Genomic DNA, 56,781 nt, shown 5'->3' with positions numbered 1-56,781 from the left:
ACGGTCGATCGTCGCGTCGCCCCTGTCGTGCGCCATCCGTGCCGAAAAATTGAGCGAGCGCCAGCGTCTGCCCCGGCAGTGTTACGGGCTCCGAGCTGCTGCCGGCAGGCCCATCGCCTGCTGGCGGACAGGACTCGCTCGACGTCCAGGGGTGCGCGATCCAGAAACCCTCAATGGCCTCGACCGTTGCAGGCAACTCAAGGGGCAAGAAGTCCATCTTGTTCCAGACGACAGGGTCGACATGCACACGCAAGGCTTTCGCCTCCGGGTCATAGCGCCACCGCATGGCGGCCTTGCTGAGCGTATCGGACGGGCCCTGGCAGCCGAACGGAATACGCACTTCAAATCGCCGGCCACCGGCATCACCGACGGCAGCTGGGGCATGGCGCCCCGACGCGGCGGCGTCCGCTGCCTGGGACGCCAGGGCGATGAGGTCGCGACGGGTCATCACCTGACTGCGTGGGTTGGGCTGGACGGGTGGTGGAACATAAGCCAGGGCGGGCGCAATGACCGGCGTCGCTTCGACAGGAACCGGATCCCGTGACGACGTACCGCGTCCAACAAGGAAGCCGCTGCCGCCGACCAGCAGGACCGCTGCCAGGCCGCCAGCGACTGCCAGGCGACTTTTCCGTAAGCTTGGCTCATCCATGGACAATCGATAGCAAATCGTACGGCTCACTCATACCCGGCGCGCCGTGGCGGCGATCAAGCTCGCAGGAGAATGCATGCCTTATTGTTTTGCCGCACCGTTCGTGAGGCACGGGTGAGCATCGACCAGATCCTGACACTGGTGGTGCTGGTCGCGGTCGTTGCAGCCCTTATCTGGGACAAGGTGCGATCGGACGTCGTCGCCCTGACAGGCGCAGCAGTGCTGTTGATGGCCGGCGTCGTTCGCCCGGTGGAGGTACAGGGCGCCTTCGCAAGCCCAGCGATCATTGCGCTCGCCTCGCTCTTCGTCATCGCCTACGCCCTTGAATTGTCCGGTCTGCTCGATCGAGCGATCGCGGCCGCGGTAAGAATGTGCAGGCGACTCGGGGCTGCAGGGTTATGGCTGCTGCTGGGCGCCATCGGCATCGTATCGTGCTTCCTCAACAGCACGCCGATCGTTGTCCTCGGCGCACCGGTCGTGCGAGACGTCGCGACCGCGCTCAACCTGCCACCCAGGCGCTATCTGATGCCGCTGTCGTACATCACCATCTTGACCGGATGCTGCACACTGATCGGCACGTCGACCAATCTGCTGGTCGACGATATGGCGCGGGTCGCAGGGCAGCCCCGGTTCGGCATGTTCGAGATCACACCCGTCGGACTGCCGATGGCACTTGCCGGCGCCATCTACCTCTTTCTGTTCAGCGGCAGGCTGATGCGCGGCAGCATGTCCGATCCGGCGCCGCCAGATGATCGGCGCGATCTCGGGATGGACGGTGCCCAGGTGGGGAATGCTGCATTGTTTGCGGAGCACCGGCCGCTCCAGCCGGTCAAAGCCGTGATCGCGCTTGTCGTCTTTGTCGCTGCGATCGCGATTGCGGCGCTGGGGATCGCTCCGATCGCTGCCTCGGCCTTCGCCGGGGCGGTCCTTTTGATCCTGTTGCGCGTCATCACCGCGGACGAAGCCTATGGAGGCCTGCGTCCGCAAATCCTGATCCTCATCGCGGGCATGGTTGTGATCGGGATCGCAATGGAGGAGAGTGGCCTCGCGGCCGAAGCAACCGGTGCGCTTGTCGGCTCGATGCGCGAGGTCGGGCCGCTGACAGCGCTGATCGTCCTTTACGGCCTGACCATGGTGCTCACCGAATTACTGTCCAACGCGACGGTCGCGGTACTCGTGACCCCGATCGCGGTAGCGCTGGCCGAAAGCCTCGGCGTCAGCCCGCGACCATTCCTCGTGGCCGTGATGATGGCCGGAAGCGCCGCATTTGCCACACCGTTCGGGTATCAGACGAACGTGATCGTGTACCAGATGGGCGGCTACCGCTATCTGGATTTCGTCAAAGTCGGGCTGCCGCTCAACCTGATCACCTTTGCCGTTGCCATCGTGTCGATCCGGACCTTCTTCCCATTCTGAGGGCTTACCGGCTTGCCTCCTGTTGCGCCGGTCGTCTTAGCGTCGACGGATCGGCTGCGCTCGATCCCCGGAGAACCGACGCGTGATCTGCAGCAGTCAATCGTAGCTCGGGGTCGCAATAGGTCCCGTCAGCAAGACGCGTCAGCGGCGCATTGCCTCCCAGCGACGAATTTCGTTCCGCCGCTTCGGTTCGCTCGATGCCTTGCCCTGAAGCCAGAAATCGAACCAGTCGAGATTGCGCTCATAGATGGCCAGCCGGTGCGCCGGGTGCCATTTGACGTGATGCTCGTCAGGAAATTCGCACATTTCGACCGGAGCCCCGGCATATTGGAACGCCGAGACCGCCTCGAGCCCGAGGCGATATTCCATGTCCGGTTCCTGGATCGGCAAGGGCGTGCGCATTCGGCGCGCGCTCCGCGCGAGCGACGGCGGCGCCCAGAAGGCGCTGACCTCGTCCCCATGTGGCGGGTAGCCGCAGGCGACGACCGCATCGCGACAGGCAGGCCGGACCGCAAAGACCGCGCTGGGCTCATCGCAGCATGAACTGATCGACGCAGCCTTGAACCGATCCGAGTTGTCACCGCAAATTGCGCGGTCGTCGATCCGTCGCTCAGGCCGGTGATGCCGATCCTGTCGGGGTCAACCCCGCCGTGCGCGATCGCCGCGCGTACTTGCCTCAGATCGAATCGGATGAACGGCCACTCAGGCACCTCGACAAAGGGCCGGACCAAGGCGGCCCGACTGTCGGGGAGATAAAGAGGGGCAGAAACGTCCGAGCTCAACAGCTGATTGCCGTCATCGTAGGATGGCGTAGTAAGACAGAGAATCAGCTGGCCTGCATCCGAAGGCTCTTCACTCGGCTGCGATTTGTTAGCGTGAAGAATAGGGTGCCTTCCCCTGTTGCGCACGAGCGCAATGTACGCTCACCGGAGAGGACCCAATTTTTTCGCGACTATCCTCGCTGCAAATGAACGCAGGTTTTTTGGTTGGACGATTGCTCCGCCTCTACCTGGACGCCCACGCAAATATGGCATCGCGGGACGCGGCTTCAGTCTTCTTGTCATGCATGAACAAATCGAGCACCGGCCTGTCGAGGCAGCCTTCCGACATTTTTTCACAGTGAAGGCTGATAACGGCAATCGCTACGATCTTGCCCTTGCTATTGAGCGCGACGGCACCTCCTTCGCTGCATTCGGAGGTACGGCATGTTGTGAACAAATATCTATTGTCGCGTAATTGATGGCGCTCGTCGACCGGCCCACTCAATATCTCTTCCAGCTGATCGACCAGTCGTCCTTTATGCAGCAGCTGAGCCTGATCGTTGGCTTGCGGTCCTAGAAATGAAATCAGAGATCTCCTGAATTCGCTTCCCGTTACAATCTTATGTATGTCACTGCACAGCGAAATGCCCGAGACGGCACAGGGTTCTTTTGTGGCCGTCTTGGCATTGTCGACGTGATTTGGCGCTGTCGCGCCAAGGGATGAAGACAACAAAAGAAAAGCGATATAGCCAAGCATTGATATCTCCCTGGATCTCCTGCTGCATACAGGCCAGTCGGCGGCGACATTGAAAAATTGCCATAATCGTCGCATTGATAGGGATTAAGTATTGAGCCCGCCAATATATTTTCTGGGGGCACCGGTGGGGGCATTCGCGACAGCAATTGAGTGGTAATAACTAATAATCTCAATAAGATGGGGTTGGCGCGTGGTGGGGTCATCGCCCACCATCCCTTTGTTTCAAACGATGCCGATAGCCTTTCCGACGGCTCCATTGGCGCATCATCACCGGTGGATATTCGGGCCGGTAGGTACAAGTACGGCATCCATAGGGGGAGCATCGTTCATCAAGACGACGCATAATGGTGCCCGGGAGCGATGGCGCTCCCGATGCCCGACAGCTGCGCCGGGCCAGCGCGGAAACCGGCTGATGGAACGATCCTTTTTGTACACGAGCCGCGAGACCCTTGCTGCGGAAAGAGACGCGGTGGAGATCGAGACGATTCCGGCTGTCGCCCAATCTGAAGGCGCGTCAGAATCAGGAGACGGAGCGCCGGTGGCGGACAGTGCCGAAACATTGCAAGTGCGCTCGCCGCGTCAACAGTTGTTGCTCGGCGCCGAGATTGCCGGGATCGGTCGTGGACCATCGACCAAACATCGGATCAAGAACCTGTCGGCGACCGGCGCGCGCGTGGACGGCGCCGCCTTTTTGAAGCCGGGGGCGACCATATCGGTATCGATCGGCGCGCTCGAGGCGATCAAGGCCATGGTGGTCTGGGTCGACGGCCCGGTGGCGGGGTTGAAATTTGCAGAACCCATCGACCCGGGCGCCGCCCGGTCGAAGACCATCGTTTCGAACGGCAAGGCCATTCCTGTCCTCGACAGCCGCGACCCGTCGCCGACCGCTGGTTGGGTTGCCGATCTGGAGAGCCCCTATTGAGCGAAGCCGAAGCGCAGATTGTCCGATTTCCGGCGTGATGGTGGTACGCGCCCTTTGACCGGGGGATCGTCTTGCGCGAAGAGCGCGGAAGCGCGCTTTCGCGAGCAGACGACCATGAGGCAGCGATGATGACGACCCCCGACGAGCGGCTGAACAAGTTGCTGGAGAATTTCATGGGACATGTCATCTCGCTCGACGGTGTGCGCATGGCGCATCGGCACGTCATTGCCGAGCTGCTCGCCCGCCTGCCGGACAGCGATTTCGTCGACGAGCTGATCGCGGGCGCCGACGCCAACGAAGCCGAGCCGGGCGAGATGCGCCGCATGGCGGCCTATCGCGCCGAGCTCGATGCGCTGGTCGAGGAAGCCCGGGCGACCCGCGAGCAACGCGGCGAAAGCTAGCTCAGAGCGATCTGAGCAGCCGCACCGCCCGCGCGATCCAGGGCGGGTCGGCGACGACCTGCTGGCGCGCGCCGGCACCGAGCGGCAGGATCTGGAGCTTGCCCTCCTCGCGGCCGATCAATCGCCCGAACAGAAAGCGGCCCGCAGGGCGCGGCACCAGGACATCGCGGTTGAGCGCGCGGGCATAGGCGTCCGGCGCCAGCGTCTCGCACCAGAGCTCGTCGCCGGCGCGATAGTCGCCGATCCCGGTGGCGATCACGACTGCGGTCAGGCCGGGGGCGGGCCGTGGCGGGGTGACCGTTGCCGGGCGCCTGGGGGCATGTGCACCGCCGGCGTCGAGGATGGCCGCCACGGCGATCTCGGCGCGTTCGGGCAGTCTGACCAGGTCAGCCGCGGTGACCTCGAGCGCATCGGCGATGCGGTTGAGCCAGCCGACCGACACGGTGCGCGTACCGGTTTCGAGCCGGCCGATGGTTTGCGCGGTGGTGGGCGGCGCGCAGCGCCTGGCGACGTCGTCGAGCGTCAGTCCCTTGGCGCGGCGGACTTCGCGGATCGCCGTGATCATTGCGCTCTCCTAACCAGATCGGTTCCCCGTTATCTCGCAAAACCGCCAGGACGGCAAGGCTGCGGCATTTCGTGCCGGATCGCACATCATCGGGGCTGGCGTCCGCGCGTCTCCCCAATCATGATGCGTGCTGCGCCGGTGGGGCGGCGCAAGGGAGAACCGGCGATGCCCGTGAAGCGCGAGATGATGGTCCGGCGCGACGATCTGACTCAGACTGCGATCAACGAGACCCTGGTGTCGGAGCCGAAGGACGGCGAGATCCTGCTCGAGATCGAGGCCTTTGCGGTCACTGCGAACAATGTGACTTATGCGGTGGTCGGCGATCAGCTCGCTTACTGGAATTTCTTTCCGGCGCCGGAAAGCTGGGGCATCGTGCCCGTATGGGGTCATGCGCGGGTGACGACGTCCCGCCACCCGGACATCGCGGTCGGGGAGCGTGTCTATGGCTATCTGCCGATGGCGTCGCACCTGATTGCTCAGCCGGGCAAGGTCGCGGCGGACGGATTCCGCGACATGGCGGCGCACCGCCAGCCGATGAACCCGATCTACAATCAGTATCGCCGCCTCGCCGCCGACCCGGCGCATGATCCGGCGCGCGAGGAAGCGCGCATGTTGTTCGCGCCGCTCTTCACCACCAGCTTCCTGATCGGCGACCAGCTTCGCCGCGCCGACTGGCATGGCGCGGGCACGCTGATCGTGACCAGCGCATCGAGCAAGACCGCGATGGCGGCGGCGCATGTCGCGCGGGCGGACAGCCCGGGCGTGCGGCGAATCGGGCTGACCGGTGCTGGCAACGTCGCCTTCGTCCAGGGCACCGGCCTGTATGATGAGGTCATCGCCTATGATGCGATCGAGGGGTTGGTGGTGACGGGCAGCGCGGTGCTGGTCGATTTCGCCGGCAATGGCGAACTGCTCCATGCCTTGTACGAACAGCTGTCCGGGCAGCTTGCCCATGTGCTGCGGGTCGGGGTGACTCACCATGACGAGCGCGGCGATACGGGGGAACTGCCCGGGCCGGCGCCGGTGTGGTTCTTCGCGCCCGATGCGGCGACGGCGCTGATCGGCGAGATCGGCCCGGACGCATTCAATGCCGCGCTGGCGGAGCGCTGGGCGGGCTTCGTCGCCGAAGCGGAACGCTGGGTGAGCGTCGAGAAGGGCGCGGGCGCCGAGGCGCTGCAACGGGTGTGGCGCGACCAGCTTGCCGGCCGCGCCCCGCCGCAAAAGGGCTATGTGCTGAGGCTCTGAACCGAAACGAACCGGCGATAGGCCCAACTGATCGCGATCAGCGCGATACCGAGCCCGAGGAAGGAGAGGATGCGTAATATCCCCTCCAGGATGGCCGCGTCGATCAGGAACACCTTGAAGGTGACCAGGAACAATAGGCCGAGCCCGACGATACGCAGGTCGCCCAGCCCCTGGCGGATGCCATGGGTGAGCCAGACCAGGGCCAGCCCGAGGAAGGCGGCGGAATAGAGCCAGTTCTCGGTCCGGCCGATCGGGCCGGTCAGGATGTCGCCATGCGTCGCCTGCCGGACGGTTGCCGCGACCGCGATGACGATGGCGGCGAGCATCGCCCCGCGCCAATAGCGATCGATGCGCCGCGGCCAGAGCCAGGCGGCGACCAGCGCCGCATCGAGCGTCGCCAGGTTGAGCAGCGGGATCGTCCCGACCGATTGCGGCACCAGCACCGGGCACAGCACCGCCAGATCGAACCAGACGAACCGGGCGAGTGCGACGGCCAGAAGGGCATGGGCGATATCGCGCCGATAGCGCGCGGCGAACCAGGCGGCGGCGAAGAAGATCTGGGTAATCGCGACGCGTTCGAGGAAGCCGAGCGCCTCGAAACGCTCCAGATCGGCGATGGCGAGCGGCGCCTTGGCGAGGATGTAGACGGTGATCGCACCGATACCGGCCAGCACCGCGACAGCGCGGCTTCGCCACAGTGCGGGCAATGCCGGCCCGCGCAGCAAGGCGATGCCGATCAGGCCGCCGGACAGGGTCAGTTCGCGCACCGTCTGCACCAGCGACGGCATGTAGAGATAGGGCAGCCTGCTTCCGCCGAGCGATGCGCCGGCGTTCCATATGAAACTGCCCAGCAGCGGGGCTGCGCTGGCAAGGGTGGCGAGGCCGGCGGCCGCGGCCCAGAGACGCGGGGCCGGGCGATAGAGGAGCAGCGCCGCGGTGGCGGCCGCGAGGCCGGGCGTGTGCCATGGTGCCGGCAACAGCGCCGGGAGGAAGCCGAGCGCCAGGGCCAGGGCGACCCAGCCGAGCGCCGTGCGAATCCGTCCGGGCAGGAGCAGCCAGGCGGTTGCGGTGGCGAGGCATACAGGCAGCAGGCCGATCGCGACGAGGTCGGCCAGGGCCGGCGCCGGGTCAGTCAGCATGATGCTGGAGAGATAGGGGCCAAGCCGCTCGAACCCGATCACCATCGCTGCACCCGTCACGACGAGCGGCGCCGGCGCGAGATGGTTCAGCGACAGGTCGCGCGTGCGCCGCGACCAGGCCGCGATCGCCACGCCGATGACGAGCCACGCGGACCAGCGCCAGGGCTCGGCAATCAGTTCCGCGGCGGCGAGCCCGGCGAGCAGCGCGGCGACCGCGGTGCCGCCGGTCAATCCGATCGAGGGCGTCAGCGTCTCGCGTGCCGAGTCGCGAGTCCGCCAGGCGAGCGCGGCGGCGGCCAGCGCGGCCAGGGTCAGCAGGCCCGCCCAGGCGGCCGGCGACAGCAAGTCGTGCGCGATGGCGAGCGTCAGCAGTACCGGCCCGGCGGTCGCCCCGAGCGCGATCCCCGCCCATAATGTGCCGCGCCGGGCGAGGAGATGGCCGGGGATGCCGAAGAGCAGCGCGATGGCCAGCGCTGCCAGCGGCGCATGGACACGCTCGCCGGTATCGAGCGCGATGCCGAGCAGGGCCAGCACCAGTACCAGGGCCGCGGCAGGCCCCGGCACCAGCTTGTCGTCGCGCCAGCCGAGCCAGAGCGCGGCGGCGCTCAGCAGGAGGTAGAGCCCCCAGGCGAGCGGCCCGAAATCGAGCGCCGGCGCCAGGATCAGCAGCTGGACGAGCCCCGCGACCAGCGGCAGCAGGCGGAGCCATGATCGGGCCGTGCCGGTGCGCGGCAGCGCCACGGTTGCGCCGATCGCGAGCAGCACGACGAACCCGCCGACCCCGGCGAGTTCACGTCCGGTGACCATGGCGACCAGGATGTTCACCCAGGCGAAGCCGCCGCCGCACGCCGCGATCGCCAGCCACACCCAGCCGCGCCGGATCGCCAGCCCGAACAGCGCGGCGACGAGCAGCCCGAGATAGACGAGCAGCGGCCCGATATTGCCCGGATCGAAGCTCGACACGAGCGGGGCCGCGAAGCCGCCGATCAGCGCCATGATCGCGGTCGGCGGACCGTGGCGCAGCGCCAGGCCGAGGCCGGCCGCCGTCACCACCACCATGATCGCGAAAGCCGGGCCCGCGCCGAGCAGGTGATAGAGCTGCGCGGCGATATAGAGTGTGCCGTACAGGCTCGCGATGCCCGCGCCGGCCAGCACCTGGCCGACGCGCGCGTCGTCACGGGTGGCGGGCAATCGTCGGGCGACTTCGCTTGCCGCGATCAGCACCAGCCCGAACAGCCCGGCGATGATCGTCCGCGCGGTTGGCCCGAGCAGCCCGTTCTCGATCGAATAGCGCACCAGGAAGAAGGCGGAAAGGACCAGGGCCGCGCCGCCAATCCAGATCGGCAGCTTGGCGCCGACGATATTCTCGAATCCCATCCGGGTGGCTTCCCGTGTGGGGACGGCATCGACGTTTTCGGCCGGGGCGTCGACGGGCTCCGGTGCGACCCGCTCGGGGGGCGTCGGTGCATCCGGCAGCTCGATCGCGGGCGGCGGCGGCGCGATAGCGGCCTGTGCCCGTACCACCGTGGCGGTGCGCCGCTGCTCCACCGGTTCGGCACGTTCGGGCGCACTGTCCTCGCGGCGTGGCTGGGATTCGGTCGCCAGGCCGGGCTCGAGCCGGATCAGTCGCTCGTGCAGCGCGTCGACATCGCCTTCGAGTCGCCGCACCTGCGCGACGAGACGCTCCAAGATGATCCCGAGCGCGACGATGGCGATGAACAAGATGACCGTCACGCGCGACTCCCCGTTCCGCAGCGCCCCGGATGTGCCACAGCGCCGGCCATCTGTCTCGCGTCCCGGGGCGGCAATGGGTTGCAACATGCAACTGATGTGCTAGGTCGTTCCCAATCAGAAAATGGACTGGGGAGCCTGTCAGATGATCGTCTATGGATCGAGCATGTCGCCGTTCGTGCGCAAGGTACTTGCCTTCGGGATCGAGAAAGGCCTCGCGCTCGAGCTGTCGCCCGCCGGCATGGGCCGGGGTGGCCCGGCGTTCGAGGAATGCAGCCCGTTCGGCAAGATGCCCGGCTTTCGCGATCCCGGTGCCGACAACGGCCGGGATTTCTGCATTTCGGATTCGACCGCGATCATCACCTATCTCGAGGCGAAATATCCGGAGCCGAACATGATCCCGGCCGATCCGATCGCGCGGGCGCGGACGATCTGGTTCGAGGAGTTCACCGACACGATCATGTTCGCGATGATGGGCAAGGTCTTCTTCAACCGTTTCGTGGCGCCCAAGGTCCTCAAGCAGCCCGGCGACGAGGCCGTTGCCGACGCTGCGGTGGAAATCGAATTGCCGCCCCTGCTCGATTATCTGGAAGGGCAGATTCCGGCGAGCGGCTATCTGGTCGAGGATCGCATCACCCTGGCGGACATCGCGGTGGCGAGCCCGTTCGTGAACCTGGGCCATGTCGGCTGCCCGATCGACGTGGCGCGCTGGCCGAAGACGGCGGCCTATGTGCGCGGCATCCTGGCCCGCCCGAGCTTCGCGCCGATCGTGGCGGCGGAACAGGCGTTTATTGCGCGGGTGGCGTGACAGGACGGATCAACCGTCTCATGCGGGTTGCGGCGATGGTGGAGCGCGGCGGCGATTTCGGCTAGGACGCCGGCCATGCAGTTCGACTTCATCAAATGCCACGGCTCGGGCAATGATTTCCCGCTGATCGACGCGCGCGAGATAGATCTCGACGACGCGGTCTGGGCCGGCGTCGCGCGCGCGCTGGCAGATCGGCGCGGGCCGGTCGGCGGCGACGGGCTGTTGCTGCTGACGCCGGGCGACAAGATCCACGCCTTCGGCATGCGCATGTTCAATTCGGACGGGAGCGAGGCAGAAACCTGCCTCAACGGGCTGCGCTGCGTCGCACGGCTCGGGTTCGAGCGGCTGGGCATCGACCGCGCGCTGGTGCGGCTGAAGACGAGCGCGGCCGAAGCAGCGCGCGATGCCGATATCGCGCCGGGCGTGGCGACGATTCGCGAGACGGCGGGCCCCGCCGATCTCGACGTGACGCGCTGGCCGCTCGGGGTGGAGGCGCACGAGATCGTCCAGCAGCCGATCGCCCTGTTGCCGACCACCCGCAGCTTCACCGCGGTGGCGATGCCCAACCCGCATCTGGTGAGCTTTGTCGACACGGTGGACGAGGCGGAGCTGGTCGCGGTGGGCGAGGTCTGCGAGGCGGCGCCCGGCTGGCTGCCCAACCGCGCCAATGTCTCCTATGTCGAGATGCGGCCAAGCCCCCCGCGAAGTGAAACGTCGCGGGAATCGCAAACCAACTCCCTGTTCGTCCGCACCTTCGAACGCGGCGTCGGCCTGACCGACAGCTGCGGCAGCGCGATGGCCGCCTCCACTTTCGCTGCCTGTCTGACCGGCCGGGCGGAATTCGGCACCGAGCTGACCGTGTTCAACCTTGGCGGGCTGGTCCGTGCCCAGGCCGAAAGCGACGGCATGGTCCGCCTGTCGGGCAATGCGACGTTCGAATGGGAAGGATCGGCCGAGGTCGACTGGGAACGCGGGCTGGCAGGCGACCTGGTGGTCGCACGGCATTTCGACGTCGAGATCGCGGCCTGGGCCGGGGTGGTCGAGGCGATCGGTTAGCGACATCCCCGCCTGTTCCACCTGTTATTCCGGCCGTATTTTTTTCTTCACCTGTTATGTTGGATTTCGCGAGCGTTTTTATCGTTGTATCTCAACGATGTGCTGCCAGCCCACCTGTTATTCGATAACGGGTCGATAACAGGGCGGAACAGGTGCCTAACAGGCGGCGAGCACCTGCGGATTTTCGACTATATCAACGCCAAGAAAGAGCGGACTTGGCCTGTTTGTGCAGACCGATCATGCGCCATATTAGAACCGCGCTGCGCATGTTGAATCGACGCAGCGGCGATTGCCTGCGCCAATATCTCCCGCTGGAAACCTGTACCTAACCCGACAACCATGTTCAGCAACCATGCTCGCACTGGCGCGTATTCCTCTTCGTCGCCCGATATATGGGCATGAGAGGAGTTGTCATGAAGATCACCACTTTGCTTGCCGCCGCCGGGATTGCCGTCGCGTCGATGGGTGTCAGCACGAGCGCAACGGCGCAGAGCTGGGGCCATGACCGGGACAGCTATCGCGACGGCGATCGCGACCGCGACGGCTATCGCAACCGGGACGGCTATCGCGATCGGGACCGGTATCGCGACCGCGGCCGTCATTATGGCTATGATCGTCGCCATTATGGCTGGAATCGTCACCGCAACCATTGCCGGACGATCTGGCGCTACGGCCACCGCGTCCGCGTCTGCCGCTGATCGACGACCCATCCAGGGGTGGCGGCTTTGGCCGCCACCCCTTTTTATCGCGCCCCGGTTGCAACCGCGCAACGTTCGGCGGCATCATTCGTTCTGGACACGTAACATCATCGGGAGAGTATCATGAGTCGCCTCACCAGGATCGCCGTCATCGCAGCCACCAGCTGCCTGGCGATCGCCACGCCCAGCTTTGCGCAGACCGCGCAGGACGATGCCCGTTTCCAGCAGGCGCAGCAGCGGCTCCAGAACGAGCTTCGCGTGTTCCAGCAGGAATTCGACCGCTATCAGCAGGTATCGCGCAACCGCCGCGGCGGTGGCTATGGTGGTCCGGGCGGCGGCTATGATCGCGGCCCGGGTGGCCCCGGCGGTTATTATAACGACGACCGGGTCGAGAGCGATTACGAGCCGTCGCGCTATTATCGCGAGGGACCGAACTATCGCGAGCGCGTGCTGAGTGCTGACGAGCGCGTCTATCGCGGCACTGACGGGCGTTATTACTGCAAGCGCAACGATGGCACGACCGGCCTGATCGTCGGCGCGATCGGCGGCGGCATCCTGGGCAATGTGATCGACGGCGGCCATTCGCGCGGCGTCGGCACCATCCTGGGCGCGATCGTCGGCGGCGTCGCCGGCAAGTCGATCGACCAGAATAATCAGCAGGTGAAGTGCCGCTGATCTGATGCGGGGCGCTGCGCGGCGTCTCCATCGCACGAATATCTAACCGGATCGGCGCGGATTTGGAAAAATCCTGTGCCGGTCCGGTTCCTAGACGAAGCGCGGAATCGGCCGCGGATGCGGCGTCATGCGATCCGACAGGTCGAAATCGACGTCGTCGACAAAGCACCAGCCCCAGCCTTCGGGCGGATCATAGCCTTCGATGATCGGATGCTGCGTCGCGTGGAAGTGCGCGGTGGCGTGGCGATTCGGCGAATCGTCGCAGCAGCCGACATGGCCGCAGGTGCGGCACAGGCGCAGATGGACCCACCAGTCGCCGGTTTTCAGACATTCCTCGCATCCGTCAGCGCTCGGCGTGACGTCGCGGATGCCGCCCAGATGCGTACATGACTCGCTCATGGCGATACGGTAGCGCAATTGCCGGCGCCGCCAACCCTGTACGAACATGTGGCGTTTCACGACGAAAGAGCAGCAATGGTTCCCCGGATATTGATCGATACGGCACTGGTGCCGGGCGGCGGCGAGCTGCGGCTGTTCCAGCGCGGCGATGACTTCTCGATCATGCTTGGCGCGAACGAACTGATGAACAGCCGGCTTTCGGGGTCGGAAGAGGCGCTCGCCACGTTGGTGTGCGACCGCCTGGGGGTGTGCGATCGCCTGGGCGCTGCGCCGGCGCCGCATCTGCTGATCGGCGGGCTCGGCATGGGCTTCACGCTGCGCGCGGCGCTTGGCCGGGTCGGGCCGGATGCGGCGGTCACCGTGGCCGAGCTGGTGCCGGCAGTGGTCGCCTGGGCGCGCGGGCCGATGGCGCCGATCTTCGACGGGAGCCTGGAGGATCGGCGGGTGACCGTGGCCGAGGAGGATGTCGGCGCGCTCATCGCTGGAGTGCGGGGCGCCTGGGATGCGATCCTGCTGGATGTCGACAACGGACCCGACGGGCTGACGCGGCGCGGCAATGACCGCCTCTACAGCGCGACCGGGCTCGACGCGGCGCGATCGGCGCTTCGGCCTGGCGGGATGCTGGCGGTCTGGTCGGCGGCGCCCGACGCGAAGTTCGTGCGGCGGCTGGAGACGGCGGGGTTCGCGGTCGAGGAAGTCGTGGTGAAAGCGCGGGGCGGGCGCGGCGCGCGCCACATCATCTGGCTGGCGACGCGGCTTTAGCGGCCGGCGAGCTCGTCCTCCTGGGGCGGCGGCATTGTCTCGACCGGTGCGTTCGGGACCAGGCGCTCGAACCGGGCGAGCAGGTCCGAGGCGAGCGGGCTGCCAGCGGTATAGGCGACCAGCGTCCGGTGAGTCGCCGGGGCGGTGTCCGGATTGGCGAGCAGCGCAAGGGCGGCGGTGGGCGCCGCGACCAGCAGCAACAGGATCAGGCTGATCACCGGCCCGCGGATCCGCCGGCGCCGCGGTGGCGCCGGGCGGAAGATGGGCGGCGGCTGGCGATGCGGGGCGATCGCCGGGCGGCCGCCACGCGAGCGATCATAGTCAGCGCGGCTGTCGGGCTTGCCGAGCACCGCGAACGCTTCGTTGATCTCGCGGGCTCGCTCCGTCGCCCGGTCGCTCGCATTGGTGTCGGGGTGATGCTTGCGCAGCAGCGCTTTCCATGCAGCATGGACGACGACGTCATCTGCCTGGGGCGATAGACCGAGGACGGCGTAATAGTCCAATGAACCGCTCATCGCGCTGTTGTGCTACGAAGTTGATCGAAATCAAAGAGGCGAGGTACAGTTGCGCGATCGCGAGTAAAGACGGCGACGTGGAGATAACTGTTACTCATCCGAAACATAATTGACTTGGAAGGCCCGCGGGGCTGGCATAGGCTCGCGGCGAGAGGAGAGAGACCATGGCGACCGGAACGGTAAAATGGTTCAACGACGCGAAGGGTTTCGGTTTCCTGACCCCGGACGATGGCGGCGAGGATTTGTTCGTCCATTTTTCCGGCATCAACATGCCGGGCTTCAAGACGCTTGCTGAAGGACAGCGGGTGTCGTTCGAGGTGATCGAAGGGCCGAAGGGCAAGCAGGCGGCCAACATCCAGGCCGCCGAGCCCGACTAGGTCCCGCCTGAGTCCCGCCCGAGTCATCGCCGCGCCTCCTGGCGGATTCTGCGCGGCGCGACTCGACGGCGGGGACTCGCGCCTATCCCGGGAACGGCGCGGCGGGCGGCCCCTGCGCGGCAATGCCTTTCCGGAGCCGATCGCGGAGAGATTGTCCCATAACGGGCATAATTTCGTTCGCACCTGCGGCATTCCACTGCATCGCCAATGCCGAAACGCCATCGGTTCGGGCGGCGCGGGGGCACCCGCCTGCGTCTTGGCCACAGGTTTGCGGATCGCCGCAGTCCCGTATTTCGCGCGATCGATGTCAGCTCGCACCGTCACCGGAAGCGGTCCTGCATGGCGTGCGGGAACCGCACAATCGCGCGCCTTGGCAAGGGCAAAGGCGCCTGCCGGGTGGGTTGATCCGAGGCGCCGGCGGCATTCGCTGCGATGTTGCGGGTGCGTCCAGTCATGGGCGAGCCCGCGGATGGCGCGCGGGACTATGGTCGGATCCTCGTGCCGACCGAGGGTGCGGATGATGTGGAAAAGGAGCCAAAGCTGTTGCGCTTCAGCAACAGCCCCCAGAATTTGTTCGCTTGCGCGGAAACCTTCCTTTGGGTAGGGAGTTTGCGCTGTCCGAGTGACAACGAAGAAAGGGGATTTTTATGCGGAAGCTTGCCGTTGCTATGGCGCTCGCCTCCACCGCTCTCGCCTCACCTGCCCTGGCCCGCGATGATTCGTGGTATGTGGGTGTCGAAGGTGGTGCGCTGCTCGTCGAAGATATGCATTTTGATATCGGCGCGCTTTCCGACGCAGCGACTGTCGACAGCCATTATGGCTATGACGTCGATGGCGTGATTGGTTACGATTTCGGCGCGTTCCGCGTTGAAACCGAGGTCGGCTACAAGAACTCGACCGTCGACTCCTACTATTCGACGACCACCACCCCGATCCGGAACTTCCAAGGTGTTCCGATCAACGCACCTGCCGGCACCTATGATTATGCCGGTGGCCGGACGACGGCGCTCAGCTTCATGCTGAACGGCCTGCTCGATTTCGGTGACGACGATGGCATCCAGGGCTTCGTCGGCGGCGGTGTCGGTGTCGCTCGCGTCAAGACGCGGATCGGCCTGAACACGCTGAGCAACTTCATCGACGATTCCGACACGGTCTTTGCGTGGCAGGGTATCGCCGGTCTCCGCGCTCCGCTGACCAGCCACCTCGATGCGACGTTCAAGTATCGCTTCTTCAACGCCAACAACGTCAAGCTGGTCGACGTTTCGGGCCGTGCGGTCGATACCCGGTATCGTTCGCACAGCATCCTGGGCGGCCTGACCTACAACTTCGGCGAGCCGGCTGCACCGCCGCCTCCGCCGCCACCGCCTCCGCCGCCTCCCCCGCCGCCGCCTCCGCCGGAGCCGGTTCCGGTTGTGGCGCCGCCGGTCTGCTCGCCTGGCCCGTTCATCGTGTTCTTCGAATGGGACAAGTCGGACATCACGCCGGACGCGTCGTCGATCCTCGACAACGCCGTCACCCAGTATCAGAACTGCGGTAATGCGCAGGTCATGCTGGCCGGCCACGCCGACCGCTCGGGTTCGCCCGCTTACAACGTGGGTCTCTCGCAGCGTCGTGCGGACTCGGTGAAGGCCTATCTGTCCGCTCATGCGATCCCCGAGGGCGTGATTTCGACGGAAGCGTTCGGCGAAAGCCGCCCGCGCGTCGCGACTGCCGACGGTGTCCGTGAAGTTCAGAACCGCCGCGTGGAAGTCACTTACGGACCTGGTTCGGGCAACTAAGCCCGGACTTGAGTTCGAAGAATCGAGAGGGAGATCGGCTTGCCGGTCTCCCTTTTCGTTTGCGCGCGATAAACATGTCGCGCCGGTCGGGTGCCGATTCGATTTGAGATCATGAGGTGCCGGCCCTTTTGTCTTCGCCGGCTGGTCGATCCATCGACTTTTTCTTCGGCCCGGCCGGTTTTGTGCTGCAACAGCGAAGAGCGGGGCTGGCAATCGGCCCCTGTTCCGCTAGAGGAATGCGGGCCGCTGGCGGCGCCATCCACATATGAAACAGGGTATCAGGCATGCGGATAACGATGATCGGTTCGGGCTATGTTGGTCTGGTATCTGGCGCCTGTTTCTCGGATTTCGGCCATGACGTGATCTGCGTCGACAAGGATGCGAGCAAGATCGCCGCGCTCGAGGCAGGCAAGATGCCGATCTTCGAACCCGGTCTGGACACGCTGGTGGCGACCAATGTCGCGGCGGGCCGGCTCAGCTTCACCACTGATCTCAAGTCCGCCGTCTCGGGCGCCGACGCCGTGTTCATCGCGGTCGGCACTCCGTCGCGCCGCGGCGACGGCCATGCCGACCTGACCTATGTCTTCGAAGCGTCGCGCGAGATCGCCGCCGCGATCGACGGCCCGATCGTGATCGTCACCAAGTCGACCGTGCCGGTCGGCACTGGCGACAAGGTCGAGGAGATCATGAAGGAAGTCGCCGGCGATTATGAGATCGCGGTCGTCTCCAACCCCGAATTCCTGCGCGAGGGTGCCGCGATCGGCGACTTCAAGCGCCCCGACCGAATCGTTGTCGGCACCGAGGATGCGCGCGCGCAGCAAGTGATGCGCGACATCTATCGCCCGCTCTATCTCAACGAGAGCCCGATCCTGTTCACCGGCCGCCGCACGTCCGAGCTGATCAAATATGCGGCGAATGCGTTCCTCGCGACCAAGATCACCTTCATCAACGAGATCGCGGATCTCTGCGAGGCAGTCGGCGCGAACGTGCAGGACGTGTCGCGGGGCATCGGCCTCGACAACCGCATCGGCTCGAAGTTCCTGCATGCCGGCCCCGGCTATGGCGGGTCGTGTTTCCCCAAGGACACGCTGGCGCTGCTCAAGACATCCGAGGATTACGAGACGCCGATCCGCATCGTCGAGGCGGTGGTGCAGGTCAACGACAACCGCAAGCGCGCGATGGGCCGCAAGGTGATCAAGGCGCTGGGCGGCGAGGGCAAGGGCAAGACGGTCGCGGTCCTCGGCCTGACCTTCAAACCCAACACTGACGACATGCGCGACGCGCCGAGCCTGGCGATCGTGCAGAGCCTGCTCGACGCCGGTGCGACCGTTCGGGCGCACGACCCGGAAGGCATGGAGATCGCGAAGACGATGATGCCGGCCGTCACCTATTGCGGCGACGCCTATGAGGCGGCGACGGGCGCCGACGCAGTGGTGATCGTGACCGAATGGGATACCTATCGCGCGCTCGATCTCGGCCGGCTCGCCAAGGTGATGACTGGTCAGGTCATGGTCGACCTGCGCAACGTCTATCGCGCGGCCGATGTCGAGAAGGCCGGCTTCGCCTACAGCTCGATCGGCCGCTGAGGGTCAGGCTGTCGCCGCCAACGCGGCCTGGAGCCAGGGCGGCGTGATCGCGTCGCCCAGTGCTTCGACCCGGCGCAGTTCTACCATCAGCCCGAGATCGGGATAGGTCGCGCGTGTGCGGTCGCCCGGCTCGGCGATCGGCGCGACCACCAGCCGGCGATTGACCTTGGCGCGGTGATGCATGCGCGCGGTATTCTCCTGGCCGACATAGCAGCCCTTGGCGAAGCTGACGCCGTTCAGCTCGCGGGCATTGGCCTCGAGCCAGAGCGTCTTGTCCGAGCCCAGTTCTTCAATACCCTCGGTGACCCCGAGCGACAGGCGATGCGCCTTCCATCCGATCGCTGCCTCGCCAGCCTCGCCGATCCAGCGTCGGCCGAGTTCGGGAAGGCGGGGATCGGCCACGCCCTTTTCGCCGTCGCGGGACCAATGTACTGCGCCATCGATCCGCGCGATCGTGATCGCCCGGCGCAGGCGATAGATCATCAGGCGCCTGGCGAGCGCATCGGCGGCGTCCGCTTCGCAGTCGACCAGCACGGCGTCGCCATCCGCCCAGAGCAGGAAGTCGAACAGCGCCTTGCCCTGCGGCGTCAACAGGCCCGCCCAGCGTGGCGCCGATGCATCGAGCGTCGCCACGTCCTGAGTCACCAGGCCCTGCAGGAAACCGCGGACATCCTCGCCGGCGATCCGGATCAGCGCGCGGTCGGCGAGCATCGTGGCATGCGGGGTGGTTTCGCTCATGGCGAACAGGTAGGAGGTCGGCCGGGCAAGCGGAAGAGCCGGAGACGATCGTGACAGCGACTTATGACCTGAAGCTGATGGGCGGTACCGTCCACACCCCGGCGGGCCCGATCCAGGCGGATATCGGCGTGCGCGGCGGCCGGATCGTTGCGATCGGTGCGGCCGGCGACGCGGGCGAAACGATCGACTGCACCGGGCTCGATATCCTGCCGGGCGTGATCGACACCCAGGTCCATTTCCGCGAGCCGGGATTGGTCCACAAGGAGGATCTCGAAAGCGGCAGTCGCGCCGCCGTGCTCGGCGGGGTGACTGCGGTGTTCGAGATGCCCAACACCAAGCCCAACACCGACAGCGCCGAAGCGATCCAGGACAAGCTGACCCGGGCGCATCACCGCATGTGGTGCGACCATGCTTTCTATGTCGGGGCGACCAATCACAATGCCGCGGCGCTGGCCGAGCTGGAGCGGCTGCCGGGCACGGCGGGCGTGAAGATCTTCATGGGCGCCTCGACCGGCGACCTGCTCGTGGCGGAGGATTCGTCATTGGCGGAGGTGCTGGCATCGGGTCATCGCCGCGTTGCGATCCATGCCGAGGACGAAGCGCGGATGAACGCGCGTACCGGTGAGCGCGTGCCGGGCGATGCTTCCTCGCACCCGGTGTGGCGCGACGACGAAAGCGCGCTGCTCGCGACGAAGCGCATCCTGACGCTGGCGCGCGCCGCGGGGCGCCGCATCCATGTGCTCCATGTGACGACGCCGGCCGAACTGGAATTGCTCGGCCAGCACAAGGACATCGCTACCTGCGAGGTGACGCCGCAGCACCTGACCCTGGCCGGCGAGGAAGCCTATCCCCGGCTCGGCACGCTGGCGCAGATGAATCCGCCGATCCGATCGGGCGCGCACCGCGAGGGGCTGTGGCACTGGCTGCAGCAGGGCGTGCCCGACATCCTGGGCTCGGACCATGCGCCGCACACGCTGGAGGAGAAGGGCAAGCCCTATCCCGACAGCCCCAGCGGCATGCCCGGCGTGCAGACCATGCTGCCGTTGATGCTGAACCATGTGGCGGAAGGCCGCACCACGCTGGCCCGGGTGATCGACCTCACCAGCGCCGGGCCGCAGCGCGTGTTCGGCATCATCGGCAAGGGGCGGATCGCGATCGGTTACGATGCCGATTTCAGCGTGGTCGACCTGAAGGCGCGCTGGACGATCGAGGAGAGCTGGCTCGCCTCGCGCAGCGGCTGGTCGCCCTTCACCGGCATGACGCTGACCGGCAAGCCGATCGGCACGATCGTGCGCGGCCGGCGGGTGATGTGGGATGGTGCGCTCGCCAATGCGGCGCTCGGCGAGCCGATCCGGTTCGAGGCAGTGGAGTTCGGCTGAGGGGAGATGCCCGCATGATCGCGACGACCGATCTGTGCCCGCTGCTGCAGGTGTTCGACATGCCGGCATCGGTACGCTTCTATCGCGATCTACTTGGGTTCACGGTCGAGACGACCTCACCGGTGCAGGATAGCGATCCCCCGTTCGACTGGGCCTTGCTGCGCAAGGGCGAGGCGGTACTGATGCTCAACACCGCCTATGAGCGTGACGATCGTCCCGTGGTACCCGATCCAGCGCGAATCGCGGCGCATGGGGACATCTGCCTCTATCTCGGCTGCCCGGATGTGGATGGGGCCTATCGGCTGCTCTCGCAGCAGGGTCTCGATATCGCGCTGCCGGTCACCGCGCCCTATGGCATGCGGCAACTCACGCTGAAGGATCCGGACGGCTACGCGGTTTGCCTGCAAGGGGCGGTCGCCGACCGCTAGGCGGCCGGCCCGGAGCGATCGTCAGAAGGGCAGCCATTTCGATTTGTGGCTGAACTTCATGTACCCGACATTCACGCCCTGCCGCCAGCCGACGCCGAGGCGGATCGGGATCAGCACGATGTCGCCGCGCCGCAGATAGGTCGCGGCCATACCGCCGACGAAATAGAGCCGGCCCTCGCCCGCCGGAAAGCGGCGGTACAGTTCCTCCGAATCATGCAGATTGTAGACCAGTACGAACACCTTGTTTGCGTCGCCGCCCAGGTCGAATCCGACCGACGGGCCGGTCCAGTAGACCGGCATCTGCCCCTCGATCTTGTGGAACATCGTGCCGCTGCCATAGCGCAGACCGACGACGATCGCGCCCGAGGCCTCGCGGCCGGAGATATAGGCGTTTGGCTCGCCCTGTTCCTTCAGCGTGCGCTCCAGGATGCCGGCCAGCCCGGAGGCGCCCTTGCCGAAGGTGCCTTCGGCGGCGACGAGCAATTCCTCGCGCTTGAACGTCGTGCCCTGGGCAGCGTCTGCATTGGCTTCAGCCAGCGCCGTGCTGCCGTCAGCGGGCGCGCCCTGGGCCTGGCTGCCGCCTGCAGGCATGTTGGGGTTGCTCGGGTCGTAGGGCGGATATTGCTGCGATCCCGGCGCGGCGGGTGCGTCATTATAGGCCGGCTGGCTGTCGGCCGGCACGGCAGTGTCCGGCTCGCGGGCGGGCGGCGGTGGGGTCTGCTGGCGTTGCAGGTCGCTGTCGATCGCCTCGTTGGGATCGATCGTGCGCACCTGCGCGACCGATGGCGCAGGGCCGACGCCGATGGCGGTCGCCACCAGCAAGAAGATAAGAAGGGCCTTGCGCATCCGATATACTCCCCCGGCGCTTAATGGAGCAGTGTTGCGCCTGTGCGGCTTGCCCCACAATGAACCGCGCGACGACCCGAGTCGAATTCGCGGCGGATGACATGTTGCAACGCCGGTTGATCGCAGCGACACCCCTCGCTATAGCCGCGCTTCGCCGCCAAGCCGGAGACGTGGGTGAGTGGCTGAAACCAGCGGTTTGCTAAACCGCCGTACGGGGTTTACTCGTACCGAGGGTTCGAATCCCTCCGTCTCCGCCAGATTTGGCCATATGCTACTGAAAAATAAGCGATAATTTCAGTAGCGGGTAGCTTGGCCTACATCCTGTCCCACATTAAATTTCCGGTTTGTTCGATGAGCGCGCCCTGCGCTCGCATTTTCCATTCCAGGGCGGCCCGCTAAGCGCCTCCGCCGTTCCGGTATAATCCGTTCCGGAGGCAGGTGGTCGCAAATTCGCTGTGTGCTGGGCCATAAAGCGCCCAACTGCTCGTCGAGATTTCTGGGAGGCTGGGTAATAGTTCGGGGCGCTCCAGCCGACAGGCTGAGCGGCTTATCGAGCGTATAACTTTAGTCTCAGGCAATGCCGGGGCGTCCCTAACTACACTGTAAAAACATAATTTTCTCTTGTAGTGTGTTCGCGATCGACCGCCCTGATTTGCCTGAACCCGCATCGAAATGTGGGAACGCTTGTGAGATCATTTCAGGCCGGGAATCGAACCGATGTCTCTTACCGCGTTGACGGTCAAAACGCCAAGCCCGGCCGCCATACCGATGGCCGGAGTCTGTGTCTGCTGGTCAAAGACAGGGGAGCGAAAACGTGGGTGCTGCGAATGCAGCGCCAGGGCAGGCGTCGCGACTATGACTTGGGATCGGCGTTGGGACGTGTCGCTGGCTGAGGCGCGCGACGCTGCTGCGGCCCTGCGTCGTCAGGTCCGCGAGGGCGGCGATCCGGTGGCTGAGCGGCGAAAGCCGCGCAAGGTCGTGCCCAGCTTCGAGACGGCAGCGCGAGGCTGTTACGACGCTATGAAGGATGGATGGAAGAACCAGCGTCACGCAAGCTGGATATCCAGCCTTGAAAACCATGTCTTTCCGCTGATCGGGACCAAGCCGGTCAACGAGGTGGATAGCGCTTGCGTGGTTGAGGTGCTGGCACCGATCTGGCTCGACATCTCCGACACCGCACGGCGCATCTTGCAGCGCATTGGTGCGGTGCTGGATCCAGCGATTGACGGCTGACTCGTGCCAGCCAGCGGCGTGGATGACGGCGGCCCGGCGCCAGACACGTCAGGCGCCTGTCGAGCGGAGATGGTCCTCGCTCCCAGACAGGAGCCGCACCAATGTCGCACCGCACGTCCTTCCGCACAGCGCGGCGATGGAATTGCTTCAGGCGGGTGTCGATCTTTCGGTGATCGCGCTGTGGCTCCGGCATGAGTCCATCAAGACGACCCAGGTCTATCTGCATGCCCACCTCGCGCTGAAGGAGGCGGCGCTGGCCAGGGTCAAGTCGTTCAACGGACAGAAGGGCGGGCGCTACAAGCCAGGAGACCGGCTGCTCGCCTTCCTCGATGGATTATGACGCGATGCCGGCCTTCTCGCGCAGCACATCGAGCCAGTCGCGCGACACCGCCTCCACCTGGTCGCGAAGGTCGCGCACCGCATCCGTGATGGCCAGGAGATCGTCCGCGCCGATCTCGTAGCTCGTCGAGTAACGAGCCTCGACGTAGGCGCGCTTCGCAAGCTCAAAGCGCCGCCGGTCAAGCTTGGTCGCACGCGGCCAGCTGTCAACCAAGCGTGGCTCCTTGTCCTCGGCCAGGGACCGCAAGAACTTCAGATTATGCGAGCGGGGCACGTAGTGTGTGCGTACGAGCAGGAAGCAGGTGTAAGCCCGTTCCGCGGCTTGATGCAGCGTAAAGGCGGCGTCCTTATTGTGCCCCTTGCTGACGTAGAACGCCGCCCCTTCAAGCGCCGCGTCGACCTTGCCGAGCCAGTCAGCCAGGTATGCGCTAGCCATCTCGTAGGCGTCTGCCGCCGTCAGCGGTTTGGGCGTCGCCAGCGCAACGCCGGGCAGCTCGTAAAGAGCGACGCCGTCGCGGGCGATGTCGACCCAAAAATATTCGCCGCGCGTGAGACCGTCGTTCACTTCGTCGAGTGTGTGTACGATGATGTTCACCGGCCGACCGATCGCAGGGTCGCGCTGGATCTTGTCCTCCGCAACATACCAGTATTCGGCGATGTCGGTGAGATTCTTGTGGCTCACGATGACCAGGATATCGAAGTCGGACTGGTATCCGTTCGCCGCCTCATCGACCCAGTCGCTGCGGCCGTAACTGCCGAACAGGATGATCTTCTGGATCTTGCCGTTCTTTTTCCACGGCTGCGTCGCGCCGGCGATCGCGGTGGCAAATTCGTCCAGCAACGTCTGCCGCACGCGCGCCAGCTCATTTTGCTGGATCGGCGGAAGGTGATCGAGGTCTTTGCGCATTGCCGGATTCTCGCGGTCTCCGAGGCAAGTAGCAAGCCCAAGGTGGACAGGCATGACACAATCGACTTCCACGGGCAGCCGGGCAGCCGGGGAAACTATGTCGCGCCGATCGTCGCTAAGACGTTGGCGCTGCTCGCAAAGCCGAGCCCACTCGGCATAGTCTGCCGGTCCGCACAAAGCCCTTTATGCCGCGCGCAGCATAAGGGGCTGTAAAGGCCGAGAACTAGAAGCGTGCAATGATATGCGACCGACATGGGCGACTGCCGCTCGACGAGCACGCGCCGCACCAACTCGGCTCGACTGTGAGGCGTGGTTCGGGCATTCTTGTGCACGTTCATCCGGTTCCTCCTGACAGCTGAAGCTTCGCAACCTCAGTCTGCTCGGACAGAACCGGATGAACAACCTATCGAAAGCTCACAACTAGGCACCGCTGCGGAAAGGAGTCCGCCTTAAGGAGTCGCGGCCTGCCCGGTAGTGTGCGACGCTGCGCCCATAGCGCTGGGGTTGCCCGTGCATTGGGCTTCCTCGCGCCCGGGTCACGCTGACGGTCGTGTCGATCGTCAAGCTGACCGTCCCACAATCCGGCCGGCCGGGTGTCCCCGCCGCCGATGCGGTGCATCTGCCTTGCACCTGAGGGATTGGAGCTGTGGTGTTCGTAACACGTCACGAATTTGCTTGAGCAGATCATTGAGTGGCTTGGACGCGAGCGCTTTTCGTGGACCTTGATCGAAGCCCCAATCTCGACCACGCCTCGCACAACCGATTGCTCGACTGCCGCAGTTCCGCCACTAGAGAGGATAGTTCACAGTGCTCATCATCCTTGCGCTGCTTGGCCTTATGCCGGCTTTCCAGGAATCGACAGCCGAGCAGGTGCCGGAAGACATTGTCGTCACCGCCGTCCGTCAGGATTGCCGAGTACGCTTCGCGGACCGTGAAATGTCCGATCGCGAATTCAATGACCGGGCCAAAGTGTGGGCCAGCGGCAAGCCGGTTCGCGTCATCGCGCGGGCCGACACGGATTTGAAATGCCTGTCGAAGATTGCATTCCGGTTGGCGGACCGGGGGGTTCGGCTCATCGAATTTGTCGATCCTAGCGGCCGGTCGGCCGAGCCATTGCGCGTGCCGGGCCTTCAGACTGCCGGACCAACGCCTCAGACTGGTATCCGGGATCGTGAAAAGGAGTTCATTTCCCGCAAGGCGGCTGAGTTGATACTCGCGGGCAAATGTCCCGAGGCGCGGCGGTTGGCGCTTGAGAACGGCAATCTCGAAGCTGCCGCGAATGTCGCGCAGATTTGCCGGACACCTTAGTAAGATGTCTGGTGCGCGTCCGCAGCGCCATGCGAATCCCCACTTCGGCATGATGCAACACGGTCCGCGGTAAGCAGTCATCGACGAGCCCGGGAGGTTGTGCGCGGAAGCGCGGCATTCGGCGCTGCCCCCGCGGATCAAGCGGTCACCGCCCGGGCGAATGAGTCGCGCAATGACAAACGAAGTGGGATTGCTTTGGGTCAAGACACGCGGCTCGCTTACATATAGGTAACAAAAAAAGAGGTGGGCGCACGTGTATGATTGAATATCTGTGACGTTTATCTTCGGCAGTCTTGCGCGGCGGAGGTTCATTCCAAAGAAGGCGATAAAGAAGGACGGAGGGCACGTATCATCGCTCCCCCGTATCGATTCCGGGTACCAGGAACAGGCAGAGCTGGCGATTGGTGATGGCCACAATCTGATATACCTCGAGCGTCAGGATTGTCGGCCCGTTCTTATCCTGCGAGGTATACCCGCGCTGGTAGCAATCGTTGATTGCGGGATTCCCAAGCGCTCAGGACAGGACGTCGTGATACAGTGGCTCTTCGAGACTATGGGGGATCCCCGCAATTTTGCGGATGAGCTTCCCCATTCTCTCTGGGGCGCCGCGAGCCGCCGCTCTGGCGCTGACGAGGTTGGCTTACGAAACCCCACTCCTCATCGAACTGTGTGCCGTGACTAATTGTTGCTCTCTGCGGTGGAACGCTCGAAAGCGGAGGAGGAGCATGCCTCGCTTTCCTCCTGTGCGAACAGGGCATCCAATCGATCAAGGGTCGGGAAGCATTCTGTACGATGAAGGCGGAATTCGGACCCTGGGTGTACCTAGCCGTCGGGCCCGGGTTACAAAGCAGCGCGGCTTTCCTCGTCGCGTGCCGGCGGCGGAGTTCGTTCACACCCGGGGAGGTTCTGTAGGCTCGGACTGCCTAGGTGAGCGTTTCCGGCGTCTATGGCTTCGAAAGCCGCGATCAGCTTGGCAACATGTGCTGCCCTGCGTGCCTGAACGTCGCTCATCCACTGCCCCTTGAAAAGTTTGCGGCCACCGCCCGTGCCCCCGCTGGCATGCGATGGCCGCCCCGTTTCTATAGGTGCGAGAAGGTTAACAGATCATTGTTATGACGCTTATAGTGTCAATTGTTGTATTGAATCAGGTCCCTGGCAGCAGGAGGGAATAAGCGGCTGGTCCATCGGGAAGCCCATCGCGCGCAAGCACTTCCATGGCTACGAGACACGGTCCGACTATTACAGCCAGCTTCAGCGCAGCAGATCGACCGCGAAGGCACGCACCGAGGGGCCGATATCCTCGCGGCTCAGCGCGATGGCCAGATTGGCCTGCACATACCCCGCCTTGTCGCCGCAATCATAGCGACGGCCGTCGAAGGTCAGGCCGTGGAACGGTTGATCGCCGATCATGCGCGCCATGGCGTCGGTCAGCTGGATCTCCCCGCCCGCACCCTTTTCCTGGGTTTCGAGCACGCGCATCACCTCGGGCTGGAGGATGTAGCGGCCGATCACCGACAGGTTCGAGGGGGCGGTACCCGGCTTGGGCTTCTCGACCAGGCCCTTGACCTGGGTGAGCGCGCCGTCGCGGGCGCCGGGCGTGATCACGCCGTACATATGGGTCTGGTCCTCCGGCACTTCCTGGGCACAGATCATGTTGCCGCCGACCTCCATATAGGCATCGACCATCTGCTTGAGGCAACCGGGCTTGCCGACCATGAAGTCGTCCGCGAGCAGCACGGCGAACGGCTCGTCGCCGACGATGTCGCGCGCGCACCACACGGCATGGCCAAGGCCCATCGGCTCCTGCTGGCGGACATAGGCGACGGCGCCGGGCTTCAGGCGCGTCTGGTGCAGCAGATCGAGCGACTTGCCGCGATGCGTCATGGTCGTCTCGAGCTCATAGGCAATGTCGAAATGGTCCTCGATCGCCGACTTGCCGCGACCGGTGACGAAGATCATCTGCTCGATCCCCGCCTCGAGCGCCTCGTCGACCGCGTACTGGATCAGCGGACGATCGACGACCGGCAGCATTTCCTTCGGCAGCGCCTTGGTCGCCGGCAGGAAACGCGTGCCGAGACCACCCACGGGGAACACGGCCTTACGCAGCGGCTTGATCATCGTGTCTCTCGATATTGCAGTGCAACGCGGATCATCGAAACAGATTGTAAGCCGATGGCACGAATGCGCAATGATCCGTGTTGCAATGCGGCATGCGGGTCCACTAACATCGCATGCTTACTCCCATCACTGCGCGGGATATCGGTCTGGAGATCGTTAATTCCAACGGAAGACGATCATGGCGAAGAGCGTCACGCCTAAATGGGGCTACCACTTGGCGGCAGGATCATTGATGGATATCCCGGCTTCGTATCATGCGTTCATCGAGTGGCTGATGGCGGTTACTCGCCTGCCAGACACGGTGCTACATATCCACGCCGGAATGGGCATATTGGTGATTGGCAGGTTATTCTCTCGCAGATCGCTCGGGACCCTGGTGCCTTTGTATGCAGTGGTCATCGCCGAACTTGGCAATGAGGTCATGGACCGCCTCTATTTCGGGCAATGGCGATGGCCTGATACCCTCAGCGACGTGGCGAACACACTGTTTTGGCCGGCTATCATTTGTCTAGCAGTACGCCTCCGGCCACTTGTGATCGCCCGCATTTGAGGAGCGATGGAGGGCTGCCCGACCCCTTGAAAGGATCGCGTCGACTGGCCGACACTGGTTGTTTGCGACGGTGGCATCTCCCGAAGGGCTGTTTGATCAGGGAAGTGGGGAGGAGGGCGATCGACTTGTACCAGTGCTGGGCGTCTGGGCGAGCGGCAGACTACGAGCAGGGTCAGGCGCTCATTGAGAAGCGGGATAAGCCTGCCCAGACAACCTGCTGCCTGAACGGCCTGTGCCGTCGGGATCGCCACTACGCTCGGCACGATGGAGATGCCTGTGTCGCGATTGCGGGCGTCGCATGGACAAGATAGCACAGCGCTCGGCACTCGACGACGAGCCTAAACGCCAATTCGCCTGGTTGACTCGAATTCAACGAGACGCCGGCCTTTATTTTTTTGGAATCGGCACGACAGCCGTTCGCGGCCTTTCTTGACAGCAACACGCTGTAAGTATCCGTATTGATACTTTTTTATAACTAGAACCGAGTTGGAACAATGGGATGTGACAATATTGTAATCTATGCCATATCTACTCGCTCCTAAGGCTCAGAGAGCTGCCAGCAAGGTAGCCGGAGCCCTGGTCGCAAGGAGAGTAGAATGGGGCGCTTGGTACGAGCCTTTCCGAAACAGTGGCGGCTTGATGCCGCAAATCCTTCTATGACGCGCGGGTTGCTGATCGGCGGTATCGCCAGCGTCGGTTTCTGGACGCTCATTCTGCTTTGGGCCCTGGCATAGGCCGGTCCGGAGTCGGGTTTAGTAGGCGTTTGGATGTAACAGCACCCGAACCGTTCGGCACAGGATCCATATATCCTTCAATAGCGACCAGTGATCGAGATATTCCAGGTCGGCCTGAAGGCGGTTGACCAGATCGCTTTCCGAATGGGTGGCCCCTCTGTAGCCCCTGATCTGAGCCAGACCGGTCAGGCCGGGCTTGGCGGCGTGACGATGCCAATATCGTTCGTCGATTTCCCAGAAGAGCTTATTTGCCGCGCGTGAACCAAGCGCGTGCGGGCGGGGGCCGACGATGCTCATGTCGCCCTTCAGGACGTTGAGCAATTGAGGTAATTCATCTACGCTCGTCATGCGCAAAAGGCGTCCGAAGCGGGTCACGCGATCGTCATCGCGTGACGCCGAGGTGAGGCCGTGACTATCAGTCCTTTCCTGTCGCATGCTTCGGAATTTGAGCAGGCGGAACTGCTCGTTTCCTCGGCCGATACGGGTTTGAACGAAAAAGATTGGTCCTGGGCTGTCGAGCTTGATCAGCAGGGCCGTCGCGACGAGAGCGGGCAGCAGAGTTATCAGCGCGCCGCTTGCAATCGCAACGTCAAAGGCCCGCTTGATGATCCTGTCGACCAGCCGGAGGGGGCCGTTTGCGACCACAACCGTCGGCGCGCCTTCGTGCCAGCTCTGCCCCAGCGGGATCAGGGCGTTGAGTTCGGGAACGATGATCTCGCTCCGGATATTGGCACCCTTCAGGGCACGTGCCCAGCTCTCGCGCCGCTCGGGCAAGCAATTCACAATGACGCGGTCGGCGGGCCGAAGGGCCTTCGCAAGTCTGTCGTACATATGCGGATCATGAGAATCCGGGTCGATATCATATGCGGCGGCGTTCAGAAGCAGATGTTCGCCGGGTGAGATTGAACTCAAGCCATCCTCAAGCAAGATCGTAATATGAGGCTTACCGCCTAGAATCTTCTCCGCGTATCCGACCAAAAAAAATCGCGCTGCGATAATAAATGCTACGCTACCGGATATCCCTATAAACATCATTAGCCGAGAAAAGTTAGTGCTGACTTTAAGGCAGAACGCAACGAGTACGATGGCTGCTGCAGCAATCAAGATTGCTCGCACACCATTCTTAGCAGCAGTAAATCGTGATTGTAGCTTGGGGAGGCTATACGCGTTGGAGTTAATTGCCACCATCAGATATATTGGCATCGTCGCAGCAAGATACAGCGGCCACTGGGACTCGTCTGACCCGCGTCCGAGGAGGAGGTTGGCTCCAAGGAACCCTGCAAAAATGCTGATCGCGTCAAGCGCCATCAGTAGGCAAATAAAACGGGCGCGCAGCATCCCCCGACCCAAGGATACTCTGTGCCGATCTACATCGGCAATGGCCCCACTGAGACCTAACTGCCCTACCTCAAGGTCCATGAACCGCCCCGTTTAAAAAGGTTCAAACCTGACCCACCGTGACCTTAAACGTACACCCCAACCATGCAACGCTTTTCGCTGCGCTGCGGCAGCGATTCGGAGTATCCACGCATGGGTGTAGTCTCGTCAGATACTCCGAGGCCAGCCTCACGGCGTATCTTGGAAGGAGTCCAACGCATTTTTGCCTCGCCCCGACGCTAAACCGTGCCAATACCTTACAATAACTTCCGCGTTTTAGGTCCAGTCCGGCACATGTGGCAGATATGTTGCAGCGTGGGAGCGGCGGCGTGCCCCAATCGATTTCAATACCCGTTCGCAATGATGGGTTCGACATGTCGAGTTTTTTCTCTTTCGCACTCGCAGCAATTGATTAGGATCGGCGCGCGACATAGCGGGGATTCGGAATGGCTTCTGGCGACAGGAAGGTAGCGTTGGTTACGGGTATCACCGGGCAGGACGGTGCCTATCTCGCGGAGTTGCTCCTTGAGAAGGGGTATGAGGTGCACGGCTTGAAGCGACGGTCGTCGTCGTTCAACACTGGGCGGATCGAGCATATCTACCAGGATCCGCACACGCGGGACGCGCGCTTCCATCTCCATTATGGGGACCTGACCGACGCAACCAATCTTATCCGGGTGGTCCAGCAGGTTCAGCCGACGGAAATCTACAATCTGGCGGCGCAAAGCCATGTCCAAGTCAGTTTCGAAACGCCGGAATATACCGCCAATGCGGATGGTATCGGTACGCTCCGACTATTGGAAGCGATGCGTATCCTGGGCATGGAGAGGCGCTGCCGCTTCTATCAAGCCTCGACGTCCGAGTTGTACGGTCTCGTCCAGGAGGTCCCGCAGAAGGAAACTACGCCTTTCTACCCGCGGTCTCCCTATGCGGCTGCGAAGCTCTATTCCTACTGGATCGTGGTGAACTACCGCGAGGCCTATGGGATGCACGCGTCCAACGGCATCCTGTTCAACCACGAAAGCCCGCTACGCGGCGAGACCTTCGTGACGCGCAAGATCACTCGTGCGGCCGCAGCGATCAAGCTTGGGCGCCAGCAAAAACTCTGGCTCGGGAATATCGATGCCAAGCGCGACTGGGGTCACGCCCGGGAATATGTGCGCGGCATGTGGATGATGCTGCAACAGGACGAGCCCGATGACTATGTCCTCGCGACAGGCGAAACGACGACGGTTCGGACCTTCGTCGACTGGGCATTTCAGGATGTCGGGATATCCCTCGAATGGAAGGGCGAGGGCGTCGATGAGAAGGGTTATTGCAAGGACAGCGGCGCCTGCCTGGTCGAGATCGATCCACGTTATTTCCGGCCGACCGAGGTCGACCTACTGATCGGAGATCCTACAAAAGCCCGGACGAAACTCGGCTGGCACCATGAGACGTCGGTGCGCGACTTGGTCAGCGAAATGGTTCGTGACGATATGATCGTCATGCGAAATGCTCCGATCGAGAAAGGCGCCTGATGACATTCTCATTGGCGGGGCGGAGGGTCTATGTCGCCGGCCACCGCGGCATGGTCGGTTCCGCGATCGTGCGGCGGCTGGCCGGTGAGCAATGCGAGATCCTGACCGCGTCGCGCGTCGACCTCGACCTGCTCGACCAGGCGGCGGTTCGCGCCTGGTTCGAGCGCGAGCGGCCCGATGCGGTTTTCCTTGCCGCGGCAAAGGTTGGCGGCATTCTCGCCAATGACCGGTTTCCAGCGGATTTTCTCTATCAGAACATGATGATCGAGGCCAATGTCATTGAGGCCGCCCACAGGAGCGAGGTCGAAAAGCTCCTGTTTCTCGGGTCGAGTTGCATCTATCCGAAATTCGCGCCGCAGCCGATCCGGGAGGACGCGCTCCTGACCGGCCCACTCGAGCCGACCAACGAGTGGTATGCGATTGCCAAGATTGCCGGCATCAAGCTTGCCCAGGCCTATCGACGGCAGCACGGGCGGGACTTCATTTCAGCGATGCCGACCAACCTGTATGGTTCCGGCGACAATTTCGACCTGGAATCCAGTCATGTGCTTCCCGCGCTGATCCGCAAGGCACATGAGGCAAAAATTTCCGAGGCTGCGGGAATCGAGATTTGGGGCACCGGCACGCCGCGACGGGAATTCCTCCACGTCGACGACTGCGCGGACGCATGCGTCCATCTCATCAAAACCTATTCCGATCCGGAGCATGTCAATATCGGTTCGGGGGAGGATCTGAGCATCCTGGACCTCACGAAGCTCGTTTGTGAGGTTGTCGGCTTTGCCGGCGAGATCTCCCGGGACACGAGCAAGCCGGATGGAACGCCGCGCAAGCTGATGTCGGCCGACAAGATCCGGTCAATGGGCTGGGAGCCGAAGATCGGGCTACCCGAGGGTATCCGGAGCACCTACGCGTGGTTCCTGAAGAACTTCGCCTGACATGAAAATTCTCGTTCTCGGGTTGAACTACGCGCCGGAGGAGATCGGAATCTCCGTCTATACGGCCGGCCTGTGCGAGGGGCTGGTGAAGAGAGGGCATGAGGTCCGGGTGGTGGCGGCCCAGCCCTATTATCCGCAGTGGAAGGTGCATCCCGGGTTTGGCGGCGGCTGGAAGCGATCGTCCGAACGAGGCGTGGATGTAACGCGCTGTCCCATCTATGTCCCCGGTGTGCCGAGCGGGGCGAAGCGCCTGCTCCATCATGCCAGCTTCGCGCTCTCGTCGTTCCTGCCGACGATGGCGGCTGCGCGGGCGTTTCGTCCCGATCTGGTGATGACGATGGCCCCTTCGCTCGTCGGAGCACCGGTCGCCTGGCTGGCCGCGAAACTCGTTGGCGCGCGCAGCTGGCTCCATGTGCAGGATTTCGAAGTCGAGGCGGCGTTCGCGACAGGGTTGCTGGATTCCTCGACTGCCGTCGCGCGCTGGGCGCGGAAAGGCGAACACGGGACCATCGGTTTGTTCGATCGGGTCAGCAGCATCAGTCCCGAAATGTGCAGCAAACTGAGGGCGTTAGGGCTAGGCGACGATCGGGTGACGGAATTTCGCAACTGGGCGGATATCGAGGCGATCCGCCCGCTCGAGGCGGTTTCTTCCTATCGGACGGAATGGAACATCGCTACCCCGCACGTGGCGCTTTATTCGGGCAATATCGCGAACAAGCAAGGGATCGGCATCGTCGTGGAAGCGGCGCGGCGGTTGCGCCATCGGGCCGATCTGCGATTCGTCGTGTGCGGGGAGGGGCCCAATCGCATTAACATCGAGAAGGAGGCCAGCGGGCTCGGCAATATCGAGTTTCACGACCTTCAGCCCACCGAGCGGCTGGCGGATCTGATGGGCCTGGCGACGATCCATATGCTGCCTCAAAAAGCGGATGCCGCGGATCTGGTGCTGCCGTCCAAGCTCACCAACATGCTCGCCTCCGGGCGGCCGATCGTAGTGACCGCTGCGCCGGGCACGGGGCTGGCCCGCGAAACCGAGGGCTGCGGCGTCATCACCCCGCCTGAAGATGCCGCTGCCTTTGCCGCGGGGATCGAGCGGCTGATCGACGACCCAGCCTTTCATCGCGAGACCTCGCTTGCGGCACGCGATCGTGCCGAGCGGGTCTGGAATTCCACCTCGATCATCGACGGCTTCGAGCGCCAGGCAGCGGCGCTGATTGCCTCGGGGCGACGGTGATCATAGTGGCGGCGCGGGAAGGAGACGGGGCTCTTCGGCCCTCTGCTCCCGGGACTGGAAACCGGGTATTTCAGGAGACTGTATGACGATCGCGCCAAAACTCCTCAAAATGGCACAGCTGATGAAACGGCCGTTCTTCGCCTCGACGGTGCTCAGGCATCGGGTGGCGGCGACCGTGGAGCATCTCGAGGCGATCTCGTTCTGCGCACCTGCGACGCTGATCGATGTCGGGGCCAACAAGGGGCAGTTCTCCACTGCCGTTCGCGGCTTGCTGCCGGAGGCCGTCATCCACGCGTTCGAGCCCTTGCCCGTGGCCGCGGATCGTTTCGCGTCGGTATTCCGTGGCGACCCCCTCGTGCATCTGCATCGTTTCGCGATCGGGGCCGAGAATGGCACCAGCACTTTCTTCGTCGCCGATCGAGAGGATAGCTCCTCCCTGCTGAAACCCGGCAAGGGCCAGCAAGACGCATATGGGGTCAGCGCCAAGGAGCAGATCAAGGTCGAGGTGAGGCCACTGGGCAGCGTGATCGACCTTACGGCCCTGCCTTCGCCCGTGCTCCTCAAGATCGATGTTCAGGGAACGGAGCTGGACGTGCTGAAGGGCATCGAGAGCCTCGACCCGTTCGACTTCATCTATGTCGAATTGAGTTTTGTCGTGCTTTACGAGGGGCAGTGCCTGTTCGAGGAAGTGCGCGCGCACCTGGCGGGACGAGGCTTCAGCCTGAGGGGGGTGTTCAACCAGTCGGTGACATCCGCGTTCGGCCCAACCCAGGCCGATTGCCTGTTTGTGCGTGATGACGACCGGTGACAAACGATTCGGCCATTTCCGAAATGACGCGAGTCCCGCGCCACCCCGCGCTTGTCTTCGATGTTCGCATGCGCAACAAGACTGCGGACGGACGGGAGTCGACAGACTGATGGCGCTTCTGGTTACCGGTGCGGCGGGCTTCATCGCCTCGCACGTTTGCCGTCGCCTTATCGCGCGAGGCGAGCGCGTCGTCGGCGTAGACAGCTTGGATTCCTATTACCAAGTGAGTCTGAAGCATGACCGGCTGGCGGCGATCCGCGCCGAGGAGGGAGCGGGAGAACGCTTCGTCTTCCACCAGCTCGATTTCGCCGACCACGAGGCGCTCGACGCCGCGATCTCCGGGGAGGAAATCGACCGGATTGTTCATCTCGGGGCGCAAGCGGGCGTGCGCTACAGTCTCGAAAATCCGCGCGCCTATGTGCGTTCGAACCTTACTGGTCATGTAAACCTGCTGGAACTGGCGCGCGGGTCGAAGGCTAAGCATCTCGTTTATGCCTCCTCCTCCTCAGTCTATGGCCAGAACGCCTCTCTGCCGTTCAAGGTGGAGGACCGAGTTGATCATCCGGTATCGCTATACGCCGCCACGAAGCGAGCTGATGAGCTGATGAGCGAGACCTACTCGCATCTCTACCGTATTCCCCAGACCGGTCTTCGCTTCTTCACCGTCTACGGACCCTGGGGGAGGCCCGACATGGCGCCGTGGCTGTTCACTTCAGCGATCCTGGAAGGGCGCCCTATCAAGGTGTTCAACGACGGTAAGATGATGCGGGACTTTACCTTCATCGATGACATCGTCGCGGGCGTGTTGGCCGCGCTCGACAATCCGCCGGCCGACGACGGGGAGGAGAAGGCCGGTGGCAGCAAGGCGCCCCATCGGCTCTACAATATCGGCAACAACAAAGCCGAGAAGCTGGAAGATTTTATCACTGCCATCGAGCAAGCCTGTGGACGCAAGGCGATCCGCGACTATCAACCGATGCAACCCGGGGACGTCCCAGCCACTTATGCGGACATCTCCGCGATTCATGACGATCTCGGCTATGCGCCGACCACGCCGATTAGCGTTGGCATACCGCGGTGGGTGCAATGGTATCGCTCCTACACCGGCGCTTGAGCGTTGTCGGACGCTTGGCATGGTCGATACGGCGACCCATCACGACATCGGCGATCGATTCGAGGCCAGTAGTTCGATTCGGCAGTTCGTCCGCTCACCCAAGCAAGCGAAAGGATCGTAATGACGCCGAAACAAGCTGAGAATGTCGCGCGCTTCTACCCCCGAAGTCGGGGCTGGCGGCTTCACTTGGCCGAATTCTTCCCTTCGGTACGCGATCTGATTTTCCGTGTGAGGAGTGTCATATGACAGCGACGACCAAGCAGGCGCGCAACGTGAGCAGTGTCTATCCCGAGGTTGGCGCTGGCGGCTTTACGCGGACCGATGGAACCGTTGCGTTCTATACTCGCGTGAACGCCCTGTTGCGTCCAGACATGACCGTGCTCGATTTCGGGGCGGGTCGCGGCGCACAGCTCTATGATGAGGTTAGCCCATTCCGGAATGAGCTTTCCAAAATGCAAGGCAAGACGAAGCGGCTGGTCGGCGTCGACGTGGATCCCGCAGTTCTGGAGAATCCGTTTCTCGATGAGAAGCACGTGATCGATCCACGCGCGCCGCTGCCGTTCGAGGCCCGGAGCTTCGACCTGATTTATGCGGATTGGGTGCTCGAGCACGTAGACACGCCCGAGAATTTCGTGGGGGAGGCGTATCGCGTGCTGAAACCAGGAGGCTGGTTTTGCGCGCGTACCCCCAACCGCTGGGGCATGACCGGCCTCGGGGCAAACCTGATACCCAACCGGTTGCACAATAGTTTTTTGAATAAGCTTCAACCGGACCGGGAGGAGTGCGATATTTTTCCGACAACGTATAAGATGAATACACTGGGCAGGGTTAGAAAATACTTTAATCCATCGGAGTGGGATAACTTTAGCTACACTCACAACCCCGAGCCTCCCTATGTTCAACGCTTTAAACTGCTAATACACTTGGCCAATTTATTCTTTCGGCTGACGCCTTCCGGGATGGCGACGGACCTTCATGTTTTCGTTCGAAAGCGCTGATCAGGCGGGGGATTGAGTGTGACTGTGTGGAAAATTTTTGTAACCGGTGGTTCTGGCTTCATAGGGTCGGCGGTGGTCGCCGAGCTTGTCAATCGCGGTATAGAATTGGTAAATTTCGACTCCAAGCCTCCATTGAGGCCTGAGCATATCGATCTGTGGCGGCGTGGTGATTTGGCCGACGTTGCAGACATGGTTGTAGCGATGCGCGAGTTCGGTGCCAATGCGGTAATCCACTTGGCCGCGAGGGCGGACATTTCCTCGAAGAACTGGAGCGACTTCGCATCGATTCATAAAGGGACCGAGAATTTATTGGAAGCGATCGATGCCTATGGGGGCATTGAGCGAGTTGCGAATGTTTCGACGCAATTGGTGATCGGGCCCGGCTATGAGCCGCGGTCGCTGCTCGATTTTCGACCGTACACGATCTATGGCGAAGCCAAGGCCTATGCCGAAGCCGCGCTACTCCAGTGGGACTCGCCGGTCCATTGGTTCACGGTTCGACCGGCGAATATCTGGGGCCCCGACCATCCTTTTGGACGGGAGGCGATATGGAAATACATTAACTCGGGCGCTTACATGCACCCGACCGGCGCGCCCGTGTACCGGACCTATGGCTATGTCGATAACACCGCCGATCAGATTATTCAGCTTCTGATGACATCGCCTGAGCGGACCGGGCGTCGCGTATTCTACGTATCTGACCATGTTTTCGATAGCGGTAAGTGGGCCGAGGCTTTCTCGTTGGCTCTGATCGGACGACCGCCCCGGCGCGTCCCGGTCCTCCTGTTTAAGGCGCTGGGCAAGGGGGGGGATATTGCGCGGCGCGTAGGCTTGCCTTCGCCGATTGACTCCGGGCGTGTGCTCAGGCTGACCCAAAGCTACGGCGTACCGCTGGAGCCGACGCTGGACCTGACAGGGACCCCGCGAGTCTCCTTTGAAGAAGGTGTTGAACGAACCGTTGCCTGGCTCCGCTCAACCGGTGCGCCCTACAACTGAGGTAAGGGACGTGGGTAACATGAAGGTCCTTTTCGTCGCGGAGAATTTTCGACAGGGCTGGGGCGGCGGCCCAGAGTCCGTCCGATTGATGGCACGCCGTTTGGCGCGGTTTGGCGTCACTTCTGACGTTGTGGATTCGAGTCGAGTCCATCGCGCCGTGGAGAATCTTTCCGTCCTTCCAATGGATATTTCCGGATCGTCCGCTTTCTCGCTCGATACGGTTGAGGGCTATGACGCGCTTCTTCAGGTCGGGCCGTGGCAGAATCCGTTGCGGACGGGGGAGATCATTCGCAGGCGCTCCAAGTCGAAACCCTATTACTATCTTCCTCGAGGGGGGCTTTCGCGGATCGAGTTCGAGGGGCTGCGCAATCTGAAAAAATTTCCCTATTTTGCAGCAATTGAAGCCCATTTCCTGCGGGCGGCCGATGCAGTGATCTACTCATCGGAGGCCGAGCGTGGGACGATGACCCGGATGAACCTCGGTGGGGCCGCGGGTATAATCGTTCCCGATTATTTTGAAGCGCCGGCGGTACAAGGTGCTGAGAGATCTTGGTCGGATGGGTTCCGGCTTGGGTTTCTCGCGGAGATTGCGCCGCGCAAGGGGCTGTTACCGTTCATGCGCGCCTTCGCGCGTTGGGCGCCGCGGCAACCGAATCGCGGATCAATCCAACTGAGCATCGGCGGCGGTGTACGCGGGGGGGCAGAGCGTTACTTCGAGCGGGTAAGGGAGGTTTCGGCTGGTATCGAGAGCACTCAGGTCGGTTATCTCGGACCCGTCGGCCATGCGGATCGCGCCGCATTTTACGCGAATACAGACCTGTTCGTGGTGCCGAGCCTGTTCGAATCCTTCGGGCTGACGGTTTTGGAGGCAGCGAGCGCGGGTTGTGTTCTATTATGCTCTCCCAAGGTGGGAGCGCTCGAATATTTTCCGCCATCGTCGCAGGTGATCATATCCGACGATGCGGAGCCGACAGGCCTTGAGGAAGCCCTGGATCGGGCGGCATATCTGCTTGCCCGGCTAGCCGACCGGCAGAGGTCGATTGACGATGCGCATGGAGCGGTCGCGGCGATCAACGATCTGGCAGATCGTCGGTGGGCCGAACTCCTGCATTTCGAAATCGACCTAGCCACAGACTCGGCCGGCGCAGAGGCCCTTTCGCGACCGGCCCAAGGCGAAGCATGAGTAGTCGAGGATGTCGGCGTAGGATTGAAGATCCTGATCGACAACCTGTTCTGGCACATGAATTGCCAGATATTCTCCGCCGGGTGCAGTCTACCCTCACGGGGCTTGCTATTATATATTAATCCACAGGGTCTCCGGCAATCTCGGGTCGCTTCAAAACCGCGCGTCGTCGCGCAAGCGACTGACGGGCAACCGAGGCTGGATTGTACGGCGCTCCCTTAGGTTTCTGACGCAACTGCCGTGCGATGAAGGCGCAAGCAAGCAAAGGAAATCCAGTGTAAAAAACGAAGATATATAGCGATCCAGAGTCCGATGGAATCGTGCGAAGAACGAGCACGGCGCCAATGAAGGAAAACGCAAGGCGTGCCAATGTTCCGCGAGCTTTTGTAAACTGGGTATCGACAAGTCCGCAAACCCGCCCGAGAACATAGTAGCCAATTGTTACCCCAAGCAAGCCGAAATTGAGATATAGCTCGGCGCTGAGGCCCGGAACCACGTAGACCAATTCACGACTACCAGCGAGTTCCTGGCCCGAAAGCTCCATCGAGCTTCGCAGAGCTGTATTGGTTCCTGAAAATCCTAGGAGATTTAGCGGCCCCATTACTGCAGAAGTAATGCCACGCCAGAACGTCTCACCATAAAGCAGGCCGTGTTTGTTCACATAATCGACCGCAAAGCCACCTAACGAAAAGCGGCCCCATTCCCAATCCAACCAATTCGCGAGGTTAACGCCTGCCCCTCTCACAAGGCTGTCCGATCGGACTTGAGAGATAACCGCAACGTAGGCTAGCAAGCTGATTATTGCGAGGGGAAGGGCAAACCATTGTACGCGTTTAAGGCGTGGTAGCAGCGTTAGGACAAGCGGTAGTACCATCAACACCACGATGGATCGACCACCCGTCCAACTCAATGAGGCTGCAATCAGGACAACAGCTATTCCCACGACAGCTAAAGTCATCATTGGCCGCAGCGCTGCCCTTCTGCCTGCTATCAAAAGCGCACCTAGGCTAATGACCCAAACCAGCCAGTTCGCGATGAAGCTATATCGAGCCATGCCGCCGTCGAGCGAGATAACTCGCGTTGCGCCGGTTCTGCCGACGTAGCTCGACAGGATCGATATGGCATTCAACGCGGGCAATGCGATTAATGCGATCGCGATGCAAATGATCCAGATCTCGCCTGTGCTAAGCCATCGATTGTGGATATCAGGAGGGTGATGATGAGCTCTTGGAACCGCCTGCGTCCTTGGCGCCGCGCCCTGCACGCATGCCAAGCACAATGCCACCATACCCAGCGCGCAACTCGCGGTGACAATAAGGGCCGTGTTGGGAGGGCCAGTGAGTAGGTCGTAATAACCTCGAAATCCGGTCCCAATGCCGGTTAGGTGCACGATTCCAGATACCGCCTGCACCAAGACATAGTTGACGATAATCAAGACTTTAATGTTAGCGTAACCTCCATGAGTCTTGGCGATATGGCGACAACAAAGCAACCCACCGATGGCGGCGAGAAGCAGGATTAAGATACAAAGCGCTACCACTTGAGTAGTCATGGGCACTTTCTCCTATCGCCGCACCGGTGGAATACAATTGGCCACCTGGAGCAACCGCTGACACTCGACCAAATTAAACCACGCACGGGCTTTCGACTAGACCTGATCCGGAAGTGAGAGTGGAACTCAACAATCCGATCGCAAGCCAACAGGCCCGCAAAGACAGCGAGTTCTCCTTCATCATGCCTACAAATGGGCAAACTAACAACCAATCGCTGCATTTAGAATATTAGCCATGGTTGGCTCAGTCCAATTATTGTTTGCAATAGCCCGTCGCTGGCCAGCGGCCGCAATCGTATCGACGCGTTCAGGGTTTGAAAGTAGACCAAGGCATATCTCGGCACACTCCTCGGCGCTCGACCAAAAAACTGCTTCTTCTCCATCTGTATAAAGATCTAGATGCTCGTTGGTCCGTTCGGCGCACATTAGCCGCCCAAGTGACGGGATCTCCATCGATCGAGAAGTCGATACGTCACGATTGCCTTTCGAAAGCATCGCTATTGCTATCCGAGAGCTGAGGACCGCCCCAGAATATTCTTCTGGCGAGAGATATCCCTCCACTACTATGGGCCTGAGGGCATGGTAGTTGTTTGCCTTATGCCATCTATCTCCAATAATTTTCAACGGAACGCCTAGATCGAGCAACGTTCGCATAAACGCCCCCCGTTCAGGAAACCAGGTGCCGACAAAAGATACTGGCGAACAATATTTTTCCAGTTCGCCCGGCGTTGGCTCACGGGGGCGATGCAGGATCTCGTCGGCAAAAAAGTTCACGCGGAGGGTTGATCTAGCGCCTCTAGCGGGTGCTTCATCCGCAGTGGATTGCCTGGTAGTAACGAAGAGGTCATAACTCGATAGAGCCTTTCGTAATAGTCTCCAGCGTTGTCCATCTCTCTTCACAAATGGGTTGTCCCTACAAAAGAGAATAACTCTGGCGGACCTTGTACGAAGATACTCCACCGATGCTTGTGATATGAGCTCACCACTATCCACAAATGCCACATCGAAAAAACCAAGGCCATCAATATTTCTCTCGAGGAAATTTTGAATTAACGAATCGACCATAAGAACGCCAGTGTGCCACGCCCATAGCGCGAGGTACCTGTTAGATCTAACAACGTGATAAGGATTTACGACGATTACGTCGTGCCCCAACCGTTCCATGGCCAATTGCATTCGGCGCTGCTGACCGATGTCCAAGCCGACAAACAAAATGTTCATAAAAACAAGGCCCGGTTAATTTGTGTCATTCGTAAGTCCAGATTTTCTGACAATTTTCCCGAGAAGAAGTAATGCATTGGTTCGCAATGATAGTGTATTAAAAAAAAGTATCGGGATCCAAAAAAGAATAGTAGCCATCAATGCAAGGCTTGGTATCGAAAGCCACGGCGCGGCTTCTGGCATCATGTACCTGGAAAGCTGAGCTAGCCCGACGGATAGTGCCGCAGTGGCGAACAGTGACCATGGTATAATTAGGCTGGACAATATTCTTAAACATATTATGGCCGATATTATTCCACCTACAGCTGATAAGGCGAGTCCGTAAAAGAAAGTGGTATCGGAAATGCCAAAGGTCCGATGTGCTAAGAGACATATTCCGAGTAAAAGCATGATGAGCGCCGGCGAGACAGGAAGGAACTCAACGCGATGGTACACGATAAATACCGGGTCCATTGTATACTGCCGCGCCGACAACGCGGCGACGAGTATCAATACAAGGGGCGCCCACGTTATAAAGTTTTCTCGATAGGCAGTTGGAGCAAAATTCCCAGCAAGTGGTGAAAGAAGGGCAAGTATTACCGTGACCCATGAAACCATCAACACACCCGTTCCTATGAAATTGCGCGCGTATCGAACGCCATCTTCCTTCGGGACGCTATCGAATGTTCGGATCAGACTCTGGAGCGATAAGGTATTTAGCGATGTTCCAAGTGTACCGAAGGCACGCTGGCCGATATCAAGGGCCAAAAGGCTTCCGCCGGCAGCTGTCGGACCCAGAGCTGCGATAATGATAGCTCGGAGGGCCGCCGGAACGGCAAGTGACAAGTTTGCTCCCAATGCTGCAACAGAGCCGAATTTGAATAAAGAGAGGACGCGTGAACGATCGAGGCGAATTTCGGTGAGTATACCGCTAGGTCTGTCTCCAAACACCAGCATCGAGAGGGGGTAGGAGGAGCAAAGTCCCAGGATTGCCCATATTGCCGACCGAGAGATCGTTGCGAAGCCGATTACAAGGGCAAACATGAATATTGGTCGAGCAATGGCTGCAACCGAAAGTCGAAGGTTGTCGAAATGCGCTCGAGCCCAAGCCGATCGACCTTCAAATACCCCTTGCAAGGCCGCGCAAAGGCAAGTCAATCCAGCTACTAATAGAGGATTGAAAAGAAGCGATCCCAATAAAAAAATAATTGCACAGGATATCAGCGCTGCAGTCGTAACTACATACAATCCCGTTAATTCGCTCCGTAGCGTTGATAGATCAGGCCGATCGCCGCCGATATGGCGAATAACTGAAATCCGAATCCATTCATATGCGATACTGGTTATTAGCTGAGAGGTGGCGGCAACAAGAGAAAAAGTGATGTATTGAACGGGTGAGAGTACGAACGGGAGCGCCAGTGCGGTGACTAATCCGATAAAGCTTGCTCCCAATACCGTAAGCGCTAGGATATAGGAGCTTCTTGGAATGGCGGTCATTGGATGTCCCCAGCCTTGAGGCTCGGAGTTTTCGCTGATACAGCGGGCGAGCCCATGACGGTGGTTGCTGCTGGGACATCGCGTGCGACGAAGGAGTTAGCGCCGATGCGCGCCCTTTGCCCTATTGCTGCATTTCCAACTACTACGCTGCCCGGATAAATGATTACCTCATCGCCGACTGTCGGGTACAATCGAGATTGAGCGTCTCGAGTCCCGAGCGTGACGTTCTGATACACAGTGACATTCCTGCCGATGCGCACGCCTTCCCCAATTACGATTGCTGTTGGGTGTGGAAGTCCGAGTCCAGGTCCGATTTGTGCCATCGGGCTGATATAGCAGCCAGATCGTGCCACGTTGAAGCGCCAAACTAAAAGGCCTATGGCACGACCAGCGGCGCCGTGAAGATATGCTGCCGCGGATATTCTGTATAATATGACCGTGAGAAAGCCCGGATTAAATATGAGCGCCAGAACAAACCTTCCAGCCGAGCAAGGGGTATTGCCATTGGCCTTTAGGTCTTGACATATAGTAGTGCTTATCGTGCTCAGTTTAAGTTTATTTTCTCCCATATTGATTCCTATGTAGCGACTTTCGCAGCATCACAAGATACATGCCCCTGGAGAGTTCGGTGAACACGCAGAAAGACATTAACTTAGCAACAGCGTGCGTAGTTAACAAACGAGGCAAGTGAATTGGATCGGTGACTAAGAAAGCTGCGCAGTAACCTTGGCCGCTTCCCACACGCCTATGAAACGCGTTTTGCCTACCGCTGCATCGTCAATTTTCTGAATTGGCTTGCCTAAACGAAACGGGCTGCGCCGCAGGTTAAGGATTCGGAAATCGCCGGATTGAATGTCCGCATTGAACAGTGTCTCGCTGTCGCTGGTCAGCACGATGTGTGTGCAACCCGTAGCAAGCATGTTGCGTAACGCTGCGATGGCGTCCCTCAGGCTTAGGTGGAATAAAACCTCGCGGCACAAAACGACGTCGGCCTTCGGCAACGTGTCGCGCACCGCATCAGTGACGAGGAACCTACGCGAAGGTGAGCCATACGTTTTCTGGTTCTCCTCCATCAGATGGGGCACAATATCCACGCCGATATAATCGCATGGTAGATCGATCTGACTCATCCAGGTGAAATCGCCGCAGCCGACGTCGAGTAGCGATCTGGCGCCTAATGTACGCAGCAGGTCGGGGAAGGCAGCGCGCAGATCTTCGGTCGCCTCAAGTGACGAACCTTCGCCGGAAAGCGGCACGTCGTCCCGGCCATAACTCCATATGCCGTCTTTGTAGATCGCTTCGAACCGCTCACGGCGATCCCCGCCTGCAGCGTGTGCCGGAGGGCGGCGCAGGCCGGTGCGATGGAGAAAATGCCTGGCCGCTTCCTTCGCGGTTCGCTTCAAATCCATTTTCTGCTCCACTTATGGCCAACGATGCTCGTATCTGAAATCATATCGCACCTCAAGGAGTTCCAATTGTCAGTTCAAGCGGTCGTTCTGCCGGCTCGAGATCCAAATGCTAGCCCCACTCGCGATCTACCACCGCGCCCATTTCGCCGACGATGACGAACGTGCAGACCAGATCAGCCCGTCTAGGCCTTCAATGCCCTATCGATCTGTCACGATCATATCGCGGCAAATCTCAGCTCGAGCACTTGTCTTTCGAATCTGTTTGAAATTGAATACATGCATGGTGGGCTTCAGTCGAGTGGCGCGATGGCTATTCGGCCGCTTTGCGTCAAAGATCCGCACCGATAGATACCCTTTGGATCGGGCTTCTTGGCCCCGGGATCCGAATTCCATTGGAAATACATCATCCCTGTTAGCTTCCCTTCGGTCGCAGCTTGCGCGAACATCTGACGCAATTCTGATACTCGCCATACGCGATCAGTATCATTCAGGGGGCACGAAGAGACCGGATTTGCAAAACCCCATTCCGTGATCCAGCAGGGTTTTCCTTTGGTTGAATTCGCCGCTTGGCAGTTGGCTAACGTCACGTCCCAAAAGCGCTTCCGTCGTCGCTTCGTCGCCTCCACGTTCTCTTTCACCCCGTTGTTCGGATAAGTATGGATTCCATAGACGTCCACAAAGGAATCAAGCCCATGAGCGCGCAGAAAGCCAATTGTCGCCGAAAGGCTAACCTTGTCTATTTTTTGTGCGTTGAACGCCGTGTCGCCGTCGGCAAAATCCACAAGGCCAGCCAGGATGATCGGCGTGTTGCGATTCAACCGCGAATTGTCCCGAACGCCCTTGAGCGCGGCCAGCACTTTAATATACAGTTCTAAGCCTGCAGCAACTCGTCGAGCGCCTGGATTTGAGACTAGATCGGCACTATTGAAAACCCTGCCCTGTCCCGGCACTGCAAAATCAGGGTTGAAAACAGAAAAATTTATTTCGTTGCCCAATTCCAAACCGGCCAGAGCGACACCTGCTTTATCCAAGCCATCCAGCAACTCCTGAAAAAAGGCCCGTGATTGTGCGGGGTCGGCTGACGACAGCGGGTAACCCCCGATTATCGGCATGGAGGCATCGAGCTGATAGGCTCGCTTCGAAGCGCCCGGCCGATATCGCATCGGCAAAACCAACAGGAGCCTGATTCCCGACAGTTTGGCTCGCTTAGCAAGGCTAAGGACATCCATGTTGTCCGCAATATTGCACCGAAGCACTGTCACCCCAGCCGCTTTCAGTTGCGCCAGCATTGCGTCCTGCTGGGCAACCGAAGCCAGCGTCAAATTGGCAGCGTTGACGCCCACCACGACATCATGGGCTCCGGCTGCTGCTGGCAGCGCAGCCAAAAAAAACAACGCTGACAGGACCGTCACGATCCGGGCCTTCCATGTTCGGCTCACGCAGATAATCCTTTTCCTGCAACATGATGCGCGCGAATTTCCCCGTTCCGGTCGGCGTCGCTTGCGGTTCGACCGTGGGGGCGATGACGAACCGGTTCCGGTTGGTGACGATTCAAGGTTTTGACGCGATCCTCAGATCGCTAATAGAGGCTGCGCCGCTTCCGTTCGAACTGGGTTCAACCAGAATTTTAAGCAGCTGGATGGAGCATGCCGTCGCGGGGACGGATATACTGGACGCGTAGCGGCCACGCCCGATCGGGACGGACTCAAGCGGGGATCTGGCCGGTACGTCAGGGCAGCTGAATGAAACGGAAAAGGGGCCGCCGGCTGCGCGGTTTTCGGCGGATGCCGACCAGGAGAGGATATAGTGGCCAGGCGCCAGCGCGAGCCATTTTCGCGCGATAGGCTCCCGGACGGAACTGGTGGACCTAGCGAAAAGACCCTTGCCCGCGAGAGGCGCGGGGAGGGAATCCACATGTGCTTCGATGGCTCCGCTGGCCATCAGGGTCCATTCGAATGGCGAAGCCTCCCGGTTGGTGGGTACGTCCCGGAATCCTCCATCCATCAAGGCGCTAGTGGCACTTGCCGAGGGTACGCACAGCGAGCGCCACAGGGTGGCCGCCGCAGCATGCCTCTTGCCGTTCACGAGTAGACGAGCAGCCCCGGCAACAATCCCGCAATCCGCCGGCATCCCGGCCATTTTTGCGCGCTGCAAGCTTGCGACGCGGCCATTGACTGCCTGATCCGACGAGAGCGTCCCGGATTCCAGAATATACTGGTCGCGCCAGGGCGGATCCAGCGCGAGCCGCTTGGCCAGCGATGCCCGTCCCTCGTTCGAGCTTTCCAGAGCCTCCAACGCCGGCACAGCCGCCGCATTATTCTGTGTGCGACGCAGCGCGTCGACCCTCTGTGCCACCATGTCGAAATCGCCGACGGTCTGGGCGTAGTCGAGCCAGTAAAGCTGCGTGATCGGATCGCGCCACCCGAGCGCGCCGGCCACCAGGAAAGCCTGTAGAGCGGCGTCAGTCGCATGGCGACCGAGCCGCGCTGCACCCAGCAACGCGGCACTTTGTTGCTGCCCCGGGTCGCGCGCGACAGCGACCCTGGCAAGAGCTTCAGCCCGGGGAAAATCCGCCGCTTGCAGAGCTGCCAGGGAGTCCCGGCGCGCGGCCACCGCTCCCAGGCTCGGGCGACTGAGCAGCGCCGGAAAAGGCAAGCCCGCCTTGATGGAGCGGTCCGCCGCGCTCAGGACGCAGGCGGCCGCGGCCAGGAGTGCGAGCGGAATCGCAACCGCGGGGGAAAACCGGACCGTCACATCACGCTACCGTGATCTTTGCCTTGCCGTCGTGGTCGTCCGAAATGCCGTAATAGTAATAATCATAGCCATAATATTGATTGTTGCCCGCCTTGCGCGGATCGAACTTGGTAAGGACGCCGCCCAGGAGATGGCTGTGCGCGCTCTGCAGGCGACGAACGGCCGCCTTGGTTGCGCCGCGATGTCCGCGGCTCGATTCCACGACGAAAATGGTGCCTTCTACCAGGGCGGACAGAATTGGAGCATCCGCCAGGCCGAGTACCGGAGGACCATCGAGCACGACGACGTCGAACTCCTCCCCGAGTTTTTCCAGGAGCTCGCGCATGCTGGGGCTGCCGAGGAGTTCGGTCGGGCTCGGTGGAATGGGGCCCGAGGCGATGAACATCAAATTCGCAATCGAGGTAGCCTGGATCGCCTGATCGACCCTCGCCTGGCGGGTCAGCAGGCTCGACAGGCCAATACCGTTCCGTGTCCCGAGCACTCGATGGAGCGACGGTCGTCGGAGGTCGACGTCCACCAGCACGACCCGCTTGTCCAGCTTGGCCAGATCGGCGGCGATCGCAAAGCTCGTCGTCGACTTGCCCTCGCCCGATTGGCTGCTGGTGACCAACAGGTTGCGCGGCAGGCCCTCAATCGACGAATAAAGCAGCGACGTACGAAGCCCATGATATGCTTCGGAAATCGCGCTGCGCGGAGACTGGAGAAGCTCCAGCACATCCTCGCCCGCCTTCACCAGCGGAATGGCGCCCAGGACGGTCAAGCCCAGCTTCCGGTCGATGTCCTCGGGAACACGGACCGCATCGTCCATCTGCTCGCGGATAAAGACCAGTGCCGCCGCGGCTGCGAGGCCGGCAAGCAGGGAAAAAGCGAGATTGAGGAAGAGTTTCGGCGATGAGGGTTTGGACGGGGGGTCCGCCTGGTCGATGACCGAAACATTGTTGCTGGTGATGCCGGCCGCGGCGCTGACTTCCTTGAAGCGCTGGAGCAGACCGTCGTACAAGGTCCGGTTAGTATCCGCTTCTCGCGCCAGGATGTTGTAGCGGACGCTACGATCCTGTTCAGCGAGCGTGTCGCCCTTGAGCGCACGAACATCTGTGTCAAGCGACTGTTCCAGCTTCATCGCCACCTGATACTGATCCCGAATGGAGGATCGGATGTTCGTGGCGAGAGTGCGAATCTGCTGGGACAACTGCTCCACCTGCGCCTGGAGCTGTATGACCGTAGGATAGGTGTCCCGATGTCGCTCTCGTTCCTGGCTCAGTGCGGCACTCGCTTCAGCTTGCCGCTGCAAGAGCGTCTGGATCGCCGGGTTCGCCAGGACGTCCGTGATATTCATCAGCGGCGTCCCCGCCGCGCTGCGCCATTTCTGCTCGGCCGCCGTTCGGGCCGAACGGGCTTCGTTGGCGGCCTCGTTCAACTGGACCAGGCTCGCGGTCGTTATCGACCGGGGCCCGACCGAGGTTCCGTTCGCGCCGGGCTCGCTGGTTTTGATCAGGCCGGCGGAACGCGCATAATTGTTCAGGTCGCGCTCCGATATTTCGAGTCGGGTTTTGGCTTCGCCGAGCTGCTTCGAAAGGAAGTCGCGGGCGTAAGTGGAACTGTCGTATTTCCGCTGCAAATTGCTAGAGATAAATTCGGTCGCATAAGCATTCGCCACGAGCGCGGAAAATCTTTGGTCGGGGCTTTTGAAGGAGATCGAAACGACGCGGGATTCCCTGGGAAGAGATACACCCAGGTTGTCGGAAATAAGCGAAACAGTCGCGTCCTTGAGTTGTTGACGACGATCAAGACCAATTTTGGGTTCTGGCATTTTACTATGCATTGTCTCGAACAGCTTGGGGCTGCCAACCAGATTCAGCGACTGCGCAACACGTATCGTCATCGCCCGGCTTTTAAGGACATCGACCTGAGTCTGCAGGAAGCGATCGGCGTCCTGATAGGCGGCCGCGGGTTGCACGTCCTGCGAACTGAGGACGCGGTCCGCTTCCTGGTCAACCTGGACGCTTGCCGTCGCGACATATCGGGGCGTCATCAGTAACGTCGCAGTCAGCCCGGTTATCGCCGCCAACGAAATCACGCCACCGATCAGAAGCGCGTTCCGCCGCAGGATGGCGTAGATGACCCGGAAATCCAGCTTCGGGCCCTCGTCCGTTTCAGGCTCGAATGCATAGCCCTGATAGCGGTCGTCCGCGGCCAGGCTCCCGAATCGGCCTGAGTGCGCGGGCACAACAGCATGGCCGGTGTTTGCGGTATTCATATCCACCTCGGAATCCCTTTACGCGACGGCAAAATTTCAAAACGGACGAAAGACGCTGAAGAAGGGCGCGGTTGTCAGGAAATCACGGAACGCTCCCTTGACCGCGGAGAATCCGACCACAACGACATCGCCGCCTCGCAATTCAGGATCGGGAGCGGCCCCGACGCGGATTTTGCGGACATCGAACACCGCACCCAGCCGCTGCCCGTTTACCGTCCGAAAGATGACCACCTGGTCGAGCCTTGCCACGCGCGTCGGGCTCTTCGCCTGGGCCAGGGCTCGGAGCAGGGTCGTAGGTCCGGCGATATCGTATATCCCGGGCTGGGTCACATTGCCCTCGACGGTCACCTGCTGGGATACGGAGGACGCTACGATAACGGACACCTGAGGGTTCACGAGATACCCCGAAAGGCGTCCCCCCATCTCCGTGGAAAGTTCGCGCGCCGACTTTCCTGCCGCGCGGACGTCACCGATGAGCGGAAACAACACGTTACCCGAGGCATCCACCTGCAACTCCTTGAAGCTGAGGTCCGGCTCCTGGAATACATTGACGCTGAGCACATCGAGCGGGCCGATCTTGTAATCTTCGCGCCCCGCGGAGTCGGCGGCTGGGGCAGGCAAGATTTTGTAAGCCGCATCGCCGGAGGGGAGCGTGGAATTTACCGACGCACAACCGGACGCGCATATGAGCGGGAGAGCGGTGAACAGAACTCGAACGTGCTTCATCATTGGGTGACTTCCCGGATTCGTCTGGTTGATACACGCCCGCTGCGAACATCGCCTTCCCGGGGTGATCGGGAAAGGAGAGCCAAAGAAAGTGCCGCGACCGTCGCCAGGGACATCGTTCGCAATGGGTAGTCCACAAGCGAATGCAATGCCAATACCGTGAGCGCTCCAACGCCGAAAAGACAATGGATTACGGCGAGATGCTGGTGCGGACGACGAATGATCGTGACGACGCGGTATCCTAGAGCGAGCAGGGCGCCAATCATCAGGACGATGCCGGCAATGCCGGTTTCGAGCACGAACTCGAGATAATCCTGATGCGCGCGATTGGTGATGGTCGCGTGTACGCCTTCAAGGCGCTCCGCTGCCGGAAAGACTGTCGTGAACGTACCCATGCCTGCACCAAGTGGCCAATATTGTCCGATCGCGAATTGTGTATCCTCCCAGATACGCGGGCGGCTATCGATGACGCTGGCGAAACGCGCCCAGGTTCGGTTCAGCGCTGAATTGTCTCGCAACGAGACTCCGGCAACCGCCAGGAACGCGACGCCACCTGCCGTCGCAACGATCCAATGCCGGTTGAGACGAAGGCGAGGCCTGAAAATCAGGAAGGCGAAGGCTGGGCAGATCAGCAGAAGCGCGGTGCCGGCGCGGGAGGCCGTCAGGATCACCGAGAGGATTAGCAACATCGCGAGTGCAAACAGTACCAGTTTGCCAAGCGCCGAGTTCATATAGTCTCTCCGAGCGGCGGCGAAGGCGCATAGGGCAAGGACCCCGATCAGGAATATGTCCGCTGTACCGTTGCGGTTATCCTGGAAGCCCGTAGCCATACCGACATTCGGAAACCTATAGAAGCGCGGCCAGTTTGCGTCGCCACTTGCGACCTGCACGACGCCGACCAGTGCGGACAGCAGGGCAAGGCCCGCGACCCAGGCGAGCAGTTTTGTCCGCTCGTCCGCAGACAGTCGCGACGTGAAGTACAGCATCGTGACCGGCGGAATGAGAGACAGAGCCGATGCGAGCGTTTGATAGGGAGCAAGGGATATTGGTCGCCAGCTATTGCCGGCATCGACCAGGTTCAACGCGGCCAGCTCGGTTTCGCGGCCGGGGAAGGCGTGCCAGATGATCGGCGGCAGCGGGACAAGCTGAACGAGGGGTGTCGCCACGAAGATGGCGGCGCTGATCCACAAGAGGCGATCGATGAGGGACGGCGCATCGCTGTCGGGCCGCGGCAGATAGGGCCAGGCGCACAGGGCGAGCAGCGCGGCCAGTTGCACCACCAGTTCCGCGATTGGCGCGGGCGAGCCACCACCGCCAAAGACGATCGCAATGGCCAGAAGAGATGTGGTTAGGGCGAAGCGTGAAACCAGACGCACTCGATTCCCTTTGAGCCCATAAGCTTTATCGCGCCGCGGTTCCGGACGACCCGCCATGTGCCAGCGGTCAGCGTCAGAGCCGCGCAAAGAAAAGGGGAGCGCCGCTCCCCTTTTCCATCTCCCGGCCTCGTCTCTCTGAGGTTGGAAGTGATTTCAAGACTGGACTTAGCTGCCGCTGTCGTTGCTCTCGGTCGCCACGATGATGCCGCCGACAACCGCGAGGCCGGCGAGGCCGCCGACAACCAGGGTCGTGGTCGACAACCCACCGCCTGCACCGCCTTCTTCGCCCTGAAGAAGGTTTTTCTTCTTCTTCAGCGCCACCGTACGCCGGGCATTGAGCGGCGCCTTCGCGCTCTGAATCGTCGGGAGGGCGGACGCCGAACGGGTGACTTCGCCGGCAGACGCTGCCGAAGCTCCAACGAGGCCGACCACAACCGCAGTGCTTACAATCAAACGCTTCATGGCCATGTCGACCTCCCTTGCTAGTCTCATGTTGCACAGCGGTATAACCCGCGGCCGCTGAAAAGGAAACCCAAAAAACAGGCTTGGTTGCGTCAATTTAGCCCGTTCGAGGCTCACCTCGCCGCCGGTCCGGGAAGTACTCGTGTGGAGCGGGCCGGAGAGAACATGCCTACAGTCCTCTTTGACCAGGGAGAGTAAAGAGTGCTGCAATAGCAATATCTTAATGCACGTGCGAGCTCTCGATCCTACCAGTGCGTCGGCCCCGACCACGGGGTCTTGGTCTTATTGCTGCGGTGCGGCATCGGTCGAATCGGCTTGCCGCGACGCATCGAGGAACCAGCGTCGGTCTCCCTCGATGCCGATCGCGGAGAGTGTTCCCGACGAATAGGCGCCTGTGTCGATGCCGATTCGATTCGGTTGTTCTTCGATTGACTGTGTAACCGAGTGTCCGTGGATGACGAGGACGCCGTGATCGATCTCGCTGCTAAGAAACGGCTCACGAATCCAGTAGAGATCGCTGATCTTCTGGTCGGCCAAGGCGACGCCGGGGCGAATTCCCGCGTGGACGAACAGGTAGTCACCGAGGAGGATCATGTCCTCGCCGCGCTCGAGAAAGGCGACGTCATCGCGCGGCAGCCGCTGTTCGATCAGGTCGGCCAGGTCCTGATGCGTGCCCCGTCCGGCCTCTTCTTCAGTGATCCCGTAGCTCAGCAGCGTCGGCAGGCCACCAATCCCGAGCAATACCTTCGCCGCCTGGGCGTCGCCGCGGGCAGCCTTGATCAGCACGTGGTCATGGTTACCCTTGACCAGGCGCGCCACGCCGGCCTCTGCGCAAAGCGCCCGGACACGCGCCACCACGGCTGCCGAATCGGGCCCGCGATCCACCAGGTCGCCCAGGAAGATGATGGTGCTGTCCCTGGTTTCCCGCGCTGCGTCATCCCTGACGATCACCTCGAGAAGGTCTTCCAGCAGGTCGGCCCGCCCGTGGACGTCGCCGATCGCGTAGAGTCGCGTGCCCTCGGGTGCTAGAAAAGCTCGTTTCTTGGCTGGTGTACGCTTGCGGAACATGGCGCCTGTGAGATTAGTCCGGGTCCCTATGTCAAGTATGCATTGGGCGTCGAAGGAGATGGGCGATCACGTTCAGGGCACGAATGTTCCAGTTCAGGAAGCTCGCATGGTCGCGACAGGTTCGATGCGTCGCTGCGTCGTTTCTGGCCTGCAGCCCGATCCTGGCAGTCCCCGCTTTCGCCATAGGGCAGGACGGCGTCTGGATGCGCGAGCTGCAGGCCTACGACCAGAAGCTCGTCACCATCGGCTATCGTCTCCAGGTCGCCGCTCATGACCTGTGCGGGCGCCAGGATCCTCTGGTTGGCATCGCGGTTCAGGATCTCGCCCAATATGAAAAGAAATATCAGGCGGCCGCGAGACGGGAGTTCGGATTCGAGGGATATCCCGAGGTGCTGGCGGTCGCCGCCGGAAGCCCCTTCGACGTCGCAGGCGTCCGAGCTGACGACTCGATCCTGGCAATCGACGATGCTCCGGTGGCGGGCGCGAGTCGGCACTCCCGCTTCAGCGCGAAGCGTGTCGCGGCGGTCAACGCGCGGCTCGATGCAAGCGCGCGCGATGGCGTTCTTTACTTGAGACTGCGTCGGGATGGGATCGACCGCGACGTCCGGGTTGTGCTCGAACGGGGATGCGCGACGCGGTTTCAGACCGCGGCCAATGATTTGATCGACGCGTCGGCGGACGGCAAGGTGGTCGAGGTGGACACTGGCGTGATGCGCTTCGCTGGGGAGGACGCAGAGATTGCGGCGGTCGTCGCCCACGAACTGGCCCATAATATCCTGCTGCATCAGGAGCGCCTGCTGAAAGCGGGTGTCCGGAACAGCCGGGGCGCGCGTAATGCGCGCCTGACACGGGTAACCGAGGAGGAAGCCGACCGACTGGCGGTCTATCTCCTCGACCGGGCGGGTTATTCGACCAGCGCGATCGTCTCATTCTGGCAGCGGCTCGGCGAGGATGGCGGGGGCGGTCATTCACCGTTTCGGTCGCACAGTGTGCCGGCAGAGCGCATCGCGATTGCGACGGAGGAAATGGCACGGATCGCAGCGATGAGGAGCAGAGGGGAAGTACCCCGGCCGGCATTCCTGAGCGGCAATGGCCTTCCCCCGCTCAGATAGCCATCCGCCATCTCTGCGGAGGTCCCGGCCAAATCTTTGACAGAAGCGCGCGGCATTGGGTGTTCATCCGCCGCGCGAGCGGAAGTTGGAACTGGATATCTGCTATGGCTCCCGGCCACTTCCGTTCAGCGTTCTGGCGGTATCTTTCCGTCGTGCTCTTTCTGTTCTGGACCGGGGCGACTTTGACCACGACCCACGAATGGCGCTCGCATGGACGCGAGGGCACGAAGAACCGCTTGGTGACCGCAGTTGTGAGGGTCGTTGCCGACCTGCCGCAATTGCGCGGCGCGTTCCATCCGCGGTCAGGTGGATCGCGGGGAGGAAGGCGCCCCGGGGCTCTTGGCCGGAAGCTGACTGCACGCGCCGTTTGCGGATGATGATACCGGTTCCGGGAGTGCGGGTAACGGGGCGAGAATTTCGCCCCGTCGGGCGCTCGAGGTGACGGCTGCGGAATCTTTCCGGGCTCCGATCGAAGCCGTGGAAAGACCCAGGGCGGAGGCTCACGAAGCCCTGCGGTTCGGCGTGCAACCCCTGCGACAAGCCTCATTTCAGCAGGGAAAGGACGCCCTGCTGGGTCTGGTTGGCCTGGGCGAGCAGCGCCGTCGATGCCTGGCTCAGGATCTGAGCCTTGGCGAGCGCGATGGTCTCCGTCGAGAAGTCGACGTCTTCCACCCGGCTGCGCGCATCGGTCAGGTTGGCGACGCTGGTGGTGAGGTTGTTGACCGCCGACTCCAGGCGGCTCTGGCCTGCGCCGATGGACGAACGGGTCGTGTTGACCGCCACGAGTGCCGCGTCGAGCGCGTCGAGCGCGTCGGTGGCGCCATCGGCATCCGAGATGTCGATATCGCCCACATCGTCGAGATCCAGCGCGCTGATCGTGATCGCGACCTGGTCGGTCGAGGCGGAACCGGTCTGGATGTTGACCGCGATGTCGCTGGCGCCGAACAGGGTCACGCCGTTGAAGTTGGTCTTCTCGACGATGACGGCGAGCTGGGCGGCAAGGCCGGTGACTTCGACCTGCAGATTGGTGCGATCGTCATCGGAATAGGTACCCGAAGCCGACTGGACCGACAGTTCGCGGATGCGCTGCAGGATGTTGGTGACTTCGCTCAGCGCGCCGTCGGCGGTCTGGGCGAGCGAGATGCCGTCGTTCGCGTTGCGGATCGCCTGGCTCTGGCCGCGGATCTGCGAGGTCATGGAAGAAGCGATGGCGGAGCCTGCCGCGTCGTCCTTCGCGCTGTTGATGCGCTTGCCGGTCGACAGGCGCTCGATGCTGGTCTGCAGCGCCTTCGACGCTGCGTTCGATGCGTTGGTCGCGCGCAATGCTGCGACGTTGGTACCGATAACGGTCATGATGCTATTCTCCGGTCGCCCCCGCCGCCCCCAAAGCGTTGGTTCGAGCCGTCACCGAATAGGAGGGCATGGTTAATTTCATGTTAAGCACCACAACGGATACCCGCTAGCCAGCACGAATTGTCGTGGGGGGAAATAAATCGGATGAGAATTACTTGCACAGCCGGCTACTGGTCAACACCGGGTCGCGTCGCCGTGCGTAATGACGAGCTGTGGACAGCACCGCAATTCCACACCCAAGTCGAGCGCTCGACGTGGCTACGCGAAGGCCGGTGAAGCGGTTGTCAACCGGCGAGAGAGCGGAGAAGTGCTCCCCGAACACGTGGCGAGATCGCGGCGGCGACGCCTGCGACGAGGATGCAGCCAGTGGGTACTCCCCATAGCAAGGCAATGCCGATCAAGATCGTGTTCACGGTTGATCTCCAGTCTTCCCCTGCGACTCGAAGTCACACAGGTTGTTAACACATTTCTGTACGCTCGCAAACGCAACATATCCGTTCGCGCGCGCGGTACTTTTCAAATTGGAACACTCACCTTACTCCGGCGCGATTCACGGCTCTTCCGGCGGGCGAGGGCGCTCCAGCCGATGTGGGCGATCGGCCGTGCCGGAGCGGTCCCCTGAACGGCCTGCCTGATTAATGAGGCAATTGGACGATGAACGGACCTGCCGGCCGGCTCGAAAGCTGCCGTCCAGGCCTAGTCTGAGGCTCGTGCTAAATAGATCATTCTTGACAATATTATGGTGGGCCGAGACAAATAGGCTCGATTACGTCGCCTGTCTTCCTGCGACCCGACACAGCCCCTCGCAATCTGGAGGCCATGATGGCTGCTCAAATGAATATTGTCGCGCTCACCGCCGAAATCGTCTCGAGCTATGTGTCGAACAACCGGGTCACCGTCGAGGAAATCGGCGATGTCATCTGGAGTGTTGCGGGTGCGCTCGCGGCTCTTGACGTTGAGGAAACAGTGCTGCACCGCAAAAGGGCCGATCCGGCCGTACCGATTTCGAGGAGCGTGCAGCCGGATTATC

The 56,781-nt window shown here is 61.8% G+C and carries 54 protein-coding genes and 1 tRNA gene (2 of these 55 running past the window's edge); 30 read left to right on the top strand and 25 right to left on the bottom strand.

What is annotated here, in order from left to right:
- Positions 1-649, bottom strand: the 5' portion of a protein-coding gene (locus WC729_RS26440; RefSeq protein ID WP_372857533.1) for a hypothetical protein. The gene continues 248 nt to the left of window position 1, outside the view; only the first 649 of its 897 coding nucleotides appear in the window; it begins with the start codon at positions 647-649; its stop codon lies off the left edge, out of view.
- A 114-nt stretch (positions 650-763) separates the two neighbouring features.
- Here WC729_RS26440 and WC729_RS26435 point away from each other — a divergent pair, with 114 nt between their 5' ends.
- On the top strand, positions 764-2,065 hold the full coding sequence (locus WC729_RS26435; protein WP_372857531.1) for an SLC13 family permease: 1,302 nt from the start codon (positions 764-766) through the stop codon (positions 2,063-2,065).
- 141 nt (positions 2,066-2,206) lie between these two features.
- On the opposite strand, the gene WC729_RS26430 is transcribed toward WC729_RS26435, so the two are convergent.
- Positions 2,207-2,434, bottom strand: coding sequence for a hypothetical protein (locus tag WC729_RS26430; RefSeq protein WP_372857529.1), 228 nt, complete (start codon positions 2,432-2,434; stop codon positions 2,207-2,209).
- Positions 2,435-3,070: 636 nt separating this feature from the next.
- Positions 3,071-3,583, bottom strand: a complete 513-nt coding sequence (locus tag WC729_RS26425) for a hypothetical protein (RefSeq protein ID WP_372857527.1) — start codon at positions 3,581-3,583, stop codon at positions 3,071-3,073.
- Between the two features lie 412 nt (positions 3,584-3,995).
- Here WC729_RS26425 and WC729_RS26420 point away from each other — a divergent pair, with 412 nt between their 5' ends.
- Together WC729_RS26420 and WC729_RS26415 are read left to right on the top strand one after the other, a co-directional pair.
- Positions 3,996-4,505, top strand: coding sequence for a PilZ domain-containing protein (locus tag WC729_RS26420; RefSeq protein WP_372857525.1), 510 nt, complete (start codon positions 3,996-3,998; stop codon positions 4,503-4,505).
- Between the two features lie 125 nt (positions 4,506-4,630).
- Positions 4,631-4,906, top strand: coding sequence for a hypothetical protein (locus WC729_RS26415; RefSeq protein WP_372857523.1), 276 nt, complete (start codon positions 4,631-4,633; stop codon positions 4,904-4,906).
- Between the two features lies 1 nt (position 4,907).
- Here WC729_RS26415 and WC729_RS26410 read toward each other — a convergent pair whose 3' ends face one another.
- Positions 4,908-5,471, bottom strand: a complete 564-nt coding sequence (locus tag WC729_RS26410) for a helix-turn-helix domain-containing protein (RefSeq protein ID WP_372857521.1) — start codon at positions 5,469-5,471, stop codon at positions 4,908-4,910.
- A gap of 120 nt (positions 5,472-5,591) precedes the next feature.
- Between WC729_RS26410 and WC729_RS26405 the strand changes: the two genes are divergently transcribed.
- On the top strand, positions 5,592-6,716 hold the full coding sequence (locus WC729_RS26405) for a DUF2855 family protein (protein ID WP_372857520.1): 1,125 nt from the start codon (positions 5,592-5,594) through the stop codon (positions 6,714-6,716).
- Here WC729_RS26405 and WC729_RS26400 read toward each other — a convergent pair.
- Positions 6,698-9,589 carry a DUF2339 domain-containing protein gene (locus tag WC729_RS26400; RefSeq protein ID WP_372857518.1) on the bottom strand — a complete coding sequence of 964 codons (2,892 nt, stop codon included), beginning with the start codon at positions 9,587-9,589 and terminating at the stop codon, positions 6,698-6,700. The genes WC729_RS26405 and WC729_RS26400 overlap by 19 nt on opposite strands.
- Positions 9,590-9,731: 142 nt before the next feature.
- On the opposite strand from WC729_RS26400, the gene WC729_RS26395 reads away from it, so the two are divergent.
- From WC729_RS26395 to WC729_RS26380, 4 genes are all read left to right on the top strand, one after another.
- Entirely contained in the window at positions 9,732-10,394 is a 663-nt protein-coding gene (locus WC729_RS26395) for a glutathione S-transferase family protein (RefSeq protein WP_372857516.1), read from the top strand.
- Positions 10,395-10,469: 75 nt separating this feature from the next.
- A complete protein-coding gene (gene dapF, locus WC729_RS26390; RefSeq protein ID WP_372857514.1) occupies positions 10,470-11,450 on the top strand; it encodes a diaminopimelate epimerase in 981 nt (326 codons plus the stop codon).
- A 413-nt stretch (positions 11,451-11,863) separates the two neighbouring features.
- Positions 11,864-12,148, top strand: coding sequence for a hypothetical protein (locus WC729_RS26385; protein ID WP_372857512.1), 285 nt, complete (start codon positions 11,864-11,866; stop codon positions 12,146-12,148).
- 123 nt (positions 12,149-12,271) lie between these two features.
- On the top strand, positions 12,272-12,823 hold the full coding sequence (locus WC729_RS26380) for a glycine zipper 2TM domain-containing protein (protein WP_372857510.1): 552 nt from the start codon (positions 12,272-12,274) through the stop codon (positions 12,821-12,823).
- Positions 12,824-12,913: 90 nt separating this feature from the next.
- On the opposite strand, the gene WC729_RS26375 is transcribed toward WC729_RS26380, so the two are convergent.
- Positions 12,914-13,282: a UBP-type zinc finger domain-containing protein gene (locus tag WC729_RS26375; protein ID WP_372857509.1), complete on the bottom strand. Its 369-nt coding sequence runs from the start codon at positions 13,280-13,282 to the stop codon at positions 12,914-12,916.
- A gap of 15 nt (positions 13,283-13,297) precedes the next feature.
- On the opposite strand from WC729_RS26375, the gene WC729_RS26370 reads away from it, so the two are divergent.
- Positions 13,298-13,984, top strand: a complete 687-nt coding sequence (locus WC729_RS26370; protein ID WP_372857507.1) for a spermidine synthase — start codon at positions 13,298-13,300, stop codon at positions 13,982-13,984.
- On the opposite strand, the gene WC729_RS26365 is transcribed toward WC729_RS26370, so the two are convergent.
- On the bottom strand, positions 13,981-14,499 hold the full coding sequence (locus tag WC729_RS26365; protein WP_372857505.1) for a DnaJ domain-containing protein: 519 nt from the start codon (positions 14,497-14,499) through the stop codon (positions 13,981-13,983). The two genes, WC729_RS26370 and WC729_RS26365, sit on opposite strands and share 4 nt — an antisense overlap.
- 164 nt (positions 14,500-14,663) lie before the next feature.
- On the opposite strand from WC729_RS26365, the gene WC729_RS26360 reads away from it, so the two are divergent.
- The 3 genes from WC729_RS26360 (at position 14,664) to WC729_RS26350 (ending at position 18,240) form a co-directional block, all read left to right on the top strand.
- Positions 14,664-14,876, top strand: a complete 213-nt coding sequence (locus WC729_RS26360; protein WP_372857504.1) for a cold-shock protein — start codon at positions 14,664-14,666, stop codon at positions 14,874-14,876.
- A gap of 647 nt (positions 14,877-15,523) precedes the next feature.
- Positions 15,524-16,654 (top strand): OmpA family protein, encoded by a 1,131-nt coding sequence (locus tag WC729_RS26355; RefSeq protein ID WP_372857502.1) that lies wholly within the window; start codon positions 15,524-15,526, stop codon positions 16,652-16,654.
- 284 nt (positions 16,655-16,938) lie between these two features.
- Entirely contained in the window at positions 16,939-18,240 is a 1,302-nt protein-coding gene (locus tag WC729_RS26350) for a UDP-glucose/GDP-mannose dehydrogenase family protein (RefSeq protein WP_372857500.1), read from the top strand.
- A 3-nt stretch (positions 18,241-18,243) separates the two neighbouring features.
- Here WC729_RS26350 and WC729_RS26345 read toward each other — a convergent pair whose 3' ends face one another.
- Positions 18,244-18,978 (bottom strand): folate-binding protein YgfZ, encoded by a 735-nt coding sequence (locus tag WC729_RS26345; RefSeq protein ID WP_372857498.1) that lies wholly within the window; start codon positions 18,976-18,978, stop codon positions 18,244-18,246.
- Between the two features lie 50 nt (positions 18,979-19,028).
- Here WC729_RS26345 and WC729_RS26340 point away from each other — a divergent pair, with 50 nt between their 5' ends.
- Both WC729_RS26340 and WC729_RS26335 read left to right on the top strand, forming a co-directional pair.
- Positions 19,029-20,357 (top strand): dihydroorotase, encoded by a 1,329-nt coding sequence (locus WC729_RS26340; RefSeq protein WP_372857496.1) that lies wholly within the window; start codon positions 19,029-19,031, stop codon positions 20,355-20,357.
- A 14-nt stretch (positions 20,358-20,371) separates the two neighbouring features.
- Positions 20,372-20,785, top strand: coding sequence for a VOC family protein (locus tag WC729_RS26335; RefSeq protein WP_372857494.1), 414 nt, complete (start codon positions 20,372-20,374; stop codon positions 20,783-20,785).
- Between the two features lie 21 nt (positions 20,786-20,806).
- Here the strand turns inward: WC729_RS26335 and WC729_RS26330 are convergent, their stop codons facing one another.
- A complete protein-coding gene (locus WC729_RS26330) occupies positions 20,807-21,631 on the bottom strand; it encodes an EipA family protein (RefSeq protein WP_372857492.1) in 825 nt (274 codons plus the stop codon).
- 164 nt (positions 21,632-21,795) lie between these two features.
- Here WC729_RS26330 and WC729_RS26325 point away from each other — a divergent pair.
- The 4 genes from WC729_RS26325 to WC729_RS26310 all read left to right on the top strand — a co-directional run bounded on the left by WC729_RS26325 (position 21,796) and on the right by WC729_RS26310 (position 23,204).
- A tRNA-Ser gene (locus tag WC729_RS26325) sits at positions 21,796-21,888 on the top strand.
- Between the two features lie 369 nt (positions 21,889-22,257).
- Entirely contained in the window at positions 22,258-22,524 is a 267-nt protein-coding gene (locus WC729_RS26320; RefSeq protein ID WP_372857490.1) for an Arm DNA-binding domain-containing protein, read from the top strand.
- Positions 22,511-22,864 carry a hypothetical protein gene (locus tag WC729_RS26315; RefSeq protein WP_372857488.1) on the top strand — a complete coding sequence of 118 codons (354 nt, stop codon included), beginning with the start codon at positions 22,511-22,513 and terminating at the stop codon, positions 22,862-22,864. Before WC729_RS26320 ends, WC729_RS26315 begins: the two co-directional genes overlap by 14 nt.
- A 22-nt stretch (positions 22,865-22,886) precedes the next feature.
- A complete protein-coding gene (locus WC729_RS26310; protein ID WP_372857835.1) occupies positions 22,887-23,204 on the top strand; it encodes a tyrosine-type recombinase/integrase in 318 nt (105 codons plus the stop codon).
- Here WC729_RS26310 and WC729_RS26305 read toward each other — a convergent pair.
- Complete coding sequence (locus tag WC729_RS26305) at positions 23,199-24,110, bottom strand: HEPN domain-containing protein (RefSeq protein WP_372857486.1); 912 nt, start codon at positions 24,108-24,110, stop codon at positions 23,199-23,201. The genes WC729_RS26310 and WC729_RS26305 overlap by 6 nt on opposite strands.
- An 807-nt stretch (positions 24,111-24,917) precedes the next feature.
- On the opposite strand from WC729_RS26305, the gene WC729_RS26300 reads away from it, so the two are divergent.
- Complete coding sequence (locus WC729_RS26300; RefSeq protein ID WP_372857484.1) at positions 24,918-25,418, top strand: hypothetical protein; 501 nt, start codon at positions 24,918-24,920, stop codon at positions 25,416-25,418.
- Positions 25,419-26,669: 1,251 nt separating this feature from the next.
- Here the strand turns inward: WC729_RS26300 and galU are convergent.
- Positions 26,670-27,536: a UTP--glucose-1-phosphate uridylyltransferase GalU gene (galU, locus tag WC729_RS26295; protein WP_372857482.1), complete on the bottom strand. Its 867-nt coding sequence runs from the start codon at positions 27,534-27,536 to the stop codon at positions 26,670-26,672.
- A 178-nt stretch (positions 27,537-27,714) separates the two neighbouring features.
- Here galU and WC729_RS26290 point away from each other — a divergent pair, with 178 nt between their 5' ends.
- Positions 27,715-28,086 carry a hypothetical protein gene (locus WC729_RS26290; protein ID WP_372857480.1) on the top strand — a complete coding sequence of 124 codons (372 nt, stop codon included), beginning with the start codon at positions 27,715-27,717 and terminating at the stop codon, positions 28,084-28,086.
- A 752-nt stretch (positions 28,087-28,838) separates the two neighbouring features.
- Here WC729_RS26290 and WC729_RS26285 read toward each other — a convergent pair.
- Positions 28,839-30,158, bottom strand: coding sequence for an exopolysaccharide biosynthesis polyprenyl glycosylphosphotransferase (locus WC729_RS26285; protein WP_372857478.1), 1,320 nt, complete (start codon positions 30,156-30,158; stop codon positions 28,839-28,841).
- Between the two features lie 485 nt (positions 30,159-30,643).
- On the opposite strand from WC729_RS26285, the gene gmd reads away from it, so the two are divergent.
- The 8 genes from gmd (at position 30,644) to WC729_RS26245 (ending at position 38,985) form a co-directional block, all read left to right on the top strand.
- Positions 30,644-31,717, top strand: a complete 1,074-nt coding sequence (gmd, locus tag WC729_RS26280; RefSeq protein ID WP_372857476.1) for a GDP-mannose 4,6-dehydratase — start codon at positions 30,644-30,646, stop codon at positions 31,715-31,717.
- Entirely contained in the window at positions 31,717-32,652 is a 936-nt protein-coding gene (locus tag WC729_RS26275; protein WP_372857474.1) for a GDP-L-fucose synthase family protein, read from the top strand. The genes gmd and WC729_RS26275 overlap by 1 nt, the downstream gene beginning before the upstream one ends.
- Before the next feature lies 1 nt (position 32,653).
- Complete coding sequence (locus tag WC729_RS26270) at positions 32,654-33,886, top strand: WcaI family glycosyltransferase (protein ID WP_372857472.1); 1,233 nt, start codon at positions 32,654-32,656, stop codon at positions 33,884-33,886.
- Positions 33,887-33,968: 82 nt separating this feature from the next.
- On the top strand, positions 33,969-34,694 hold the full coding sequence (locus tag WC729_RS26265) for an FkbM family methyltransferase (RefSeq protein WP_372857469.1): 726 nt from the start codon (positions 33,969-33,971) through the stop codon (positions 34,692-34,694).
- A 109-nt stretch (positions 34,695-34,803) separates the two neighbouring features.
- Positions 34,804-35,808 carry an NAD-dependent epimerase/dehydratase family protein gene (locus WC729_RS26260; RefSeq protein WP_372857467.1) on the top strand — a complete coding sequence of 335 codons (1,005 nt, stop codon included), beginning with the start codon at positions 34,804-34,806 and terminating at the stop codon, positions 35,806-35,808.
- A gap of 242 nt (positions 35,809-36,050) precedes the next feature.
- Positions 36,051-36,806: a class I SAM-dependent methyltransferase gene (locus WC729_RS26255; protein WP_372857465.1), complete on the top strand. Its 756-nt coding sequence runs from the start codon at positions 36,051-36,053 to the stop codon at positions 36,804-36,806.
- 18 nt (positions 36,807-36,824) lie between these two features.
- Positions 36,825-37,802 carry an NAD-dependent epimerase/dehydratase family protein gene (locus WC729_RS26250; protein WP_372857463.1) on the top strand — a complete coding sequence of 326 codons (978 nt, stop codon included), beginning with the start codon at positions 36,825-36,827 and terminating at the stop codon, positions 37,800-37,802.
- 19 nt (positions 37,803-37,821) lie between these two features.
- Positions 37,822-38,985: a glycosyltransferase family 4 protein gene (locus tag WC729_RS26245; protein WP_372857461.1), complete on the top strand. Its 1,164-nt coding sequence runs from the start codon at positions 37,822-37,824 to the stop codon at positions 38,983-38,985.
- A 118-nt stretch (positions 38,986-39,103) separates the two neighbouring features.
- On the opposite strand, the gene WC729_RS26240 is transcribed toward WC729_RS26245, so the two are convergent.
- The 12 genes from WC729_RS26240 to WC729_RS26185 all read right to left on the bottom strand — a co-directional run bounded on the left by WC729_RS26240 (position 39,104) and on the right by WC729_RS26185 (position 53,286).
- Positions 39,104-40,537 (bottom strand): hypothetical protein, encoded by a 1,434-nt coding sequence (locus WC729_RS26240; protein ID WP_372857459.1) that lies wholly within the window; start codon positions 40,535-40,537, stop codon positions 39,104-39,106.
- A 201-nt stretch (positions 40,538-40,738) separates the two neighbouring features.
- Positions 40,739-41,758, bottom strand: coding sequence for a glycosyltransferase (locus WC729_RS26235; protein WP_372857457.1), 1,020 nt, complete (start codon positions 41,756-41,758; stop codon positions 40,739-40,741).
- Positions 41,759-41,773: 15 nt separating this feature from the next.
- Positions 41,774-43,234, bottom strand: a complete 1,461-nt coding sequence (locus WC729_RS26230) for a hypothetical protein (RefSeq protein ID WP_372857455.1) — start codon at positions 43,232-43,234, stop codon at positions 41,774-41,776.
- A complete protein-coding gene (locus WC729_RS26225) occupies positions 43,231-43,557 on the bottom strand; it encodes a serine O-acetyltransferase (RefSeq protein WP_372857833.1) in 327 nt (108 codons plus the stop codon). The genes WC729_RS26230 and WC729_RS26225 overlap by 4 nt, the downstream gene beginning before the upstream one ends.
- A 381-nt stretch (positions 43,558-43,938) precedes the next feature.
- On the bottom strand, positions 43,939-44,643 hold the full coding sequence (locus WC729_RS26220) for a class I SAM-dependent methyltransferase (protein WP_372857453.1): 705 nt from the start codon (positions 44,641-44,643) through the stop codon (positions 43,939-43,941).
- Positions 44,644-44,933: 290 nt separating this feature from the next.
- Positions 44,934-46,082: a hypothetical protein gene (locus WC729_RS26215; RefSeq protein ID WP_372857452.1), complete on the bottom strand. Its 1,149-nt coding sequence runs from the start codon at positions 46,080-46,082 to the stop codon at positions 44,934-44,936.
- 112 nt (positions 46,083-46,194) lie between these two features.
- Positions 46,195-47,397, bottom strand: coding sequence for a hypothetical protein (locus tag WC729_RS26210; RefSeq protein ID WP_372857450.1), 1,203 nt, complete (start codon positions 47,395-47,397; stop codon positions 46,195-46,197).
- A 1-nt stretch (position 47,398) separates the two neighbouring features.
- Positions 47,399-49,654: a GumC family protein gene (locus tag WC729_RS26205; RefSeq protein WP_372857831.1), complete on the bottom strand. Its 2,256-nt coding sequence runs from the start codon at positions 49,652-49,654 to the stop codon at positions 47,399-47,401.
- A 36-nt stretch (positions 49,655-49,690) separates the two neighbouring features.
- Positions 49,691-50,383, bottom strand: coding sequence for a polysaccharide biosynthesis/export family protein (locus WC729_RS26200; RefSeq protein ID WP_372857448.1), 693 nt, complete (start codon positions 50,381-50,383; stop codon positions 49,691-49,693).
- Positions 50,380-51,813, bottom strand: a complete 1,434-nt coding sequence (locus WC729_RS26195; RefSeq protein ID WP_372857446.1) for an O-antigen ligase family protein — start codon at positions 51,811-51,813, stop codon at positions 50,380-50,382. The genes WC729_RS26200 and WC729_RS26195 overlap by 4 nt, the downstream gene beginning before the upstream one ends.
- Before the next feature lie 108 nt (positions 51,814-51,921).
- Positions 51,922-52,224, bottom strand: coding sequence for a hypothetical protein (locus WC729_RS26190; RefSeq protein WP_372857444.1), 303 nt, complete (start codon positions 52,222-52,224; stop codon positions 51,922-51,924).
- Positions 52,225-52,500: 276 nt separating this feature from the next.
- Complete coding sequence (locus tag WC729_RS26185; RefSeq protein WP_372857442.1) at positions 52,501-53,286, bottom strand: metallophosphoesterase family protein; 786 nt, start codon at positions 53,284-53,286, stop codon at positions 52,501-52,503.
- 203 nt (positions 53,287-53,489) lie between these two features.
- Here WC729_RS26185 and WC729_RS26180 point away from each other — a divergent pair, with 203 nt between their 5' ends.
- Entirely contained in the window at positions 53,490-54,398 is a 909-nt protein-coding gene (locus tag WC729_RS26180) for a hypothetical protein (RefSeq protein ID WP_372857440.1), read from the top strand.
- 543 nt (positions 54,399-54,941) lie between these two features.
- On the opposite strand, the gene WC729_RS26175 is transcribed toward WC729_RS26180, so the two are convergent.
- Entirely contained in the window at positions 54,942-55,751 is an 810-nt protein-coding gene (locus WC729_RS26175) for a flagellin (protein WP_372857438.1), read from the bottom strand.
- Positions 55,752-56,573: 822 nt separating this feature from the next.
- On the opposite strand from WC729_RS26175, the gene WC729_RS26170 reads away from it, so the two are divergent.
- Positions 56,574-56,781: the beginning of a MucR family transcriptional regulator gene (locus WC729_RS26170; protein WP_372857436.1), read on the top strand. The gene runs 317 nt beyond the window's last position; the window shows 208 of its 525 coding nt (coding positions 1-208); it begins with the start codon at positions 56,574-56,576; the stop codon falls past the right edge of the window.

It is taken from the genome of Sphingomonas sp. (assembly GCF_041661825.1).
Classification (GTDB): domain Bacteria; phylum Pseudomonadota; class Alphaproteobacteria; order Sphingomonadales; family Sphingomonadaceae; genus Sphingomonas.
This window is presented reverse-complemented; position numbering and strand designations above follow the sequence as displayed.

Excerpts from the sequence above, each read along its gene's own strand:
- WC729_RS26270 (WP_372857472.1), top strand. The coding sequence starts at position 32,654 with ATGAAAATTCTCGTTCTCGGGTTGAACTACGCGCCGGAGGAGATCGGA.
- WC729_RS26365 (WP_372857505.1), bottom strand. The coding sequence starts at position 14,499 with ATGAGCGGTTCATTGGACTATTACGCCGTCCTCGGTCTATCGCCCCAG.
- WC729_RS26225 (WP_372857833.1), bottom strand. The coding sequence starts at position 43,557 with ATGGCACAAATCGGACCTGGACTCGGACTTCCACACCCAACAGCAATC.
- WC729_RS26205 (WP_372857831.1), bottom strand. The coding sequence starts at position 49,654 with ATGAATACCGCAAACACCGGCCATGCTGTTGTGCCCGCGCACTCAGGC.
- WC729_RS26370 (WP_372857507.1), top strand. The coding sequence starts at position 13,298 with ATGGTTCCCCGGATATTGATCGATACGGCACTGGTGCCGGGCGGCGGC.
- WC729_RS26415 (WP_372857523.1), top strand. The coding sequence starts at position 4,631 with ATGATGACGACCCCCGACGAGCGGCTGAACAAGTTGCTGGAGAATTTC.
- WC729_RS26180 (WP_372857440.1), top strand. The coding sequence starts at position 53,490 with ATGCGCGAGCTGCAGGCCTACGACCAGAAGCTCGTCACCATCGGCTAT.
- WC729_RS26335 (WP_372857494.1), top strand. The coding sequence starts at position 20,372 with ATGATCGCGACGACCGATCTGTGCCCGCTGCTGCAGGTGTTCGACATG.
- WC729_RS26430 (WP_372857529.1), bottom strand. The coding sequence starts at position 2,434 with ATGGAATATCGCCTCGGGCTCGAGGCGGTCTCGGCGTTCCAATATGCC.
- WC729_RS26245 (WP_372857461.1), top strand. The coding sequence starts at position 37,822 with ATGAAGGTCCTTTTCGTCGCGGAGAATTTTCGACAGGGCTGGGGCGGC.
- WC729_RS26305 (WP_372857486.1), bottom strand. The coding sequence starts at position 24,110 with ATGCGCAAAGACCTCGATCACCTTCCGCCGATCCAGCAAAATGAGCTG.
- WC729_RS26420 (WP_372857525.1), top strand. The coding sequence starts at position 3,996 with ATGGAACGATCCTTTTTGTACACGAGCCGCGAGACCCTTGCTGCGGAA.
- WC729_RS26260 (WP_372857467.1), top strand. The coding sequence starts at position 34,804 with ATGGCGCTTCTGGTTACCGGTGCGGCGGGCTTCATCGCCTCGCACGTT.
- WC729_RS26285 (WP_372857478.1), bottom strand. The coding sequence starts at position 30,158 with ATGCTGCGCGCCCGTTTTATTTGCCTACTGATGGCGCTTGACGCGATC.
- WC729_RS26185 (WP_372857442.1), bottom strand. The coding sequence starts at position 53,286 with ATGTTCCGCAAGCGTACACCAGCCAAGAAACGAGCTTTTCTAGCACCC.
- galU (WP_372857482.1), bottom strand. The coding sequence starts at position 27,536 with ATGATCAAGCCGCTGCGTAAGGCCGTGTTCCCCGTGGGTGGTCTCGGC.
- WC729_RS26240 (WP_372857459.1), bottom strand. The coding sequence starts at position 40,537 with ATGACTACTCAAGTGGTAGCGCTTTGTATCTTAATCCTGCTTCTCGCC.
- WC729_RS26360 (WP_372857504.1), top strand. The coding sequence starts at position 14,664 with ATGGCGACCGGAACGGTAAAATGGTTCAACGACGCGAAGGGTTTCGGT.
- WC729_RS26275 (WP_372857474.1), top strand. The coding sequence starts at position 31,717 with ATGACATTCTCATTGGCGGGGCGGAGGGTCTATGTCGCCGGCCACCGC.
- WC729_RS26290 (WP_372857480.1), top strand. The coding sequence starts at position 27,715 with ATGGCGAAGAGCGTCACGCCTAAATGGGGCTACCACTTGGCGGCAGGA.
- WC729_RS26350 (WP_372857500.1), top strand. The coding sequence starts at position 16,939 with ATGCGGATAACGATGATCGGTTCGGGCTATGTTGGTCTGGTATCTGGC.
- WC729_RS26175 (WP_372857438.1), bottom strand. The coding sequence starts at position 55,751 with ATGACCGTTATCGGTACCAACGTCGCAGCATTGCGCGCGACCAACGCA.
- WC729_RS26405 (WP_372857520.1), top strand. The coding sequence starts at position 5,592 with ATGATGCGTGCTGCGCCGGTGGGGCGGCGCAAGGGAGAACCGGCGATG.
- WC729_RS26265 (WP_372857469.1), top strand. The coding sequence starts at position 33,969 with ATGACGATCGCGCCAAAACTCCTCAAAATGGCACAGCTGATGAAACGG.
- WC729_RS26395 (WP_372857516.1), top strand. The coding sequence starts at position 9,732 with ATGATCGTCTATGGATCGAGCATGTCGCCGTTCGTGCGCAAGGTACTT.
- WC729_RS26255 (WP_372857465.1), top strand. The coding sequence starts at position 36,051 with ATGACAGCGACGACCAAGCAGGCGCGCAACGTGAGCAGTGTCTATCCC.
- WC729_RS26355 (WP_372857502.1), top strand. The coding sequence starts at position 15,524 with ATGCGGAAGCTTGCCGTTGCTATGGCGCTCGCCTCCACCGCTCTCGCC.
- WC729_RS26310 (WP_372857835.1), top strand. The coding sequence starts at position 22,887 with ATGACGGCGGCCCGGCGCCAGACACGTCAGGCGCCTGTCGAGCGGAGA.
- WC729_RS26195 (WP_372857446.1), bottom strand. The coding sequence starts at position 51,813 with ATGGCGGGTCGTCCGGAACCGCGGCGCGATAAAGCTTATGGGCTCAAA.
- WC729_RS26190 (WP_372857444.1), bottom strand. The coding sequence starts at position 52,224 with ATGGCCATGAAGCGTTTGATTGTAAGCACTGCGGTTGTGGTCGGCCTC.
- WC729_RS26200 (WP_372857448.1), bottom strand. The coding sequence starts at position 50,383 with ATGATGAAGCACGTTCGAGTTCTGTTCACCGCTCTCCCGCTCATATGC.
- WC729_RS26330 (WP_372857492.1), bottom strand. The coding sequence starts at position 21,631 with ATGCGCAAGGCCCTTCTTATCTTCTTGCTGGTGGCGACCGCCATCGGC.
- WC729_RS26345 (WP_372857498.1), bottom strand. The coding sequence starts at position 18,978 with ATGAGCGAAACCACCCCGCATGCCACGATGCTCGCCGACCGCGCGCTG.
- dapF (WP_372857514.1), top strand. The coding sequence starts at position 10,470 with ATGCAGTTCGACTTCATCAAATGCCACGGCTCGGGCAATGATTTCCCG.
- WC729_RS26235 (WP_372857457.1), bottom strand. The coding sequence starts at position 41,758 with ATGAACATTTTGTTTGTCGGCTTGGACATCGGTCAGCAGCGCCGAATG.
- WC729_RS26380 (WP_372857510.1), top strand. The coding sequence starts at position 12,272 with ATGAGTCGCCTCACCAGGATCGCCGTCATCGCAGCCACCAGCTGCCTG.
- gmd (WP_372857476.1), top strand. The coding sequence starts at position 30,644 with ATGGCTTCTGGCGACAGGAAGGTAGCGTTGGTTACGGGTATCACCGGG.
- WC729_RS26230 (WP_372857455.1), bottom strand. The coding sequence starts at position 43,234 with ATGACCGCCATTCCAAGAAGCTCCTATATCCTAGCGCTTACGGTATTG.
- WC729_RS26425 (WP_372857527.1), bottom strand. The coding sequence starts at position 3,583 with ATGCTTGGCTATATCGCTTTTCTTTTGTTGTCTTCATCCCTTGGCGCG.
- WC729_RS26220 (WP_372857453.1), bottom strand. The coding sequence starts at position 44,643 with ATGGATTTGAAGCGAACCGCGAAGGAAGCGGCCAGGCATTTTCTCCAT.
- WC729_RS26385 (WP_372857512.1), top strand. The coding sequence starts at position 11,864 with ATGAAGATCACCACTTTGCTTGCCGCCGCCGGGATTGCCGTCGCGTCG.
- WC729_RS26410 (WP_372857521.1), bottom strand. The coding sequence starts at position 5,471 with ATGATCACGGCGATCCGCGAAGTCCGCCGCGCCAAGGGACTGACGCTC.